35 protein-coding genes are annotated in these 40842 nt (G+C 63.1%); 21 read left to right on the top strand and 14 right to left on the bottom strand.

What is annotated here, in order from left to right:
• Positions 1 to 173 precede the first annotated feature (173 nt).
• From APH27_RS21725 to APH27_RS21710, 4 genes are read left to right on the top strand one after another with little or no spacing between them, the layout of a single operon-like run.
• Positions 174 to 599 carry a nuclear transport factor 2 family protein gene (locus APH27_RS21725; RefSeq protein WP_060485886.1) on the top strand — a complete coding sequence of 142 codons (426 nt, stop codon included), beginning with the start codon at positions 174 to 176 and terminating at the stop codon, positions 597 to 599.
• A gap of 43 nt (positions 600 to 642) precedes the next feature.
• Complete coding sequence (locus APH27_RS21720) at positions 643 to 987, top strand: YciI family protein (RefSeq protein WP_027918693.1); 345 nt, start codon at positions 643 to 645, stop codon at positions 985 to 987.
• 21 nt (positions 988 to 1008) lie between these two features.
• A complete protein-coding gene (locus tag APH27_RS21715) occupies positions 1009 to 1494 on the top strand; it encodes an SRPBCC family protein (protein WP_060485885.1) in 486 nt (161 codons plus the stop codon).
• The gene (locus tag APH27_RS21710) at positions 1494 to 2732 is read left to right on the top strand and encodes an RNA polymerase sigma factor (protein WP_060485884.1); all 1239 of its coding nucleotides are present in this window, start codon (positions 1494 to 1496) and stop codon (positions 2730 to 2732) included. Before APH27_RS21715 ends, APH27_RS21710 begins: the two co-directional genes overlap by 1 nt.
• Positions 2733 to 2848: 116 nt before the next feature.
• Here APH27_RS21710 and APH27_RS21705 read toward each other — a convergent pair whose 3' ends face one another.
• Together APH27_RS21705 and APH27_RS21700 are read right to left on the bottom strand one after the other, a co-directional pair.
• Entirely contained in the window at positions 2849 to 3319 is a 471-nt protein-coding gene (locus APH27_RS21705; protein ID WP_027918696.1) for a MaoC family dehydratase, read from the bottom strand.
• A 33-nt stretch (positions 3320 to 3352) separates the two neighbouring features.
• Positions 3353 to 4297, bottom strand: a complete 945-nt coding sequence (locus tag APH27_RS21700; protein ID WP_060485883.1) for an alpha/beta hydrolase — start codon at positions 4295 to 4297, stop codon at positions 3353 to 3355.
• Positions 4298 to 4507: 210 nt separating this feature from the next.
• Here APH27_RS21700 and fadD2 point away from each other — a divergent pair, with 210 nt between their 5' ends.
• Together fadD2 and fadD1 are read left to right on the top strand one after the other, a co-directional pair.
• A complete protein-coding gene (gene fadD2 / locus APH27_RS21695; protein WP_027918698.1) occupies positions 4508 to 6196 on the top strand; it encodes a long-chain-fatty-acid--CoA ligase FadD2 in 1689 nt (562 codons plus the stop codon).
• Between the two features lie 357 nt (positions 6197 to 6553).
• A complete protein-coding gene (fadD1, locus tag APH27_RS21690; RefSeq protein ID WP_027918699.1) occupies positions 6554 to 8251 on the top strand; it encodes a long-chain-fatty-acid--CoA ligase FadD1 in 1698 nt (565 codons plus the stop codon).
• Between the two features lie 107 nt (positions 8252 to 8358).
• Here fadD1 and APH27_RS21685 read toward each other — a convergent pair whose 3' ends face one another.
• Entirely contained in the window at positions 8359 to 9666 is a 1308-nt protein-coding gene (locus tag APH27_RS21685; protein WP_060485882.1) for an FAD-binding oxidoreductase, read from the bottom strand.
• 29 nt (positions 9667 to 9695) lie between these two features.
• Positions 9696 to 11060 (bottom strand): glutamine synthetase family protein, encoded by a 1365-nt coding sequence (locus tag APH27_RS21680; RefSeq protein ID WP_060485887.1) that lies wholly within the window; start codon positions 11058 to 11060, stop codon positions 9696 to 9698.
• Between the two features lie 532 nt (positions 11061 to 11592).
• Here APH27_RS21680 and hrpA point away from each other — a divergent pair.
• Complete coding sequence (gene hrpA, locus APH27_RS21675; protein ID WP_060485881.1) at positions 11593 to 15498, top strand: ATP-dependent RNA helicase HrpA; 3906 nt, start codon at positions 11593 to 11595, stop codon at positions 15496 to 15498.
• A 216-nt stretch (positions 15499 to 15714) separates the two neighbouring features.
• Entirely contained in the window at positions 15715 to 16836 is a 1122-nt protein-coding gene (locus tag APH27_RS21670; RefSeq protein ID WP_060485880.1) for a beta-ketoacyl-ACP synthase III, read from the top strand.
• Between the two features lie 203 nt (positions 16837 to 17039).
• Here APH27_RS21670 and APH27_RS21665 read toward each other — a convergent pair whose 3' ends face one another.
• Positions 17040 to 18284 carry a putative porin gene (locus APH27_RS21665; RefSeq protein ID WP_027918704.1) on the bottom strand — a complete coding sequence of 415 codons (1245 nt, stop codon included), beginning with the start codon at positions 18282 to 18284 and terminating at the stop codon, positions 17040 to 17042.
• Positions 18285 to 18545: 261 nt separating this feature from the next.
• Between APH27_RS21665 and APH27_RS21660 the strand changes: the two genes are divergently transcribed.
• Entirely contained in the window at positions 18546 to 19673 is a 1128-nt protein-coding gene (locus tag APH27_RS21660; protein ID WP_027918705.1) for a GNAT family N-acetyltransferase, read from the top strand.
• Positions 19674 to 19796: 123 nt separating this feature from the next.
• On the opposite strand, the gene APH27_RS21655 is transcribed toward APH27_RS21660, so the two are convergent.
• From APH27_RS21655 to APH27_RS21640, 4 genes are all read right to left on the bottom strand, one after another.
• The gene (locus tag APH27_RS21655; RefSeq protein WP_060485879.1) at positions 19797 to 21629 is read right to left on the bottom strand and encodes an ABC transporter ATP-binding protein; all 1833 of its coding nucleotides are present in this window, start codon (positions 21627 to 21629) and stop codon (positions 19797 to 19799) included.
• 62 nt (positions 21630 to 21691) lie between these two features.
• Entirely contained in the window at positions 21692 to 22249 is a 558-nt protein-coding gene (locus APH27_RS21650; protein ID WP_027918707.1) for a peptidylprolyl isomerase, read from the bottom strand.
• Positions 22243 to 23055 (bottom strand): alpha/beta fold hydrolase, encoded by an 813-nt coding sequence (locus APH27_RS21645; RefSeq protein WP_027918708.1) that lies wholly within the window; start codon positions 23053 to 23055, stop codon positions 22243 to 22245. Before APH27_RS21645 ends, APH27_RS21650 begins: the two co-directional genes overlap by 7 nt.
• Positions 23056 to 23068: 13 nt before the next feature.
• Positions 23069 to 23992: a LysR family transcriptional regulator gene (locus APH27_RS21640; protein WP_027918709.1), complete on the bottom strand. Its 924-nt coding sequence runs from the start codon at positions 23990 to 23992 to the stop codon at positions 23069 to 23071.
• A gap of 48 nt (positions 23993 to 24040) precedes the next feature.
• Between APH27_RS21640 and APH27_RS21635 the strand changes: the two genes are divergently transcribed.
• The 4 genes from APH27_RS21635 to APH27_RS21620 all read left to right on the top strand — a co-directional run bounded on the left by APH27_RS21635 (position 24041) and on the right by APH27_RS21620 (position 27199).
• The gene (locus APH27_RS21635; protein ID WP_027918710.1) at positions 24041 to 24355 is read left to right on the top strand and encodes a 3-phosphoglycerate kinase; all 315 of its coding nucleotides are present in this window, start codon (positions 24041 to 24043) and stop codon (positions 24353 to 24355) included.
• A gap of 110 nt (positions 24356 to 24465) precedes the next feature.
• Positions 24466 to 25065, top strand: coding sequence for an FMN-dependent NADH-azoreductase (locus APH27_RS21630; RefSeq protein ID WP_027918711.1), 600 nt, complete (start codon positions 24466 to 24468; stop codon positions 25063 to 25065).
• A 321-nt stretch (positions 25066 to 25386) separates the two neighbouring features.
• Entirely contained in the window at positions 25387 to 26262 is an 876-nt protein-coding gene (locus APH27_RS21625) for a carboxylate/amino acid/amine transporter (protein ID WP_027918712.1), read from the top strand.
• Position 26263: 1 nt separating this feature from the next.
• Positions 26264 to 27199 (top strand): AEC family transporter, encoded by a 936-nt coding sequence (locus APH27_RS21620; protein ID WP_060485878.1) that lies wholly within the window; start codon positions 26264 to 26266, stop codon positions 27197 to 27199.
• A gap of 118 nt (positions 27200 to 27317) precedes the next feature.
• Here APH27_RS21620 and APH27_RS21615 read toward each other — a convergent pair whose 3' ends face one another.
• Positions 27318 to 28619 carry a mechanosensitive ion channel family protein gene (locus APH27_RS21615; RefSeq protein WP_060485877.1) on the bottom strand — a complete coding sequence of 434 codons (1302 nt, stop codon included), beginning with the start codon at positions 28617 to 28619 and terminating at the stop codon, positions 27318 to 27320.
• 106 nt (positions 28620 to 28725) lie between these two features.
• On the opposite strand from APH27_RS21615, the gene APH27_RS21610 reads away from it, so the two are divergent.
• The gene (locus APH27_RS21610) at positions 28726 to 30087 is read left to right on the top strand and encodes a DEAD/DEAH box helicase (RefSeq protein ID WP_027918715.1); all 1362 of its coding nucleotides are present in this window, start codon (positions 28726 to 28728) and stop codon (positions 30085 to 30087) included.
• Between the two features lie 155 nt (positions 30088 to 30242).
• Here the strand turns inward: APH27_RS21610 and APH27_RS21605 are convergent, their stop codons facing one another.
• A complete protein-coding gene (locus tag APH27_RS21605) occupies positions 30243 to 30515 on the bottom strand; it encodes a hypothetical protein (protein WP_027918716.1) in 273 nt (90 codons plus the stop codon).
• A gap of 197 nt (positions 30516 to 30712) precedes the next feature.
• On the opposite strand from APH27_RS21605, the gene APH27_RS21600 reads away from it, so the two are divergent.
• Together APH27_RS21600 and APH27_RS21595 are read left to right on the top strand one after the other, a co-directional pair.
• Complete coding sequence (locus tag APH27_RS21600; RefSeq protein ID WP_027918717.1) at positions 30713 to 31108, top strand: hypothetical protein; 396 nt, start codon at positions 30713 to 30715, stop codon at positions 31106 to 31108.
• 106 nt (positions 31109 to 31214) lie between these two features.
• A complete protein-coding gene (locus tag APH27_RS21595) occupies positions 31215 to 32141 on the top strand; it encodes a DMT family transporter (RefSeq protein WP_060485876.1) in 927 nt (308 codons plus the stop codon).
• 128 nt (positions 32142 to 32269) lie between these two features.
• On the opposite strand, the gene APH27_RS21590 is transcribed toward APH27_RS21595, so the two are convergent.
• Positions 32270 to 33439, bottom strand: a complete 1170-nt coding sequence (locus APH27_RS21590) for an MFS transporter (protein ID WP_060485875.1) — start codon at positions 33437 to 33439, stop codon at positions 32270 to 32272.
• 106 nt (positions 33440 to 33545) lie between these two features.
• Here APH27_RS21590 and APH27_RS21585 point away from each other — a divergent pair, with 106 nt between their 5' ends.
• Positions 33546 to 34439 (top strand): LysR family transcriptional regulator, encoded by an 894-nt coding sequence (locus APH27_RS21585; RefSeq protein WP_060485874.1) that lies wholly within the window; start codon positions 33546 to 33548, stop codon positions 34437 to 34439.
• Positions 34440 to 34563: 124 nt separating this feature from the next.
• Entirely contained in the window at positions 34564 to 34692 is a 129-nt protein-coding gene (locus APH27_RS27010; protein ID WP_305728788.1) for a PA1414 family protein, read from the top strand.
• A 199-nt stretch (positions 34693 to 34891) separates the two neighbouring features.
• Here APH27_RS27010 and APH27_RS21580 read toward each other — a convergent pair whose 3' ends face one another.
• Together APH27_RS21580 and speB are read right to left on the bottom strand one after the other, a co-directional pair.
• Positions 34892 to 36271, bottom strand: coding sequence for a sodium:solute symporter (locus APH27_RS21580; RefSeq protein ID WP_027918721.1), 1380 nt, complete (start codon positions 36269 to 36271; stop codon positions 34892 to 34894).
• Between the two features lie 132 nt (positions 36272 to 36403).
• Positions 36404 to 37354 (bottom strand): agmatinase, encoded by a 951-nt coding sequence (gene speB / locus APH27_RS21575; RefSeq protein ID WP_012315641.1) that lies wholly within the window; start codon positions 37352 to 37354, stop codon positions 36404 to 36406.
• Between the two features lie 226 nt (positions 37355 to 37580).
• Between speB and APH27_RS21570 the strand changes: the two genes are divergently transcribed.
• From APH27_RS21570 to APH27_RS21560, 3 genes are all read left to right on the top strand, one after another.
• Positions 37581 to 38474, top strand: coding sequence for a LysR family transcriptional regulator (locus tag APH27_RS21570; protein WP_027918723.1), 894 nt, complete (start codon positions 37581 to 37583; stop codon positions 38472 to 38474).
• Positions 38475 to 38598: 124 nt separating this feature from the next.
• Positions 38599 to 40164: a PAS domain-containing methyl-accepting chemotaxis protein gene (locus APH27_RS21565; RefSeq protein WP_060485873.1), complete on the top strand. Its 1566-nt coding sequence runs from the start codon at positions 38599 to 38601 to the stop codon at positions 40162 to 40164.
• 181 nt (positions 40165 to 40345) lie between these two features.
• Positions 40346 to 40842: tRNA-uridine aminocarboxypropyltransferase (locus APH27_RS21560; protein ID WP_060485872.1), on the top strand; the 497-nt coding region annotated here is incomplete at its 3' end.

Genomic DNA, 40842 nt, shown 5'->3' with positions numbered 1-40842 from the left:
TGCGCCGCGCGGGCGGCGCGCGATTTCACAGGCGCCACTGCAATCAAGGCATGCGCCTCTCAAGAAAAACATTGGTAAGCCCTGTCGATTTATCCGATTACCGTTCGACCATGAGCTGAAGGTACAAGCCAACCCTGTACCGAAATGCTCATGAATGATCGGAGGAACACCCGATGAACGCGGCAGCCGAAAACGAAATCCGTCAGCTTATCGACCGCTGGATGCAGGCCGTACGCGACCGTGACATCCCCGCCATCACCGCACCCTACGCCGAAGACATCGTCGCCTTCGATGCCATCCAGTCGCTTCAGTTCAAGGGCCGGGCCGCCTACCAGGCGCACTGGGAAATGTGCATGAACATGTGCCCTGGCCCCATGGTCTTCGAACTCGCCCAACTGACCGTGCACGCGGACGGCGAGCTGGGCCTGGCGCACTGGCTGAACCGCTGCGGCCCTGGGGATGACGAGAGCCAGTGCGGTTTCATCCGTGCCACCGTCGGTTACCGCAAGTCTGGCGGCCAGTGGCAGGTGATCCACGAGCATTGGTCGGCACCGTTCGACATGCAAACCCAGAAAGCACTGTTCGATCTCAAGCCTTGATCGGCTATCGCCAAATGCACGTTGCCAACGCCTGGAGACGACCATGAAATACCTATGCCTGGTCTATTGTGACGAAGGGCTGCTGCACAGCCTGCCCGACAGCCCGGAAGACGCCGAATGCATGGCCTACGCCGAATCGCTGCAGAGCTGCGGGCGCATCATTGCAGCAGAAGCGCTGAAGACCGTGCAAACCGCCACCACCGTGCGCATGCGCGCAGGGCGAATGAGCATCACCGATGGCCCGTTTGCCGAAACGAAAGAGCAGCTCGCCGGTTTTTACCTGGTCGATGCCCGTGACCTCAACGAGGCGCTGAACATCGCCAAGGGCATACCGGCTGCGCGGGTCGGCAGCGTGGAAGTGCGGCCAGTGCGCGAACTGCAACCCTGACAGCAACGGAGAACAACAAGAATGACCCTTGCCCAACCCGCGCCTGCGCAGCACGAGCTGTCGATCAGCCGCTTGATCGATGCCCCACCTGCCAAGGTTTTCCGTGCCTGGACAGAGCCCGAGTGGCTGATGCAGTGGTGGGGGCCACACGGCATGACCACCCCTGAATGCGAGATGCAACTGTGGGTCGGGGGCCTATTCCGTACGCTCATGCGTGCCCCGGATGGCTCCGAGTACCCGACCCAGGGGGTATTTCTGGAAATTGCCGCCCCGCGTCGGCTGGTGTTCACCGATGCCTTCGGGCCGGGTTGGGTGCCGTCGGGCAAGGCCTTCATGACTGCAGTGATCAGCTTTGACGAAGAAAACGGCAAGACCCGCTACACCGCCCGTGCCTGGCATTGGAATGCAGCCGACAGCCGCGCCCATGAAGAAATGGGCTTCCATCAGGGCTGGGGAGAAAGCCTGGACCGCCTGGTGGAGGTGGTGACTCAGCGGATGCCTGACTGATGGCAGAGCTGGCGCAGGTGCGTGGCGAAGTCGAAGCGGTGTACCGGCGTGATTCGCGGCGCATCCTGGCGACCTTGATCCGCCTGCTGGGGGATTTCGACCTGGCCGAGGAGGCCATGCACGATGCCTTTTTCATCGCCGTCGAGCGCTGGCAGCGCGATGGCATCCCTGGCAACCCTCGCGCCTGGCTGGTCTCTACCGGGCGCTTCAAGGCCATTGATGCATTGCGCCGGCGTGCCCGTTTCGACCGCTCCCAGGCCGACCTGATCATGCTGATCGAAGGCCAGGGGCAAGACCCCAGTGAAGAAGAGCTGCTCGCTGACGACCGCCTGCGGCTGATCTTCACGTGTTGCCACCCGGCCCTGGCCGCCGATGCCCAGGTGCCGCTGACCCTGCGCGAAGTCTGCGACCTGACCACCGAGCAGATCGCCCGTGCGTTTCTGCAAAGCCCGGCGACCATTGCCCAGCGTATCGTGCGGGCCAAGGCCAAGATCCGCGACGCCGGCATTCCTTATCAGGTCCCCGAGCTGCACGAGTTGCCCGAGCGCCTGGAGAGTGTGTTGCGGGTGATCTATCTGGTGTTCAATGAAGGCTATTCGGCGTCTTCGGGCGAGGCGTTGCTGCAGCAGGCGCTGAGCGACGAGGCGATCCGCCTCGGGCGCCTGCTGGTGCAACTACTGCCAGACGCTGAAGCCGTCGGCCTGCTGGCGCTGATGCTGCTACAGGCATCGCGGCAGCGCGCGCGCAGCGATGCCGAAGGCAACCTGGTGCTGCTCGATCAGCAGGACCGCAGCCTGTGGGACCGCGAGCAGATTGCCGAAGGCTGTGAACTGGTGCGCCTGGCGTTGGCCAGCCGGGCTTTTGGTGCCTACACCGTGCAGGCGGCGATCGCGGCGGTGCATGCCGAGGCGGCGACGGCGCAAGAGACAGATTGGGCGGAGATCGTCGGGCTGTACGATGTGCTGCAAAGGCACTGGCCGTCCGCCGTTGTGGCGCTTAACCGGGCGGTGGCGCTGGCCAAGCGTGACGGGGCGCAGGCTGGGCTGGTGGCAGTGGAGGCGATTCTGGCAGGCGGAGCGTTGCGCGACTATCACCTGGCGCATGCGGCGCGGGCGCAGTTGCATCAAGAGTTGGGGAATGTCGGGGAGGCGCGGGTGGCCTGGGAAAAGGCGCTGGAGTTGACCTGCCAGGCGCCGGAGCGGCGGCATATCGAAAGGCGATTACGCGAACTGATGTGATGGCCTGGCCGGCCTCTTCGCGGGTAAACCCGCTCCCACAGGGGGCAGTGCAAGCCTGTGAAGGCGGTGCATTCCTTGTGAGGGCGGGCTTGCCCGCGAAGAATCCAGCACCGATATCAGCTGGCGACGAAGTTCGGTGGGGATACCAGTTCGACGGTCTGCTGTTTGCGCGGTGCGAGGATCTCGGCCTCGCCCTCGACTACCAGCTCATCGTTCTGGTTGTACACATTGGTGGCGATACGCACCTTGAACTTGGGCAGCTTCTCGAGGATTTCCAGGCGCACGGTCAGGGTGTCGCCGATTTTCACCGGCTTCTGGAAGCTCATTTTCTGGCCCAGGTAGATGGTGCCAGGGCCAGGCAGGGTGCAGGCCACTGCAGCGCTGATCAGCGCACCGCTGAACATGCCGTGGGCGATACGTTCCTTGAACATGCTCTTGGCGGCAAATTCGGCATCCAGGTGCACGGGGTTGTGGTCACCGGACATCGCGGCGAACAGCTGGATGTCGCGTTCTTCGACAGACTTTTCGTAACTGGCTTTCTGGCCGACTTCCAAAGCTTCGTAAGGCGTGTTGGTGACCTGGGTCATTGGCGTTTCCTTGATAGGCGGACGAGGCCGATATCATTCATTGCGAGCAGGGCGGCCAAGGGCCAGCGCCTGCTCAAGCCATGCGAGGATATCGGCGGTGACCTCGTCCCGATTGATTTCGTTTAGCACTTCATGCCGCGCCTCAGGATAGACGCGCAGCTGTACATGTCGATTGCCGGTCGCGCGCAGGGCGTCGGCCAGATGGGTGAGACGCTTGCCGGCACTCACCGGATCACATTCGCCACCGATCACCAGCAGCGGCAGGTTCGGATCGATCTGTGCGAGGTTACGCGCCTGGCTGATTTGCGTCAGCCCCTGCAGCAGGTCGAGCCACAGCTGGTTGCTGCAGCGAAAGCCGCACAGCGGATCGTTGACGTACTGGTCCACTTGCGCCGGGTCACGGCTGAGCCAGTCGAACGCCGTGCGGTTGGGCTTGAAGGCGCTGTTGAACGAGCCGAACGACAGCCATTCGATCAAGGCGCTTTTGCCCAGTGGCCCCTGGCGCCAGGCTTCCAGGCGCGCAATCAGGCGGGCCGCCCGATACAGCGCGGCGGGCTGGTAGTTGGAACCACTGAGAACCGCCCCCTGCAGGCTCGCGCTGTGGTGCGTGAGGTAGGCCTGTGCGATGTAGCTGCCCATGCTGTGGCCGAACAGGAACAGCGGGGTGCCGGGAAACTGCTGGCCGATGTGCTGGGCCAGCAGGCCAAGGTCGTTGACCACGGCATTCCAGCCATGGTGCCGGGCGAACAGGCCCAGGCTGCCCAGTTCGGCGGTGCGGCCGTGACCGCGCAGGTCGGGCGCCAGCAGGGCGTAGCCGGCATCGCAGAGGGCGTGGCCCAGGTGCTGGTAGCGCCCGGCGTGCTCGGCCATGCCATGGGCCAGCAGCACCACGGCCTTGACCGGTGTGGCCGGTAGCCATTGGTGCACGTACAGGCTGCAATGCTCGCTGGCGGGTAGCCAGAAGGCGTCATGGGGCATGGCGAATCCTTTGCGCGATGGTTACCCGCACAGTGTATGCATAACCGCCCGGATTGCAGGAAGGGCACAAATAAGATTCACAATGTTAATGGCGGCACTTGGCATATATGCCACCTCAGGCTTACCTGCTAACGTCGGTTCAACGCCTTTTTGCCTCCAGGCAAACGGGACAAGGAATCAGTGCGAGCTCAGGCAGAGGAACAATAATAAATGCAAGCCGACTTCTGGAATGACAAACGCCCCGAGGGCGTGCCTTCCTCCATCGACATCCACGCATACGCTTCGGTCGTCGAGGTGTTCGAGCGCTCCTGCAAGCGCTTTGCCGAGCGCCCGGCGTTCAGCAACCTCGGCGTGACCCTGAACTACGCCGAACTCGAGCGCCATTCGGCGGCCTTCGCCGCCTGGCTGCAGCAGCACACCGACCTCAAGCCGGGTGATCGCATCGCAGTGCAGATGCCCAACGTCCTGCAGTACCCCATTGCCGTGTTCGGCGCCCTGCGCGCCGGGCTGATCGTGGTCAACACCAACCCGCTGTATACCGAGCGCGAGATGCGTCACCAGTTCAAGGATGCCGGCGCTCGCGCCCTGGTGTACCTGAACATGTTCGGCAAGCGCGTGCAGGAAGTGCTGCCAGATACCGGTATTGAGTACCTGATCGAAGCGAAGATGGGCGACTTGTTGCCCGCAGCCAAGGGCTGGCTGGTCAATACCGTGGTCGACAAGCTGAAAAAAATGGTCCCGGCCTATCATCTGCCCCAGGCCATCCCGTTCAAGCAGGTACTGCGCGAAGGCCGCAGCCTGACGCACAAACCGGTGCCACTCACCCTCGATGACATCGCCGTGCTGCAGTACACCGGCGGCACCACGGGCCTGGCCAAGGGCGCCATGCTCACGCACGGCAACCTGGTGGCCAACATGCTGCAGGTGCTGGCGTGCTTCTCCCAGCACGGCCCGGATGGGCAGCGGCTGATCAAGGAAGGCCAGGAAGTGATGATTGCGCCGCTGCCGCTGTACCACATCTATGCCTTTACCGCGAACTGCATGTGCATGATGGTCACCGGCAACCACAACGTGCTGATCACCAACCCGCGCGACATCCCGGGCTTCATCAAGGAGTTGGGCAAGTGGCGTTTTTCGGCGTTGTTGGGGTTGAACACCTTGTTCGTCGCGCTGATGGACCACCCAGGCTTCCGTCAGCTGGACTTTTCGGCGCTGAAAGTAACCAACTCTGGCGGCACGGCGCTGGTCAAGGCCACTGCCGAGCGTTGGGAGCAACTCACCGGTTGCCGCATCGTCGAGGGCTACGGCCTGACCGAGACTTCGCCGGTGGCCAGCACCAACCCCTACGGCCAGCTCGCGCGGCTGGGCACCGTGGGCATTCCGGTGGCGGGCACGGCATTCAAGGTCATCGATGATGACGGCAACGAGCAGCCACTGGGTGAGCGCGGCGAGTTGTGCATCAAGGGGCCGCAGGTGATGAAAGGCTACTGGCAGCAGCCGGAGGCCACGGCCCAGGCGCTGGATGCCGAGGGCTGGTTCAAGACTGGCGATATCGCGGTGATCGACCCGGACGGTTTCACCCGCATTGTCGACCGCAAGAAGGACATGATCATCGTCTCTGGCTTCAATGTGTACCCCAACGAAATCGAGGATGTGGTGATGGGGCATCCGCAGGTTGCCAGCTGCGCGGCCATCGGCGTGCCGGACGAGCGTACGGGGGAGGCGGTGAAGCTGTTCGTGGTAGCGCGTGAGGGTGGGGTGAACGTCGATGAGCTGAAGGCCTACTGCAAGGCCAACTTTACCGGCTACAAAGTACCCAAGCACATCGTGGTGCGCGAGTCGCTGCCGATGACCCCAGTGGGCAAGATCCTGCGGCGAGAGTTGCGCGACATAGCCTGATCCGGAATGTGCTTCTTCGCGGGCAAGCCCGCTCCCACAGCCGCTGCACATGCCTGATGAATGTGCGGTAACTGTGCGAGCGGGCTTGCCCGCGAATGCTTTGAAAGTGCTCTAACAGGCTGCTTACGGCCCGATTTGCGACATTTTGGTCAATTACTCTAAAAATGACCTATATAGTTCATTGAGTCATTTTTGTGACTGAGAGGCCGTTCTTGGCCCCTAGGCGACCCCATTTAAAGCTGTTACTCTCGGGCCGCTTTCAGATGATCAGGTTTGCAACGAACCCTCATCACATATCAATAATAAACGCATCGACGCGTGAATCGAACTTCGCTGTTGCTGAAGGAGTGGGCTTCCATGATCGAAAATTTTTGGAAGGATAAATACCCAGCCGGGATTACGGCGGAAATCAATCCTGACGAATTCCCCAATATCCAGGCGGTACTCAAGCAATCCTGCCAACGCTTTGCCAATAAACCGGCCTTTAGCAACCTGGGCAAGACCATCACCTACGGCGAGCTCTATGCGCTGTCAGGCGCTTTTGCGGCCTGGCTGCAGCAGCACACCGACCTCAAGCCGGGTGACCGTATTGCCGTCCAGCTGCCCAATGTCCTGCAATACCCTGTAGCCGTATTTGGTGCCATGCGCGCCGGCCTGATCGTGGTCAACACCAATCCGCTGTATACCGTGCGGGAAATGGAGCACCAGTTCAACGACTCCGGTGCCAAGGCCTTGGTATGCCTGGCCAACATGGCGCACCTGGCCGAGAAGGTGGTGCCCAAGACCCAGGTGAAGCACGTCATCGTCACCGAGGTGGCCGACTTGCTGCCACCGCTCAAGCGCCTGCTGATCAACAGCGTGATCAAGTACGTGAAGAAGATGGTGCCGGCCTACAACCTGCCGCGCGCCGTGCGCTTCAACGATACCCTCGCGCTGGGCAAGGGCCAGCCGGTCACCGAAGCCAACCCGCAAGCCAATGACGTGGCCGTGCTGCAGTACACCGGCGGCACCACCGGCGTGGCCAAGGGGGCGATGCTGACCCACCGCAACCTGGTGGCCAACATGCTGCAGTGCCGGGCGCTGATGGGCTCCAACCTGCATGAAGGTTGCGAGATCCTGATCACTCCGCTGCCGCTTTACCACATCTATGCCTTCACCTTCCATTGCATGGCGATGATGCTGATCGGCAACCACAACGTGCTTATCAGCAACCCACGCGACCTGCCAGCAATGGTCAAGGAGCTGGGCAAGTGGAAGTTCAGCGGTTTCGTCGGCCTCAATACGTTGTTCGTTGCGCTGTGCAACAACGAGGCATTCCGCGCCCTGGACTTCTCGGCGCTGAAGATCACCCTGTCCGGTGGCATGGCCTTGCAGCTGAGCGTGGCCGAGCGCTGGAAGAGCGTTACCGGCTGCGCCATCTGCGAAGGCTATGGCATGACCGAGACCAGCCCGGTGGCGGCGGTGAACCCGGCCGAGGCGAACCAGGTGGGTACCATCGGCATCCCGGTGCCATCCACCCTGTGCAAGGTCATCGACGACGCCGGCAACGAGCTGGCGCTGGGCGAAACCGGCGAGCTGTGCGTCAAGGGCCCGCAAGTCATGAAGGGCTACTGGCAGCGTGAAGACGCCACCCGCGAGATCCTCGACAGCGACGGCTGGCTGAAGACCGGCGACATCGCGCTGATCCAACCAGATGGCTACATGCGCATCGTCGACCGCAAGAAGGACATGATCCTGGTCTCGGGCTTCAACGTGTACCCCAATGAGCTGGAAGATGTGCTCGCCGGCTTGCCGGGTGTGCTGCAGTGCGCAGCCATCGGTGTGCCGGACGAGAAGTCGGGTGAAGTGATCAAGGTGTTCATCGTGGTCAAGCCGGGCATGACCGTGACCAAGGAGCAGGTGATGGAGCACATGCGTGCCAACGTCACTGGCTACAAGGTGCCGCGGTACATCGAGTTCCGCGATGCGCTGCCGACCACCAACGTCGGCAAGATCCTGCGCCGTGAACTGCGCGATGAAGAGCTGAAGAAGCAGGGCTTGAAGAAGATCGCTTGATCTTCAGATCTCTAATGATTTCACCGGCCTCTTCGCGGGTAAACCCGCTCCTGCAGGGTTGTACAAAACCTGTAGGAGCGGGTTTACCCGCGAAGAGGCCAGTGCAATCAGCGCAGTTTTTCTAGCATCTGGTAGTACCACATCCCCGCCGCCAGCAGCGGGTTGCCCAGCAAGTCCCCCATCGGCACACGTACGTGCTTGCACTGCGCGAAGGTGTCGAACTTCTCCAGCGTTCCGGTCAGTGCCTCGGCCATGATCTCGCCCATGATGTGGCTGGTGGCGATGCCGTGCCCGGAATAGCCCTGGCAGTACCACACGTTGTCCGACAGCTTGCCCAGTTGCGGAATGCGGTTGACCACGATGCCCATCGCGCAGCTCCACTGGAACTCGATCGGCACGCCCTTGAGCGCCGGGAAGGTGCGTTCGATACACGGGCGCAGCTCGCCTTCGATATCACGCGAATCCTTGCCCGAGTAATTGGCGCCGCCGCCAAACAGCAAACGCTTGTCGGCCGTCAGGCGGTAGTAGTCGAGGACGAAGCGGCAGTCGTACACCGCCAGGTCCTGCGGGTTGATCTGCTCCGCCAGTTCGCCCAGCGGGGCAGTGGTGACGATGCCGCCCATGGCCGGAAAGATCTTGCCCTTGAGCTGGCGCTTTTCCAGCTTGTGGTAGACGTCGCCGGCCAGCATCACCTGGCGCGCTTCGACCCGGCCGTGGGCGGTAACGACTGCCGGGCGTGGGCCGTGGACGATGTCCAGCACCTCGGAGTTCTCGAAAATCAGCGCACCCAGGCTGTGGGCGGCGCGGGCCTCGCCCAGGCACAGGTTGAGCGGGTGCAGGTGCAGGTTGCGCAGGTTCTTCAGTGCGCCCAGGTACAGCGGGCTCTGCAGGTGCTCGGCGACGCCATTGCGGTCGAGCAGTTGCACCTGGTCGCCCAAGCCACGGCGTTCGGCCTCGGCCTGGAAGCTACGCAGCTCCTCCATGTGCGAAGGTTTCATCGCAGCATGCAGATGGCCGCGCTTGAGGTCGCAGTCGATGCCATAGCGCTCGATGCGTTGCTCGATGACCTGGTGCCCACGCCAGCGCAGGTGCCAGATGAAATCATCGACCTCGGCGCCCAGGTGGTTGCGCATCTGCGTGCGCATGGCTTCGTCCCCCGACAGGCTGCCGGTGACCTGGCCGCCGTTGCGGCCGCTGGCGCCCCAGCCAATCCGGTTGGTCTCGACGATCGCCACCTTCAAGCCGCGCTCGGCCAGCTCCACCGCAGTGGCCACACCGGTGAAACCACCGCCGATGATTGCCACGTCGACCTGCACCGTGCCCTTGAGCTGCGGGTACTCTGTATGGTCGTTCAGCGAGGCGCTGTAATAGGACGGCGCGCGCAGGGCCGGGCCGTTGTGCAATGCTGCGTTCATGGGTGTTCCTTGTTCTTGATGGGTAAGGCTCAGGCTTGGTGCAGGTACCAGCGCCAGTCCTGTTCGCTGACTTCGGCCATGAACTGGCGGTACTCGGCGCGCTTGACCTTGAGGAAGACGCCGACAAACGCTTCGCCGAGCGCCTCCCGCGCCCAGTGCGAACGCTCCAGCGCATCGAGTGCGGTCAGCCAGTCGGTGGGCAGGTGCTCGGTGGCCTGGGCATAGCCGTTGCCTTCTACCGGTGCACCGGGGTCCAGCTGCTCGCGGATGCCGCGATGGCAGGCGGCCAGAATGGCGGCGGCAGCCAGGTATGGGTTGGCATCGGCGCCACAGATGCGGTGCTCGACATGCCGGCTGTTGGCCGGGCCGCCGGGCACGCGCAGGCTGACGGTGCGGTTGTCGACACCCCAGGTCGGCGCCAATGGCGCATAGCTGTTGGCCTGGAAGCGGCGGAACGAGTTGGCGTTGGGGCAGAACAGCAGCAGCGAGTCACGCAGGTGGCGCAGCATGCCGGCAACAGCCTGGCGCAGCAGTGGGGTGCCAGCCTTGTCTTCGCTGGCGAACAGGTTGTGGCCGGCGCTGTCGGCCAGGCTCAGGTGCATGTGCATGCCGGTGCCGGCCAGTTGCGCGAACGGCTTGGCCATGAAGCAGGCCTGCATGCCATGGGCATGGGCCACGCCCTTGACCAGGCGTTTGTAGCGCACGGCCTGGTCCATCGCTTCCAGCGCATCGCCATGTTCCAGGGTGATTTCCACCTGGCCCGGGGCGTACTCGGAGATCGCCGTGCGAGCAGGGATACCCTGGGCCTTGCAGGCAGCGTAGAGGTCGGCGAGGAACGGTTCGATCTGTTCCAGCTCACGCAGGCCATAGACCTGGGTGCTGCGAGGGCGCCCGCCGTCGTTGTCCAGTGCCGGTTGCGGGCGGCCCTGGGCATCGCGTTTGTGGTCGAGCAGGTAGAACTCCAGCTCGCAGGCCATCACCGGGTGGTAACCGTCAGCCTTGAGCGCCTCGATGGTGCGCAGCAGCACATGGCGCGGGTCGGCAACGCTGGCCGGCAGGCCCTCGCTCGGGTGCATGCTGACCTGCACTGCTGCAGTCGGCACCCGCCGCCACGGCAGGCGGACCAGGCTGCCATCCAGTGGGTAGGCGCGGCAGTCGATGTCACCGACATCCCAGACCAGGCCGGAGTTTTCCACGTCGTCGCCATTGAGGGTCAGGCCCAGGATGGTGCTGGGCAGCGGGCGCCCGCTCTGGTAGACCGCCAGCAGTTCGTCGCGGTGCAGCAGCTTGCCACGTGGCACACCGTTGGCGTCGAGGATGAACAGTTCGAACAGTTCGATATCGGGGTTATCTGCCAGGAAACGGCTGGCGTGCTCTACAGGTGCAAAGTGCATGATGGGTTCGCTCACAGGCGCACGGGACCTGCGCGCAGGCGCGGTCCACTTGAGTCAGACGGCCGGGCTGGGGCCGAGTCGGGTCACAAAGGCGTGAGCGAAGAATCCGGGGGGCGCGCGTGGCGGCAGTGCCACAGGGCCCAGAAGGCGAGGATGATATGGACCAGCGGATTTTCACCGGCGTGGGACCGGGCCTTCGCTGGCGAAGGGCGGGACGACGGTGGGGCGATGGTCTGGGCGGGAGTCATGCCTTTGATACTCACATGCGGCTTAAGGTTGATTAAAGCAGTGAATGGCAACCTTCACATCGGACTTGGCTAAACATATGTACTGTCTGGACTGGCCTCTTCGCGGGTGAACCCGCTCCCACAGCATTCCCTGAAATCTGATTCCACTGCGGTTCCTGTGGGAGCGGGTTTACCCGCGAAAGCGCCGGCACAGGCAGCAGAGAACCGGCAAATCTGCGACAATCGCGCATCCTTCGAATGCCGATCATGAAAAAGCAGGCCCACCTGCATCACTAAAAAGCCCCATGACTGACCAAGCCATCGACAAACTGCTGCAAAACCTCGACCACGCCATGATTGCCGAGCGTCATCGCCTGCGCCGTCAACTGCATGAACTGCGCAAGCGCCCCGACGAGGCCAAGCTGGCGCAGTGGGTGGAAAAGGTCCAGGCATCCTGCGCCCAGGTCACCGCGCGTCAGAACAGCGTGCCGCAGATCCGCTACGACGACAGCCTGCCGATCGCCGCCAAGCGTGATGAAATCAAGAAGGCCCTGGCAGAACACCAGGTACTGGTGATCGCTGGCGAAACCGGTTCTGGCAAGACCACCCAGTTACCGAAGATCTGCCTGGAACTGGGCCGCGGCAGCCATGGCCTGATCGCCCATACCCAGCCACGGCGGATTGCCGCGCGCAGTGTCGCCGCCCGGGTTGCCGAAGAACTCGGCACGCCGCTGGGCGGGCTGGTCGGCTACCAGGTGCGTTTCGAAGACCAGAGCGATGCCAACACCCTGGTCAAACTGATGACCGACGGCATCCTCCTGGCCGAAACCCAGCACGACCGCTTTCTCGAGCGCTACGACACGATCATCGTCGACGAAGCCCACGAACGCAGCCTGAACATCGACTTCCTGCTCGGTTACCTGAAGACGCTGCTGCACCGCCGTCCGGACCTGAAGCTGATCATCACCTCGGCGACCATCGACCTGGAGCGTTTTTCCAAGCACTTCGACAATGCCCCGATCATCGAGGTGTCCGGCCGTACTTTCCCGGTGGAAACCTGGTACCGGCCGCTGACCAGCGAACAGGACGAGGAGGGCAACCAGGTCGAGGACGACCTTACCGTCGACCAGGCGATACTGGCCACCCTCGACGAAATCGCCCAGCACGAGCGCAGCGTGGGCAAAGGCCCCGGCGATGTGCTGGTGTTTCTCCCAGGCGAGCGGGAAATCCGTGATGCCGCAGAGATCCTGCGCAAGGCGCAGTTGCGCCATACCGAGATCCTGCCGCTGTACGCACGCCTGTCGCCGGCCGAGCAGCAGCGCATTTTCCAGTCGCACACCGGGCGCCGGGTGGTGCTGGCCACCAACGTTGCGGAAACCTCGCTGACCGTGCCCGGCATCCGTTACGTGATCGACACCGGCACCGCGCGCATCAGCCGTTACAGCTACCGCGCCAAGGTCCAGCGCCTGCCGATCGAGGCCGTTTCGCAGGCCAGTGCCAACCAGCGCAAGGGCCGTTGCGGCCGGGTCGAGCCGGGTATCTGCATTCGGCTGTACAGTGAAGAAGACTTCAATGGCCGTCCGGCCTTCACCGACCCCGAGATCCTGCGCACCAACCTGGCAGCGGTGATCCTGCAGATGCTGCACCTGCGCCTGGGTGCAATCGACGCTTTCCCGTTCATCGAGCCGCCGGATGGCAAGGCCATCAGCGACGGCTTCAACCTGCTGCAGGAACTCTCGGCGGTCAACCGCGAGAACCAGCTGACGCCGATCGGCCGCCAGCTGGCGCGCCTGCCGATTGACCCTCGCTTGGGCCGCATGCTGCTCGAAGGTGCGCGTCAGGGCAGCCTGCAGGAAGTGCTGATCGTCACCAGCGCCCTGTCTGTACAGGACCCGCGCGAGCGCCCGCCAGAGCGCCAGCAGGCCGCCGATCAGGCACATGCGCAGTGGAAGGACGCCGATACCGACTTTGCCGCGCTGGTCAATTTGTGGAGGGGCTTCGAAGAGCAGCGCCAGGCACTGACGGCCAGCCCCCTGCGCAACTGGTGCCGCAAGAACTTCCTGAACTACCTGCGCCTGCGCGAGTGGCGCGACGCCCATCGCCAGTTGTCGCTGATCTGCCGCGAGCTGCAGTTACCGGTCAACAAGGAACCGTCCGACTACCAGAAAGTGCACAAGGCGATCCTCAGCGGCCTGCTCAGCCAGATCGGCCAAAAGACCGAAGAGGGCGATTACCAGGGGGCCCGCCAGCGGCGCTTCTGGGTGCATCCGTCTTCCGGCATTGGCCGCAAGCGCCCGCAGTGGGTGATGGCGGCCGAACTGGTGGAGACCACCAAGCTGTATGCGCGCATGGTTGCCAAGATCGAGCCTGACTGGATCGAGCCGTTGGCTTCCCACCTGATCAAGAAGAACCACTTCGAGCCGCACTGGGAGAAGAAGCGCGGGCAGGTGGTGGCCTATGAGCAGATCACTTTGTATGGCCTGATCCTGGTCGGCCGCCGCCCGGTGCACTTTGGCCCGATCGACCCGGTCACCTCGCGTGAACTGTTCATTCGCGAGGGCCTGGTTGGCGGTGAAATCCAGTCACGTGCCAAGTGCCTGGCCGCGAACAAACGCCTGCTCGAAGCGCTCGATGAGCTGGAAGCCAAGGCCCGTCGGCGCGACATTCTCGCCGATGAAGAAACCCTGTACGCGTTTTACGAAGCACGCTTGCCGGCGGAAATCCACCAGACCGCGACCTTCGATGCCTGGTACCGCATGACCAGCCAGAAGGACCCGAATCTGCTGATCATGCGCGAGGAAGACGTGTTGGCCCGCGAGGCCAGCGAAGTCACTGCGGCGCAGTACCCTGACAGCATGCAAGTCGGTGAACTGCGCTTGCCGCTGACCTACCACTTCGAGCCGGGCCACCCGCGTGACGGTGTAACCGTGCGGGTACCGGCGCCGCTGTTGCCGAGCCTGCCGGGCGAACGGCTGGAGTGGCTGGTACCTGGCTTGCTGGAAGCCAAGTGCGTGGCGCTGGTACGTAACCTGCCCAAGGCCCTGCGCAAGAACTTTGTGCCGGTGCCCGATTTCGTCAAGGCCTCGCTGGCGCGGATGACCTTCGGCCAGGGCGCGCTGCCCCAGGCGCTGGGCCAGGAGCTGTTGCGCATGACCGGCGCGCGGGTGAGCGATGAGGCCTGGGCCGAGTCGGTCAACCTGGTCGAAGGCCACCTGCGCATGAACATCGAAGTGGTCGATGGCCAGGGCAAGTTTCTTGGTGAAGGCCGCGACCTGGCCGAACTGACCGCCCGCTTTGCCGCTGCCAGCCAGGCCGCTTTGGCCGTGCCACGTACCGAGAAGGGCGAGCAACCGGTACAAGCCAAGGCCTTCAGCGAGGTCAAACAGACCGCCCAGCAAAAAATCGCTGGCCTGTCGATGACCGTTTACCCTGCATTGGTGGAAGAGAACGGCACCGTGCGTGAAGGCCGTTTCTCGACCCAGGCAGAAGCCGAGTTTCAGCACCGCCGCGCCTTGCAGCGCCTGTTGCTGCAGCAGTTGGCGGAGCCTGCCAAGTTCCTGCGCGGCAAGCTGCCGGGGCTGACCGAGCTGGGCCTGCTGTACCGCGAACTGGGCCGCATCGAGGCGCTGGTCGAGGACATTCTGCTGGCGAGTCTGGACAGCTGCATCCTTGACGGCGAAGCGACGTTGCCGCGTGACGGTGCGGCGCTGGCAGGGCTGGCTGAGCGCAAACGCGGCAGCTGGGCTGAGCATGCCGAGCGCCTGGCCCGCCAGACCCTGGAAGTGCTCAAGCTGTGGCACGGTTTGCAGAAGCGCTTCAAGGGCAAGATCGACCTGAGCCAGGCGGTGGCGCTGAACGACATCAAGCAACAGCTGGCCAACCTGGTGTACCCAGGCTTCGTGCGCGAGACGCCGGCAGCCTGGTTCAAGGAGCTGCCGCGCTACCTCAAGGCGGTGGAATTGCGCCTCGAGAAGCTGGGTGCTCAGGTGCAGAAGGACCGGGTCTGGAGCGGCGAGCTGGGCAACCTGTGGGCGCAGTACAAGGCACGGGCCGACAAGCATGCCCAGGAGGGCAAGCGCGATGAAGCGCTGACCTTGTATCGCTGGTTGCTGGAGGAGTATCGGGTGTCGCTGTTTGCCCAGCAGTTGGGCACCAAGGTGCCTATTTCTGACAAGAGATTGAGCAAGCAGTGGAGCCTGGTGGAAGGATAAACTTCCGCAGATGTGGCAATATTGATGCAATTTGGGCCGCTTTGCGGCCCATCGCGGATGAATCCGCTCCTACGGGGATTGCACCGTCCTGTAGGCGCAGATTCATCCGCGATCGAGGGCGCAACCCTCGCCGAGAAATTGGTACTAAAGTGCCATTATTCTGTCACATTCCCAGCCAGCGCCCCGTGGCGATGGCCTTTGAGCAGAGGATCGATCGTGCATAACGTCGTGATCAGCGGCACCGGCCTGTATACCCCGGCCCAGAGCATTTCCAACGAAGAACTGGTGGCCTCCTTCAATGCCTGGTCGCAGCAGTACAACCAGGACAATGCCGCCGCCATCGAGCGTGGCGAAATCGAAGCAGCCCCCGTGTCCGATGCTGCCTTCATCGAAAAGGCCTCGGGTATCAAGAGCCGTTTCGTCATGGACAAGGCCGGCATCCTCGACCCGCAACGCATGAAGCCACGCCTGCCGGAGCGTTCCAACGACGAGCAGTCGATCCTCTGCGAAATGGGCGTGGCCGCTGCGCGCCAGGCGTTGGAACGCGCGGGCCGTACCCCGGCGGATGTCGATGGGGTGATCGTCGCCTGCTCCAACCTGCAGCGTCCTTACCCGGCCATCGCCATCGAAGTGCAGCAGGCGCTGGGCATCGAGGGTTTTGCCTTCGACATGAACGTGGCCTGCTCGTCGGCCACCTTCGGCATCCAGACCGCTGCCAACAGCGTGCAACTGGGCCAGGCCCGGGCACTGCTGGTGGTGAGCCCGGAGATCTGTACCGGGCACCTGAACTTTCGCGATCGCGACAGCCACTTCATCTTCGGTGACGCCGCCACTGCGGTGCTGGTAGAACGTGCTGACAAGGCCACCTCGGCGCACCAGTTCGACATCGTCGGCACCAAGCTCAAAACCGCGTTCTCCAACAATATCCGCAACAACTTCGGCTTCCTCAACCGCGCGGCGGAAGAGGGCATTGGGGCCCGCGACAAGTTGTTCGTGCAAGAAGGCCGCAAGGTGTTCAAGGAAGTCTGCCCGATGGTTGCCGAGCTGATCGGCAAGCACCTGGGCGAGAATGGCCTGCAGCCGTCCGACGTCAAACGCTTCTGGCTGCACCAGGCCAACCTGAGCATGAACCACCTGATCGTCAAGAAGCTGATGGGGCGTGAAGTGAACGAGGAAGAGGCACCGGTGATTCTGGATCGCTATGCCAACACCAGTTCGGCGGGGTCGGTGATTGCCTTCCACCTGTACCAGGATGACTTGGCCAAGGGTTCGTTGGGTGTGCTGAGTTCGTTTGGTGCAGGTTATTCGATTGGTAGCGTGATTCTGCGCAAGCGCTGAGTTTTGTAGAGACTGTACCGGCCTCTTCGCGGGTAAACCCGCTCCCACAGGTACGCCACGGTTAACAAGTCCTGTGGAGTACCTGTGGGAGCGGGTTAACCCGCGAAGGGGCCGGGTGCATTTCTGGCAGGTAAAAAAAGGCGGGAAATACCGGATGGGGTCGGCATTTCCCGCCTCAGCGTGAAGCAGAGGAGTTTGCTAGCTTAGAACTTGGCTTCCAGGTCCACCTGCAGGGTGTCTACGTCAGCATTGCTGTTCGGCAGGTTGGAGTAGTCGGTCTTGGCCATCATGTAGGCCGCGCCGAGGGCGAAGTTCTTGTCGATTTCGTAACCGACCTTGAACTTGTGACCGCGGGAACCGGTGAAGCCGTTACCGAAGTCAGAGTCGGTGAACAGGCTGACCACGCCGTTACGTTGTACGTCGCGGTAGTTGTAGTCCAGGCTCCAGGCACCGATCTTCGACTTCAGGCCCGCCAGCCAGGCGGTGTCCTTGCCATCGGTGCTTTCGGTGTTCTTGACGTACTGGCCGTAAGCCGACAGCGGGATGGCGAAGCCGGTGAAGTCGAGCTGACCGAAGCCTTCTACCAGGTTGAACTCGTCGGTGGTGTTGCCCAGCGAACGCAGCGCCGCCGAGGCCTTGTCGTTGTCGTAGCCATAGAGGCTGGCACCGACGGTGACCTTGACGGTGTCAGCCGCGTTGAACTTGGTACCCAGCTGGGCAGCGTACAGTTGAGCGTCATGCTTGAACTGAACACCGTCGCCGTCGACGTTGTCTTTCAGGTTGTAGTGGCCGATGCTGCCGAACACTTCGGCCGGGCCGGCGTTGGTCTTGTAGGTGACAGCCACGCCTTCCGGGTTGATGTCGCTGTCCCAGATGATGTCGCCCATGCTCACCCATGGCTGCATCATCTTGCCGCCGATCAAGTGCAGGTTCGGTACGGCAGTCGGGTGCCAGTCGAGGTAGGCCAGGTCGACCCACAGCGATTTCTTTTCGAAGTAGTTGTCCAGGCTCTGGTTGGTCGAGCGGGCATCGGCGCTGCTACCGGTGGCCACACGCACGCCGGCGTCGACCTGCGGGTTGATCTCGCTGTAGAAGCCGACACGGGCACGCACGCGCTCGCGGTCCTGGTTGCCACTGCGGGAGATCGGGTTGTCGACGTTGACGTCTTCGTAACGCAGGCGCACATCACCCTTGATCTGGGTCTTGGCGGCCCATGCCACTTTTTGTTCGAAAGCGCTCATACGTTCGGACTGAGCTTTCTGGTCGGCCTTTTCCTTGGTTTCTTTTGCCAGGTCGCCTTGGAGTTCGTTGTACTGCGCCTGGTTGATCGAGCCATTGGCGCGGAGCATTTCGAGCAGCTTGGCGTCGACGGCCGCACTGGCCGGAGTACTCAGAGCCAGCATCATGCCGGTGAGGCTCACTCCGGTAAGTGTAGAAACAAGACGCATAAGGTTCTCCCTACTTAAAAGATTTGGGGAGGCTTAGCGCCCACCCCCATGTTGGCATGTCTTCGGAAAGGGCCTGACTAGACAGGTTCTGGGGTTCCGGAAAACAGGCGCAAGTATTGCGGGGGCGAATGACAGAATAATGTCTAATTAATGGCACTGCTGTTAAGTAATTGAGAGAGAAAGGCGAAACGGGCCGATCATCATTTGAGCGACGGGCCCCTGTTCGCCGATACTGATGGCCTTGAACAGTGAGTCGAAAACGTGACCAGTCTCTACAGCCTTGCCCACCTGCGTGACCTGCCAGCGGCGACCTGGGATGCCCTGGTTCCCCCTGGCCAACCGTTCCTGCGCCATGCCTTTCTCAGTGCCATGGAAGACAGCGGCAGCGTGGCGCCCAACACCGGCTGGGCAGCCGAACACCTGGTGCTCGAACGTGACGGGCAGGTGCGTGCGTTGCTGCCGGCTTATCGCAAGTGGCATTCCTATGGCGAGTACGTGTTCGATCACGGTTGGGCCGATGCCTGCGAGCGTGCCGGCATCGCCTATTACCCCAAGCTGCTCGGTGCCGTGCCGTTCAGCCCCGTCAGCGGGCCGCGCCTGCTGGCGGTGGACCCCGCCGATGCCTTGCTGGTGCTGCAGGCATTGCCGGAGTACTTGGGCAAGGGCGGGTTGTCGGGGGCGCATATCAATTTCACCGATGCTCAGCTGGATGCGCAGATAGCCGGCCTGCCGGGCTGGATGGAGCGACTGGGCTGCCAGTTTCATTGGCGCAATCACGGTTATCGTGACTTCCAGGACTTTCTCGACAGCCTCAGCTCACGCAAGCGCAAACAGATGCGCAAGGAGCGTGAGCAGGTGGCGGGGCAGGGCATTGATTTTCGTTGGTACCGCGGCGACGAGCTGGACGAGGCGCAGTGGGATTTCGTCTTCCTCTGTTACGCCAACACCTATGCGGTGCGCAGGCGCTCACCGTACCTGACCCGGGAATTCTTCAGCCTGCTGGCCGAGCGCATGCCCGAGGCTGTGCGGGTGGTGATGGCGCGCCAGGGCGGGCGTGATGTGGCAATGGCCTTGAGCCTGGTCGGGGGCGACAGCCTGTTCGGTCGATATTGGGGCTGCCTTGATGAATTTGACCGGCTGCATTTCGAGACCTGCTTCTACCAGGGCATGGACTTTGCCATTGCCGAAGGGCTGCAGCGTTTCGATGCCGGGGCGCAGGGCGAACACAAGCTGATTCGCGGGTTCGAGCCTGTGCTGACGCGGTCGTGGCATTACCTGTTGCATTCGGGGTTGCGGCGAGCGGTGGAGGATTTTCTGCAGCAGGAGCGGGCAGGGGTGAGGGGGTATGCCGAGGAAGCCAAAGAGATGCTGCCTTACCGCAAGGACTGAGATCTCTATTGCCTTTTCGTGCCGCTTCGCGGGTGAACCCGCTCCCACAGGGTCACCGTCGTCCTTGAGACTTGTGCAGTCCCTGTGGGAGCGGGCTTGCCCGCGAAGAGGCCGGAACAGGGCTTAGTCGACCCCGACAAAGCCGCCAGTTTGGTGATGCCACAAGCGGGCATACAGGCCCCGCTGCTCCAGCAATTCACTGTGGCTGCCACTTTCGACGATCCGCCCTTTGTCCAGCACTACCAGTCGGTCCATCCGGGCGATGGTCGACAGCCGGTGGGCGATGGCGATCACTGTCTTGCCTTGCATCAGCGTTTCCAGGCTTTCCTGAATGGCCGCCTCGACCTCCGAGTCCAGCGCCGAGGTGGCTTCGTCCATGATCAGGATCGGTGCGTTCTTCAGCAGCACCCGGGCAATCGCGATGCGCTGGCGCTGGCCGCCAGACAGTTTCACCCCCCGCTCGCCGACATGGGCATCGAAACCTGTTCGGCCTTGGGCGTCCGACAGCTGTGCAATGAACTCGTCGGCCCGCGCGCGGCGTACGGCTTCGTGCAGCGCCGCTTCACTGGCGCCAGGGCGGCCATACAGCAGGTTGTCGCGGATCGAGCGGTGCAGCAGCGAGGTGTCCTGGGTGATCATGCCGATCTGCGCGCGCAGGCTGGCCTGGCTGACCTCGGCGATGTCCTGGCCGTCGATCAGGATGCGCCCGCCCTGTACGTCGTACAGGCGCAGCAGCAGGTTGACCAGGGTCGACTTGCCGGCGCCTGACGGGCCGATCAGGCCTATCTTCTCGCCCGGGCGGATGTCCAGGTTGAGCCCTTCGATCACGTTGGCGGCCTTGCCATAGTGGAAGTCCACGTTGTCGAAGCGCACGGCGCCGCGGCTGACCTTCAGTGGCGGCGCATGGGGCTTGTCGGTGACGGTGACCGGCTGGGCGATGGTCTGCAGGCCGTCCTGGACCATGCCGATGTTCTCGAATATGCCGTTGACCACCCACATGATCCAACCCGACATGTTGACGATGCGGATCACCAGCCCAGTGGCCAGGGCAATGGCGCCGACGGTGATCAGCGACTGGCTCCACAGCCACAGCGCAAGGCCGGTGGTGGTGACGACCAGCAGGCCGTTGAGGGTGGTGATGACCACGTCCATGCTGGTGACCACGCGCGACGCCAGCTGGGTTTTCTCGGTCTGTTCACTGATCGCTTCGCGGGCGTACTGCTGTTCGTAGTCGGTATGGGCGAACAGCTTGAGGGTGGCGATGTTGGTGTAGCCATCGACGATCCGCCCCATCAGCTTGGAGCGGGCGTCGGAGGAAATCACCGAACGCTCCTTCACCCGCGGCACGAAGTAGTACAGCGCGGCAATGTAGCCGGTGATCCACAGCAGCAGCGGCAGCATCAGGCGCCAGTCGGCCTCGGCGAACAGCACCAGTGAGGTGATGGCGTAGATCAGCACATGCCACAGCGCATCCACCGCCTGTACGGCGGAGTCACGCAGCGAGTTGCCGGTCTGCATGATGCGCTGGGCGATGCGCCCGGCGAAGTCGCTCTGGAAGAAGTTCAGGCTCTGCTTGAGCACATAGGTGTGGTTCTGCCAGCGGATCAGGCTGGTCATGCCGGGGTTGATGGTCTGGTGTACCAGCAGGTCGTGCAGGCCGAAGAAGACCGGCCGCAGCAGCAGGATCACTACCAGCATCCAGATCAGCTCGCCGCTGTGGTCGCTGAAGAAGTTGGCATTGGGCGTGCCTTGGGCCAGGTCGATGATGCGGCTCAGGTAGCTGAACATCGCCACCTCGATCAGCGAGGCGAACAGGCCCACCACCAGCAGGGCGAGAAAACTCGGCCAGACCTGGCGCAGGTAATACAGGTAGAAAGGCCAGACCTGGCCGGGCGGCGACTCGCTGGGCGCGTCGCGGAAGATATCGATCAGTTGCTCGAAACGGCGGTACAGCATGGGTGACAAGACTCCTGTGCTACCCGACCTCGGAAGGTTTCACGTCCCTGTGAAACCTGCAGTCAGTCGATGCGTTTGGCGGACTTGATGTACACCGGGTCGGCCGGCACATCGCGCATGCCTTTCTTGACGGTAGTTTGCGAATTGACGATCTGGTCGACCACTTCCATGCCCTTGGTCACTTTGCCGAATACGGCGTAACCGGCGTCGCGGCCCGGGTTGAGGAAGTCGTTGTCGGCGACGTTGATGAAGAACTGGCTGGTGGCCGAGTTCGGGTTGGAAGTGCGCGCCATCGACAGGGTGCCGCGGGTGTTCTGCAGGCCGTTGCTGGCTTCGTTCTTGATTGGGTCCTTGGTGTCTTTCTGCACCATCTGGTCAGTGAAACCGCCGCCCTGGACCATGAAACCCGGGATCACGCGGTGGAAGATGGTGTTGTTGTAGAAACCACTGTCGACATAACCGAGGAAGTTCTTGGTACTGATCGGTGCCTTCTCGGCGTTGAGCTCGATTTCGACCTGGCCGAAGCTGGTGTCCAGCAGTACGTGCGGGGTCTTGTCGGAAGCCATGACGCTGGTGGCGAAGGCGACCGAGCAGGCGGTAAGCAGGATTTTTTTCAGCATGGGCTCAATGATCCTTGAGAGGTGGAAGCGGCTGCGAGGAACTGCAGCAGGGTCTGGTTGAAGACCTCGGGTTGATCGAGGGGCGTAGCGTGCCGGGAATCGTCGATGACCACCAGCCTGGCGTGGGGCATCAGGGCGACGTAGCGCTCTTTCAGTTGTATCGGGGTGTAATCGTGGTCGGCTGCAATCACCAGCGTGGGACAGCGAATCTGCCCGATGCGTTCCTGCACGCCCCAGTCGACGATGGCGTCGAAGCTCTTGAGGTAGGCGCGTTTGTCATTGCGTGCCCAGCGTTCTGCCATCTTCTTGCGCAGGTCGGCTTGCCCGGGCTTGGGGAACAGCCTGGCGGCCAGGCCCTGGCCAACCGTCTCGACGCTGAGGATGCGCGCCAGGCCCCAGCGCTTGAGCCACCACAGCCAGTCACCGCGGGTGCGGCGCTTGACCTCGGGTGCGCTGTTGACGATGCACAGGCTGCGCAGCCATTGCGGGTGATCGACTGCGAACTGGAAACCGACCATGCCGCCCATGGACAGGCCGACGAAGTGCACCGGGCCAGTCTGCAGGTGCTCGAGCAGGGCCAGCAGGTCTTCGCTGAACGTGGCGATCTGGTAACCGTCGCGTGGCTTGTCGGAACGGCCGTGGCCGCGGATGTCCATGAGGATCACCCGGTAGTGGCGGCTCAGTTCAGGTACCTGCAGCTCCCAGTCCTGGCTGCTGGAGCCCAGGCCGTGCAGCAGCACCAGGGGCTCGCCCTGGCCATATTCCTGATAATGCAGCGAGCATCCTTCATGTTCGAAATAGGCCATGGGCGCGGTCCTCTCAGGCTTGTGGGGGGGCTGCGAAGGGCACGTCCAGTGGCGCAGTGTCGAAATTGCGCAGCAGGTCGATGAGAATCTGCGTGGCCGGGCCCAAGGTCTTCTCTTTGCTCGAATAAAGGTAGAACAGTGGGTGGCGGCTGCCACCCTGATCGAGCGGCAGTGGCTTCAGCACGCCGTCGTGCAGCTCACGTTCGATCATGTGCCGTGGCAGCCAGGCAAAGCCCAGGCCGCTGCCGACGAAGGTGGCGGCGGTGCCCAGGCTGCCGACGGTCCAGCGCTGCTCGGCGCCGAGCCAGCCGACATCGCGTGGCTGCGCTCGGCCGGAGTCGCGGATCACCACCTGCAATTGGCTTTCCAGGTCCTGGAAGGTAATCTCCCGGCCCAGGCGGTGCAGGCTGTGCTCGGGGTGGGCGACGGCAACGAACTCCACCGAGCTCAGCTCGGTGCCCAGGTAACCACCGATGCTGTAACTGCTGATGGCAAGGTCGGCGATGCCTTCGTGCATCACTTCTTCGACGCCGGACAGCACCTCTTCACGCAGGCGCACCCGGCAACCGCGGCTCTGCGGCATGAACGCGGCCAGGGCGCGTACCAGCCGGGCGCTGGGGTAGGCCGCATCGACCACCAGGCGCACCTCGGCTTCCCAGCCTTGCTCCATGTGATGCGCGAGGTCTTCCAGCTGGCTGGCCTGCTTGACCAGGTGCCGCGAACGGCGCAGCAGCACATTGCCGGCCTCGGTCAGCACGGCCTTGCGGCCATCGATGCGCAACAGCGGCACACCCAGCTGCTCTTGCATGCGTGCCACGGTGTAGCTGACCGAAGACTGCGAACGGTGCAGGGCTTCGGCGGCCTGGGCAAACCCGCCATGGTCGACCACTGCCTGCAGGGTCCGCCATTGATCCAGGGTCACGCGCGGCGCTTTCATGTTTGGCTCCTGTTGTCCTAAGCTGCGCTCTTTCAAGGAGAGCGCCCCATGAAGAAATGTTGTGCGGCAATACTGATGTGCCTGCCCCTTGGGGCCATGGCTTACCCCATCGACGTGGAGAAGGAACTGACCGGGGTCAAGCTGGACTACACCACCTACGACACTGCCTACGACATCGGCTCCATTACCCTGAACAACTATGGGCAAGTGCCGGCGGCCTGCAAGGTGACCTTCCGCAACGGGCCCGAGGCGCCACGGGTGCGCCGGGTCAACGTGCCGGCCGGTAAAAGCGTCGACGTGACGGCCAATTTCAACCGGCAGATCATCAAGCTGCGCATCGCGCTGAGCTGCAAAGCGCAATAAAACTGATTAATCGATAGATTGAACCCACTTTTTACGCTTTTTTATCGATAGGTCAAGCCTTAATCTCACCTCCATCGAATCGCTACCCTTTTTGCCGATGGAGGCACCCCATGTCCCGCGTACTGATCATCGAAAGCAGCGCCCGCCAGCAGGATTCCGTGTCCCGTCAACTGACCCGTGATTTCATCCAGCAGTGGCAGGCGGCGCATCCGGCCGACGCGATCACCGTACGTGACCTGGCGGTGAACCCGGTGCCGCACCTGGATGCCAACCTGCTCGGTGGCTGGATGAAACCTGAAGAACAGCGCAGCGCCGCCGAACTGGAAGCCCTGGCCCGTTCCAACGAGCTGACCGATGAAGTGCTGGCGGCCGACGTGCTGGTGCTGGCTGCGCCGATGTACAACTTCACCATCCCCAGCACCCTGAAGGCCTGGCTGGACCACGTGCTGCGCGCCGGCATCACCTTCAAGTACACCCCGACCGGCCCGCAAGGCCTGCTCACCGGCAAGCGCGCCATTGTCCTGACTGCCCGCGGCGGCATCCATGCCGGTGCTACCAGCGACCATCAGGAACCGTACCTGCGCCAGGTGATGGCCTTCATCGGTATTCACGATGTCGACTTCATTCATGCCGAAGGCCTGAACATGAGCGGTGAGTTCCACGAGAAGGGCCTGAACCAGGCCAAGGCCAAGCTGGCTGCGGTGGCCTGAGGCTCAACGAATTCCCATCCCTGACACCTGTTTTTGCTCCTTTGGGTGTACCTGCCCGGCCTTATGGCCGGGCTTTTTTATGCCTGCGCACGCGGTCTGCTTTTGCTGTTGTAGGAGCGGCCTTGTGTCGCGAAAGGGGTGCGAAGCGCCCCCCAAGATCTCAGCACGGCAGCACATACTGCCGGGGCTGCTTTGCAGCCCTTTCGCGACACAAGGCCGCTCCTACAAAGACCGAGTGGCCAGCCACCCTTACTTTCCCAATGGTTGAACTCACTTGCCGCAACCCGCTAAGGTCGCGCCCTTGATCCACGAGAGGCAACCATGGGCTACCTGATAATCGTCGCGCTGATCCAGGCGTTTTCCTTCAGCCTGATCGGCGAGTACCTGGCCGGGCACGTCGACAGCTATTTCGCCGTGCTCGCGCGCGTGGTGCTGGCGGGCCTGGTGTTCCTGCCGCTGACCCGCTGGCGCCAGGTCGAGCCGCGCTTCCTGCGCTCGATGCTGCTGATCGGCGCGCTGCAGTACGGCATCACCTACGTCTGCCTGTACTTGAGCTTCCGCGTGCTGACCGTGCCGGAAGTGCTGCTGTTCACCATCCTCACGCCGTTGCACGTGACCTTGATCGAAGACGCCTTGAACCGGCGCTTCAACCCTTGGGCGCTGCTCGCCGCCCTGGTGGCCGTGGCAGGGGCCGGGGTAATCCGCTTCGACAGCATCAGTGGCGACTTCTTCATCGGCTTCCTGCTGCTGCAACTGGCCAACTTCACCTATGCCGCTGGCCAGGTGCTGTACCGCCACCTGGTGGCGCGCAACCCCAGCGACCTGCCGCACTACAAGCGTTTTGGCTACTTCTACCTGGGTGCGCTGATCGTGGCGCTGCCGGCGTTCCTGCTGTTCGGCAATGCCCAGCATCTGCCGAGCACCCAGGTGCAGTGGCTGGTGCTGCTGTTCCTCGGCCTGTGCCCGACGGCACTGGGCCTGTACTGGTGGAACAAGGGCGCGTGCCTGGTCTCTGGCGCCACGCTGGCGGTGATGAACAACCTGCATGTGCCAGTGGGGCTGCTGCTGAACCTGCTGATCTGGAACCGCGACGAGCCGCTTGGCCGGTTGTTCCTGGGGGGGGCGATCATTCTTGCCTCGGTGTGGCTGAGCCGGCTGGGCAATCGCGCGCAGGCGCCTGCGACCGGCAAGGCCTGACATGCATACCATCTTCGTCATTGTCGCGCCGATCTTTGCCCTGATCCTGGTCGGCTTTCTATGCCGCAAGACCAACAAGCTCGGTGACAAGGCCGCCGCCGAGATCAACAAGATGGTGGTCTGGTTGTGCCTGCCGGCGCTGCTGTTCAAGGTCACCGCCACAGCGACCTGGAGTGAGATCTGGCACCCGGGCTTCATCGTGGCCTTCGGCGCCGGCGCGCTGGCGATGTTTGTCGTGACCCTGGGCTGGCGCCTTTACAGCGGCCATGGGCTGGTGGCAGCGAGCATCGACGGGCTCAGCGCCGGTTATGCCAATACCGGCTACATCGGCATCCCGCTGTGCCTGCTGTTGTTTGGCCAGCCTGGCCTGCAACCGGCACTGATCTCGTCGTTGATCGTGGTCTGCCTGGTATTCGCGATTTCCCTGACGCTGATCGAGATCGGCCTGCAGGAAGAGCGGCAGATCGGCCGTGCCATCCTGTTGGTCAGCAAGGCGCTGGCGAAGAACCCGCTGGTGATTTCGCCGCTGGCAGGGGCGGGCTGGGCCATGGGCGGGCTGGGGTTGGCCGAGCCGGTGATGCATTTTCTCGACATGCTGGCGCTGGCCACCACGCCTTGTGCGTTGATTTCGCTGGGGGCGTTCCTGGCCGAGAAACGTACCGGTTCGCAAGCCAGCCCATGGCCGCTGGTGGGCCTGAAGCTGATTGGCCAGCCCGCGCTGACCTGGGTGCTGGCGTTCAAGGTGTTCAGCCTGCCGACCATGTGGGCGGCTTCGGCGGTATTGCTGGCGGCGCTGCCGACCGGCACCGGGCCGTTCATGCTGGCCGAGTACTACAACCGCGAGGCGGGGCTGATTTCGCGGACGATCCTGTTATCGACCGTGGCGTCCCTGGTGACCTTGACCGGGCTGTTGTACCTGCTGGGTTATGCGGGGTAGTTGAGGGCCTCTTCGCGGGTAAACCCGCTCCCACAGGATTTGCGCAGGCCTAAGCGTTGCGCGGTACTTGTAGGAGCGGGTTCACCCGCGAATGGGCTGCACGGCAGCCCCGGCAATCTCAAGCCTCGCTCATATCTTCCAATCGGCGCGCAATTGGCTCCTGCCCAACCCGCCCAGCCAACCCCACCCGCATGTCATTGCCACTCGGCTGCTGATACAGACTCAACCCAAACTCCGGCAACACCGCCAGCAGATAGTCAAAGATATCCCCCTGAATCCGCTCGTAGTCCGCCCACACTGTGGTGGTGGTAAAGCAGTAGATCTCCAGCGGCACCCCTTCGGCGGTGGTCTGCATCTGCCGCACCATGCAGGTCATGTTCGGGTGCACATTCGGGTGGTTCTTCAGGTAGGCCAGGGCAAACGCCCGGAACGTGCCGATATTGGTCAATTTGCGGCGGTTGGCCGACAGTTCGGGCACTGGCCCCAGCGCCTCGTTCCAGGCCAGCAGTTCCTGGCGCTTGCCGGCCAGGTAGTCGCCCAGCAGGCTCACCTGGCTCAGGCGGTGTTCCTCGTCCGGGGTCAGAAAGCGTACACCGGCTGCGTCGATGAACAGGCTGCGCTTGATTCGCCGCCCGCCCGACTGCTGCATGCCGCGGTAGTTGCGGAACGACTCGCTCATCAGGCGCCAGGTCGGGATCGAGACGATGGTCTTGTCGAAGTTCTGTACCTTGACCGTGTGCAAGGTGATATCCACCACATCGCCATCGGCGCCGACCTGGGGCATCTCGATCCAGTCGCCCACGTGCAGCATGTCGTTGCTGGTCAGCTGCACGCTGGCGACGAATGACAGCAGGGTGTCCTTGTACACCAACAGCAGCACCGCCGACATCGCACCCAGGCCTGACAGCAGCAACAGCGGCGAGCGGTCGATCAGGGTGGCGACGATGACGATCGAGGCAAAAATCCACAGCATCATCTTGGCCAGCTGCACGTAGCCCTTGATCGAGCGGGTGCGGGCGTGTTCGGTGCGGGCGTAGATGTCCAGCAGGGCATCCAGCAGGCACGACAGGGCCATGGTCATGAACAGCAGGGTGAAGGCCAGGGCGACGTTGCCGAGGAAGTGCTGGGCGGTTTCGGACAGCTCCGGCACCAGCTTCAGGCCGAACTGGATCACCAGCGACGGGATGGTCTGGGCCAGGCGGTGGAACACTTTGTTATGGCGCAGGTCGTCGAGCCACTTCAGTGCTGCCTGCCGGGCCAGAAGGCGCGCACTGTGCAGTACCAGAAAGCGCGCCAGGCGGCCGAGGACCAGGGAAATCAGCAGCAGCACCGCCAGCCCGATGGCGGCGTGGAGCAGGGGATGTTGGTCGAGGGTGCCCCATAGGTCGAGGCTGTCACGCCAGATGCGTTGGATGTCCATAAGCTTGTAAACCAGTCTATTGCAGCGAAACGAAGCGCCATTAGAGCGCGGAAGCCAACAAAGTTGCCAAAAGAAATTCGGCTAAGGCGGCAGAAAACGTTACCCTATGCAACTGAATTTCCCGCACTTGCCTGAGGTTACCTCCGTGTTCTCCCAATTCGCCCTGCATGAACGCCTGCTTAAAGCCGTGGCCGAGCTTAAATTTGTCGAGCCAACCCCGGTGCAGGCCGCGGCCATCCCCCTGGCCCTGCAAGGGCGCGACCTGCGTGTGACCGCGCAGACCGGCAGCGGCAAGACCGCAGCGTTCGTCCTGCCGCTGCTCAACCGCCTGGTTGACCTCAAAGGCGGGCGCGTCGAGATCCGCTCGTTGATCCTGCTGCCGACCCGCGAGCTGGCCCAGCAGACCCTCAAGCAAGTGCAGCTGTTCTCGCAGTTCACCTACATCAAGGCGGGCCTGGTCACCGGCGGTGAAGACTTCAAGGAGCAGGCCGCCATGCTGCGCAAGGTGCCGGACGTGCTGATCGGCACCCCGGGCCGCCTGCTCGAGCACCTCAACGCGGGCAACCTCGACCTGTCCCACGTGCAAGTGATGATCCTCGACGAAGCCGACCGCATGCTCGACATGGGCTTCGCCGAAGACATGGAGCGCCTGTGCAAGGAGTGCGAGAACCGCGAGCAGACCCTGCTGTTCTCCGCCACCACCGGCGGCGCGGCCCTGCGCGACATCATCGGCAAGGTACTGAAAGACCCTGAGCACCTGATGCTCAACAGCGTCTCGCAGCTGGCCGAAGGCACTCGCCAGCAGATCATCACCGCCGACCACGACCAGCACAAGGAAGCCATCGTGCAGTGGCTGCTGGCCAACGAGACTTTCGACAAGGCGATCATCTTTACCAACACCCGCGCCCTGGCCGATCGCATCTACGGCCACCTGGTGGCCAAGGACGTGAAAGCGTTCGTACTGCACGGCGAGAAGGACCAGAAGGACCGCAAGCTGGCCATCGAGCGCTTCAAGCAGGGCAGCTCCAAGGTGCTGGTGGCCACCGATGTGGCGGCCCGTGGCCTGGACATCGACGGCCTGGACCTGGTGATCAACTTCGACATGCCACGCAGCGGCGACGAGTACGTGCACCGTGTGGGCCGCACCGGCCGTGCCGGCGGTGAAGGCCTGGCGATTTCGTTGATCACCCACAATGATTGGAACCTGATGTCCAGCATCGAACGCTACCTCAAGCAGCAGTTCGAGCGCCGGGTGATCAAGGAAGTGAAAGGTACCTACAACGGGCCGAAGAAGGTCAAGGCTTCGGGCAAGGCGGTGGGTGCCAAGAAGAAGAAGGTCGACAAGAAGGCCGGCGAGAAAAAGGCCGCTGCCAAGCGCAAGCCGACTGCCAAGCCTCGGCCTAATGCCCCGCTGGCCAGTTCCGATGGCCTGGCGCCGCTGAAGAAGCGCAAGCCGGCAGCCGAGTAAGTCTGATCAGGTTCCTTTGGGAGCGGCCTTGTGTCGAGAAAGGGCCGTAAAGCGGCCCCTGAATTGATGCTTCAATGCGAACATCGCGGGGCTGCTGTGCAGCCCTTTCGCGACACAAGGCCGCTCCTACAGGGCTGGCGCCAGCGGCTGATGAATCATTCCGTTTTCTTTTCTGCTTCCTTCAGCTCCTTGATCCGCTTGTCGATCAACTGACATTTGTCGGGCAAATCCTTGCTCGCCGTCCCTAGCTCCATCCCCTGGAGCTCGTCATTTATCTCCTTGGCCTTCTGCGGGTTCTGCTCGGTCAGTTGACTGACCAGCCCGGCCAGCTCTTCACGTTTTTGTGTGGCCTCTTCCGGTGTGCAGGCCCAGGCGGGCAGGGCACAGCACAGGGCGGTGGCACAGGCGATGCGCAGCAGCGGTTTCATCCTTTCTACCTCCGGCGTTGGTGATGCGCGGTGGAGGCCCGCGCGCGAGGGTTGGTTCAGTGCCAACGACCGGCGGCTATACCCCTGGGTATATTTACCGCGATCCCCCTCGGCTCCAGATATCTTTTGGAACACTCCCGCCTGCCAACAGGTCCGAACCTGTATACCCCCTTCGTCCACAGCAGGAGGCCACCTCCATGAGCAGCACCTACGACTGGGACCTGATCGAGCGCATGCTGCACGAAGTGCAGAACGGCGCCGGTCACAGCTTCACGCCACGCCCCTATGCCGAGCAGCACGCCGCGGCACTGGCCGCCAAGGGCCAGTCGGTGGGCGATCTTGACCATCTGAAAACCCGTGCCTGCGAGTACGAGAAGTTGCTGTTCGAGCGCGGCTTCATCGAAAGTCGGCCGCAAGAGGATGGCGGCAATGGCGAGAATTTCGTGCTCACCGAGCGTGGGTCGCGCCTATTGAGCTTGATCGACAGCAGCATCCCGGGCTTCGAACACCCGCGTCAGGTGCTTGATGAGCAGGCTGACGGGCTGGACGAAGCCACCTTCGAGCAGGTGTCTGCAAAGGCGCAGATCGCTTGAGGTCGTTTTGAGGCTGGCAAGAGCGGACAGGGAAACCCGATAATCGGTATTCCTTGACCCCTGCCGAGCCCTAGCCAATGCCCTCGACCACCCAAAAGGCCCGCCCATGAGCGCGGCCCGCAAGCATCCCGATGCCTTCGCCTTTCAGGTGATGTTGGGCCTGTGCCTGATCTGGGGCTGCCAGCAGGTACTGATCAAGACTGCGGCGGTGGATATCGCGCCAGTGATGCAGGCAGCTTTGCGTAATTGCATCGCCGCAGTGCTGGTGGGGCTGATGATCTGCTGGCGCGGCGGCTGGGAACAGGTGGGCAGCACCTGGCGGGCAGGGCTGCTGGCCGGCGGCTTGTTCGGGCTTGAGTTCCTGTTCATTGCCGAGGGGCTGAAGCTGACCTCGGCGGCGCACATGTCGGTGTTCCTCTACACAGCGCCGGTGTTTACAGCGCTTGGCTTGCACTTCATGTTGCCCAGCGAGCGGCTGCGGTTGTTGCAGTGGCTGGGCATCGTGCTGGCCTTTGCCGGGATTGCGATGGCCTTCGCGGGGGGGATGTCGTTCGCCGAGATGGATGGGCGCATGCTGCTGGGGGATGCCTTTGGCGTGCTCGCCGGGCTGGCTTGGGGCGCGACCACGGTAGTGGTACGTGGCTCGCGCCTTTCCGAGGCCCCAGCCACCCTTACCTTGTTTTATCAATTGGCGATGGGCTTTGCCGGGTTGCTGTTGATCGCTCTGGTCAGCGGGCAGATTGGCGATGTGAGATTGACGCCGCTTGCGATGGGCAGTGTGCTGTTCCAGGGGATCGTGGTGTCGTTCATCAGTTACCTGACCTGGTTCTGGCTGCTGCGCAAGTACCTGGCCTCCAACCTGGCGGTGTTTTCGTTCATCACCCCATTGTTCGGCGTGACCTTCGGGGTGCTGCTGCTGGGCGAGCCGTTGAGTGTGAACTTTGTGCTTGGGGCGGTGATGGTGCTGCTGGGCGTGATCCTGGTGAGCGCAGAGCCTTGGGTGAAGCAGCAACTGCGCAAGTTCTTGGGTTGAAGGTTGCCAGTACCGGCCCTTTCGCGGGTAAACCCACTCCCACATGGACTGAGCAGGCTCGAACTCTGTTGTAACCCTGTGGGAGCGGGTTTACCCGCGAAAGGGCCGGTACTGGAAATCTCAAAATTTCAGGCTGTTCGGGTCGCTGCCTGGCAATCTTGAGGGCTACCCTCAGCGCTCAGCACCAGTACCCCTGCCAGTCCCAGCCCAACCGCCGCCAGCACCAGCGCTGGCTGCAGACTCCCACTGTAGTGGTTGCTCAGTGCCGCCAACAAAGGCCCACTCAACTGCCCCAAGGCAAAGCAGGCGGTCAGCAGCCCGGCATTGCGCTGCGTGGCATGCGGTGCCAGTTCCCGCGAGCGCTGCATCACCAGTTGCATGCAAGCCAGGAATGGCCCGCCGCACAGCACCACGCCCAGTGCCAGGCCAACACCACCCCCCATCAGGCAGGCCAGCACTCCCAATCCCTGCAACCACAGAGTGAGTGTCAGCCAGGCCGACGTACGGCCCGCCCGGCGCAGGCTGACCAGCACCACACCGAGCGCCGCCGCCAGGCCAAACGCTGGCCAGAAGAGGTCAGCCATCCAGTTGCCGCGAAATTGCTGGTTGGCCATCTGCGACAGGAAGGTCGCCGGCAGGATGTAGCCGATGCCGTACAAGGCATAGACCAGCCCCAGGCGGCCGATGCCGACGCTGCGGGTTGGGCCCGGCTGCGCAGCGGCGGGCGCTACGGCAGGCTGCAGGGCGCGAGGCAGCCAGGGGAGTACGGCCAGCAACATCACCAGGGCGGCAATGGCATACACCAGCCAGAGTGCCGCCGAACCAAGCCCGAGCAGATGCGCCACCAGTGCCAGCAAACCCGTCAGTGCAATACCCAGCCCGGGCCCGGCGAACACCATCGCCCCAAGGCGCTGGCGGTTGTGGGCATTGGCTACCTGCTGGCTGAGGCTGGTGATCATCACCAGCACCCAGGCACTGGCTAAGCCGGTACCGAAGCGCAGCAGCAGGTGGCTCCAGAAACCGTCAGCGGCCCAGGAAGCCAGGGTCAGCAGCACGCACAGCCACAGGCCCGCGTGCAGGCGCAGCCGCACCTGGTTCGGCCGCCGCGCGTACATGGCGTCTACGGCGCCGAGGAAGTAACCCAGGTAGTTGGCTGCCGCCACCAGCCCGGCGGCGGTCAGGTCGAACTGGCCTTCAGCGATCAGTTGCGGTAGTTGCGGAGTGAGGGCGAAGCGGCCGATGCCCATGGCCATCATCAGGGCCACGGCGCTGGCCAGCAGTTGTACGAAGGGCGACATGAGTACTCTCCTGCGCGAATCAATGCGATGGATGGCAGGGTAGGGCGCATTGACTTTCAATAAAATTGAATAATGATGATCAAGTTGTTCTGTTTTGGAGAATGTCATGGAGTTCAGCCAACTGCGCATCTTTCAGGCGGTGGCCGAGGAAGGTTCGGTAACCCGCGCCGCCGAGCGCCTGCACCGGGTGCCGTCGAACCTGTCGACGCGCCTGCGCCAGCTCGAAGAGCAGCTAGGGGTAGAGCTGTTCCTGCGTGAGCGCCAGCGCCTGCAGCTGTCGCCTGCGGGCAAGGTGCTGCTGGATTACGCCAACCGCCTGTCAGCGTTACGTGATGAAGCCGTGGCGGCGGTGCAGGGCGGGCAACCGGCCGGCGATTTTGTGCTGGGCACCATGTACAGCACTGCCGCCATCCACTTGCCAGCCCTGTTGGCGCGCTACCACCAGCAACACCCGGCAGTGAACCTGCAGGTGCAGGCAGCACCCAGCGGCGACCTGCTGGAAGGGTTGCTCAGCCATCGTCTGGATGCGGCATTGGTGGACGGCCCGCCCCGCCTGGCCGGGTTGGATGGTGTGCCACTGTGCGATGAAGTGCTGGTGTTGATCACCAGCCCCGAGCACCCAGCGGTGCGCAGTGCCAAGGACGTGGCAGGCAAGGCGGTGTTCACGTTCCGCCAGGGTTGTTCCTACCGTATGCGTCTGGAGGCGTGGTATGCCCATGACCACACGCCCATGGGGCGTGTGATGGAGATCGAGTCGTACCAGAGCATGCTGGCCTGCGTGATCGCCGGTGCAGGGGTGGCCTTGATGGCGCAGTCGATGCTCGACAGCTTGCCTGGGCGCGATCGGGTGAGCGCTCATCGCCTGCAGTCGCCGTTCGATCACGCGCAAACCTGGCTGATGTGGCGACAGGGGATGCGCGGGGCCAATTTGCAGGCCTGGATGGACCTGCAACAAAGCGAAACGATTAACCAGTCGTCGGAATGCGCCGTTTCCGCTTGATCCGCGTCATGCTAGCCCATATCTGTAGATACAAGAGCATGCGTAATACAGGACATCGGGCTATGATCTGTATGAAACATCGCAGGATTGAATTGCCGTGAGGCTGACCCGTCAAGGGGGCATTATGAAAAACCAAATGTTCAACTGGCTCCACGACCTGGGCGTCGCTTTGGGGCTGATTCCACCACCCTTGCAGCCGGTGCCGATCCCGACTGATGAAGAGCAGCGCAGGCGCCAGCCGCGTCGTCGCTGAAATGCAAAAAGGCCGCAGCATCTGGATAGATGCCGCGGCCTTTTTGTGTCTGTTGCACTTGCTTGGGCAGTATCGGCCCTTTCGCGGGTAAATCGGGGCGCCGAACCGCCGTTCCCACAGGAGACTCACAGGCCTTGAAAGCGGTGATATCCATGTGGGAGTGGGCTTACCCGCGAAAAGACCGGTGCAGGCTGGCCCATCAGGCCAGCTTCACTTCACCCACCGGTTTGCGCGACAGCGCGCTCACCAGCACGAAGCTCACCAGGCCGACAGCGAGGCTGTAGTAGATTGGCGTGTTGGCATCCAGCCCGTCCTTGAACATGAAGAACAGCGCGGTGGCAAAGCCCAGCGACATGCTGGCGATGGCGCCTGCGGTGGTTGCGCGCTTCCAGAAGATCGCACCGATCAGCGGGATCAGCATGCCGCCGACCAGCAGGTTGTAGGCAAGGGTCAGGGCGCTGATTACATCGTTCACCGCCAGGGCGATGCCCAGCACCACCAGGCCGGTGATCAGGGTGAACAGGCGGCTGATGCCCAGGCTCGATTGCTTGCCGCCACGCAGCTTGGGCAGCAGGTCTTCGGTCAGGGTGGTCGAGGCCGCCAGCAGGCCGGCACTGGCAGTGGACATCATGGCCGCCAGGGCCGCCGCCATCAGCAGGCCACGAATGCCTTCGGGCAGCTGGCCTTTGATCATCTCGGCAAAGGCATTGTTCGGGTTGGCCAGGTCCGGCATCAGCACGTGTGCGGACATGCCGATCAGGGCGCAAGCCAGGCCGTACAGGACGCAGTACACACCTGCAGTGGTACCGGCGCGCTGGCAGACCTTTTCGTCACGGGCAGTGAAAACCCTCTGCCAGATGTCCTGGCCGATCAAAATGCCGAAGAAGTAGATCAGGAAGTAGGTGATGATGGTGTCCCAGCCGATGGTGGTCCAGCTGAAGCTGGCCGCCGGCAACGTGGCCACCAGGGTGTCCCAGCCACCGGCCTTGTACAGGCAGATCGGCAGCAGGATGAACATCAGGCCAACGGTCTTGATCACGAACTGGACGATATCGGTGAGGGTCAGCGACCACATGCCGCCGATGGTCGAGTAGACCACCACCACGCCGCCGCCGAGCAGTAGCGACGCCCAGAAGGGCAGATCGAGCAGCACTTGCAGCACGGTCGCCATGGCCAGGGTCGAGGTGACGCCGATCATCAGCGCATAGGCCAGCATGATCGCCGCACTGGCCTGGCGGGCCATGGGGTTGTAACGCCGTTCCAGCACCTGGGTGACGGTGAAGATCTTCAGGCGCAGCAACGGTTTGGCGAGGAACAGGTTGAGGGCGATGATGCCCAGGCCCAGGGCGGCACACAGCCAGAAGCCAGAGATGCCATGGACGTAGCCCAGGCGCACGGTGCCAACGGTGGAGGCGCCGCCGAGCACGGTGGTGGCCATGGTGCCCATGTACAGGGTGGGGCCGAGGTTGCGCCCGGCCACGAGGTAGTCTTCGTGGGTTTTTGCGCGTCGCATGCCATACCAGCCCAGCCCGAGCATGCCGGCGGTATAGATCATTACAACAATGATGTCCAAGGCCATTGGGGGTCTCCCGATTATCTTTATTATGGCGAGATCGACCGCGCAGGCGTGTTCACGGCGCCCGGCGGTCTAGTCTTGTGTTGGCGGGCCTCTATGGCCCTCCCTCATGGCTCCTGCCGGGGTAAAGCGGTGTCAGCGGCGCACGACGCCTGGCAGCACGCAGAGCATCTCGAACAGCAGGTTGGCGCCAAGCAGCGAGGTGTTGCCGGTGGTGTCGTAAGGCGGGGAGACTTCGACCAGGTCACAGCCGATCAGGTCCAGGCCGTGGCAGCCGCGAATGATCTCCATCGCCTGGATGGTGGTCAAGCCGCCAATTTCCGGGGTGCCGGTGCCAGGCGCCCAGGCCGGGTCGATGCCGTCGATGTCGAACGAAAGGTACACCGGGCCACCACCGACCTTTTCGCGCACTTCGGCCATCAGCGGTTCCAGCGACTTGTGCCAGCACTCTTCGGCCTGCACTACGCGAAAGCCCTGGCGGCGGCTCCAGTTGAAGTCGTCGGCGGTGTAGCCCTGGGCGCGCAAGCCGATCTGCACCACGCGGTCGCAATCGAGCAGGCCTTCTTCCACGGCGCGGCGGAAGGTGGTGCCGTGGGCGATCTTCTCGCCGAACATGTGGTCGTTGACGTCGGCGTGGGCATCGATGTGTACCAGGCCGATCTTGCCGTGCTTCTTGTGCAAGGCGCGCAGGATCGGCAGGGTGATGGTGTGGTCGCCACCCAGGGTCATCGGGATGACATTGTGCTCGACGATCTCGTCGTAGGCTTCTTCGATGATGCGTACGGCGTCGAGCAGGTTGAAGGTGTTGATCGCCACGTCACCGATGTCGGCCACCGACAGCGAGTCGAACGGGGCGGCACCGGTGGCCATGTTGTACGGGCGGATCATCACCGATTCGGCGCGGATCTGCCGCGGGCCGAAACGGGTGCCGGAGCGCAGCGAGGTGCCGATGTCCAGCGGCACGCCGATGAACGCGGCGTCCAGGCCTTCGGCACTTTGCAGGTGTGGGAGACGGAGCATGGTGGCGATGCCGCCGAAACGCGGCATTTCGTTGCCGCCCAGTGGTTGGTGGAGAACTTTGTCCACGGTGGGCCTCATCAGTCGGTCGATTGTTCTGTTTGTTCGAACCTGTTCCGCCGCACGCCTTCCCAGTCTGGATATGCCGGCGGGCAGGGACATTTCGGCCAAGTCTGCGCAAGGTAGTGCGCGGGAAAAATCGCTACCGGCAAATACTTACTTCAGGAATTTCTGAACTAAAGGCCGCTGGAGCGGTTAGACTGCGCACAAACACCCCTTGCGGAACCGTTGCACCATGGCCTCGACCTTGCCCGACCTGAAACTGCTGCGCATCTTCGTCAGCGTGGTGCGCCACCAGGGGTTCGCCAATGCCCAGCGCGAGCTCAACCTGTCGACCTCGGCCATCAGTACCTACATGAGCCAGCTCGAAGGCGCCTTGGGTATCGTCCTGTGCCACCGCGGCCGCGGCGGCTTCAGCCTGACCAGCAAAGGCGAGCTGTTCCATCAGGAGACGCTGCGCCTGCTGGCCGAGCTGGATGGTTTCGAACAGTACGCTGCAGCGCTCAAGGGCGAGCTGCGCGGCACCCTCAACCTCGGTGTGATCGATTCCACCGTCGGCGATCGCGCACTGCCGCTGGCCGAAGTGATCGGCGCCTACAGCCAGGAACACCCGGCCGTGCACCTGCACCTGTCGGTATCCAGCCCATACGAACTGCAACTGGGCGTGCAGGACAATCGCCTGGACCTGGCCATCGGTGCGTTCTCCTCGCGCATGAGCGGCCTGCTTTACCAGCCGCTGTACCGGGAGCAGCACTGGCTGTATTGCAGCAGCCGCCACCCGCTGTTTGCCGAAAGGCGCATCCCTGAGCAGGTGGTAACCCAGCAGCGCATGGTCGGGCGCGGTTACTGGAGCCAGGCCGAGCTGGCCCGGCATGGCTTCAAGCACAGTGCGGCGACAGTCGAGAGCATGGAGGCGCAGCTGATCCTCATCCTCTCGGGCGCCTACATTGGCTATCTGCCCGAGCACTACGCCCAGGCGTGGGCGGACAAAGGCGATTTGCGGGTGCTATCGCCGGCCACGTTCGGCTACCAGGCGCCATTCTCGCTGATCATCCGCCGTGGCCGCAGCCGCGAGCCGCTGATTCAGACCTTCCGCGACCTGCTGAAGAGTCAGTTGTACGTGGGGTGAGGGGTGTAGCCCGTCGGAAAGTTGGCCAATTCCTACGCTGACCTGACCTCTTCGGTGATGGCGTTCTGCTAAACCTCTACTTGCTGTGATGCCCTTCATCTATACGAGCAGGGACCGCCCCAAGATGCGCATGAATTTGCCCGTCACTGAGCACGAAAGAACCTTTTCCGGCGATCAGCGGCTGATCTCCACCACGGACCTCGACAGCCGCATCACCTACTGCAACGATGCCTTCGTTGCGATCAGCGGCTTCACCTACGACGAGCTGGTCGGCCAGCCGCACAATCTGGTGCGCCATCCTGATATGCCGCCAGCGGTCTTCGGGCATATGTGGGAGACCATCAAGCAGGGCAAGCCGTGGATGGGCGTGGTCAAGAACCGCGCCAAGAACGGCGATCATTACTGGGTCAGCGCCTATGTCACGGCCATTTACGAGAATGGCCGCATCAGTGGCTACGAGTCGGTGCGTTCGGTCCCAAGCCGTGAGCAGATCCGCCGTGCCGAAGCGCTTTATGCACGATTGCGCGGGGGCAAGCCGGCGGTGCCAGCGGCGGCCCGGCTGGGCCAGCTGCTGGGGCATGGCTGGCCGTTGATCGGTGCGGGCCTGGTGTCCGCAGCCGCTTACGTGTGGCTGCCGGCTTTTGCGGCACTGGGGCTACTGATGGCAAGCCTGCTGGTGGCCTGGCACCTGATCGAGCATCAGCAAAGCCAGGCGATTCGCCGCACGCTCGCTGAACACCCCAAGGCGTTCACCAGCCCCCTGGTGGCCCTGACCTACAGTGACAACCCCGGCCTGCGGGGCCAGCTGGACCTGGCAATCATCAGCGAAGAGGCGCGCCTGCAAACCGCGCTTACCCGCCTGGTGGATGCCGGCGTCGGCGTGAAGTCACGCGCCGCGCAGTCGGCCGACCTGTCCGATGCCCAGGCGCAGATGCTCGACCGCCAGCGCAGCGAGACCGACCAGTCGGCCACGGCCATCGCGCAGATGGCGGCGACCATTCAGGAGGTCACCCACAATGTGCAGAGCACCGCTCACGCGGCTGGCGATGCCGATCAACTGGCCCAGCACGGCAGCGAACTGGCGCAGCAGAGCCTGAAGGCCATGGGCAGCATGAGCGAGGCGGTCAGCGATATCGGCCAGGCTGTCAATGCCCTGGCCGAGCAGACCCAGTCGATCGGCAGCGTGGTCGACACGATCACCTCGATTGCCGAGCAGACCAACCTGCTGGCGCTCAATGCCGCGATCGAGGCGGCCCGGGCGGGCGAGCAGGGCAGGGGCTTTGCCGTGGTTGCCGACGAAGTGCGGTCGCTGGCACGGCGCACGCGCGCTTCCACTGACGAGATTCACCAGATCATCGCCTCGCTGCGCGCCGGGGCCGAGCGGGCGGTGAGCACCGCCAGCCGCGGCGAGCAGATCTCGCGGGACAGCGTTCACAGCGTCGAAGCGGTGCAGACGGCGCTGGCCGGGATTGCCCAGGCGGTCAGCCGCATTACCGGCATGAGCCAACAGATGGCCACGGCGTCGGAGCAGCAGAGCCATGTGGCCGAGGACATCAACCAGCAGATCGTGCGGATTGCCCAACTGTGCGACCAGACAGCGGGGCAGGCCAAGCAGGGGGCGGAGATCAGCCAGGACTTGGAGCGGATGGCCGAATACCTGCACAGCCTGGCGGAGCGGTTCAACCGGTAGGTCCGGGTTTTCAGGACCATTCGCGGGCAAGCCCGCTCCCACAGGGATCTTCACCGCCTTAGAGTCGGGTGATATCTCTGCGGGAGCCGCGCGTGTCGTGGCGACGAACCGCGGCGATGGCCCGCAACGCGGGCCCAACATTTCAGCCTGTGGCAAAATCCCTCCGTCACCGGAGACCGCCATGCCCAGACCCCACTGCGAACGCTGCCAGCGCCCGCTCGCCCATTGCCTCTGCCCACTGATTCCCGCTCTCGACAGCCGCACCCGCGTGCTCTTGCTGCAGCACCCCAGTGAAACCGCCCACGCCCTGAACACCGCCCGCCTGGCCGCCCTGGGGCTGGTCAATGCCGAGTTGCGCGTCGGGGAAGTGTTTGCTGATCTTGACGAGCTGTTGGCCACCCCAGGCTATCGGCCTGTACTGCTGTTCCCGGGCGAGCAGGCCCAAACGTTGGCAGCCTACGGTGAAACGGACGACAGGCCATTGCTGTTGATCGTCCCCGACGGCACCTGGCGCAAGGCGCGCAAGCTGCTGTACCTGAACCCGCTGCTCGACGCTCTGCCCCGAGTGACCCTGGCCGAGGTGGCGCCTTCACGCTACCGCCTGCGCAAGGCCCCGGAACCGGGGGCGGTGTCGACCATCGAGGCGGTGGTGCAGGCGTTGAATGTGTTGGAACAGCC

The organism is Pseudomonas sp. NBRC 111123, from assembly GCF_001320205.1.
Lineage (GTDB): Bacteria > Pseudomonadota > Gammaproteobacteria > Pseudomonadales > Pseudomonadaceae > Aquipseudomonas > Aquipseudomonas putida_J.
The sequence above is the reverse complement of the archived record's forward strand: the minus strand, read 5'-3'. Positions and strand labels throughout refer to the sequence as shown.

Excerpts from the sequence above, each read along its gene's own strand:
- APH27_RS21720 (WP_027918693.1), top strand. The coding sequence starts at position 643 with ATGAAATACCTATGCCTGGTCTATTGTGACGAAGGGCTGCTGCACAGC.
- fadD1 (WP_027918699.1), top strand. The coding sequence starts at position 6,554 with ATGATCGAAAATTTTTGGAAGGATAAATACCCAGCCGGGATTACGGCG.
- APH27_RS21620 (WP_060485878.1), top strand. The coding sequence starts at position 26,264 with ATGCATACCATCTTCGTCATTGTCGCGCCGATCTTTGCCCTGATCCTG.
- APH27_RS21585 (WP_060485874.1), top strand. The coding sequence starts at position 33,546 with ATGGAGTTCAGCCAACTGCGCATCTTTCAGGCGGTGGCCGAGGAAGGT.
- APH27_RS21625 (WP_027918712.1), top strand. The coding sequence starts at position 25,387 with ATGGGCTACCTGATAATCGTCGCGCTGATCCAGGCGTTTTCCTTCAGC.
- APH27_RS21650 (WP_027918707.1), bottom strand. The coding sequence starts at position 22,249 with ATGCTGAAAAAAATCCTGCTTACCGCCTGCTCGGTCGCCTTCGCCACC.
- APH27_RS21600 (WP_027918717.1), top strand. The coding sequence starts at position 30,713 with ATGAGCAGCACCTACGACTGGGACCTGATCGAGCGCATGCTGCACGAA.
- APH27_RS21610 (WP_027918715.1), top strand. The coding sequence starts at position 28,726 with ATGCAACTGAATTTCCCGCACTTGCCTGAGGTTACCTCCGTGTTCTCC.
- APH27_RS21615 (WP_060485877.1), bottom strand. The coding sequence starts at position 28,619 with ATGGACATCCAACGCATCTGGCGTGACAGCCTCGACCTATGGGGCACC.
- APH27_RS21645 (WP_027918708.1), bottom strand. The coding sequence starts at position 23,055 with ATGGCCTATTTCGAACATGAAGGATGCTCGCTGCATTATCAGGAATAT.
- APH27_RS21665 (WP_027918704.1), bottom strand. The coding sequence starts at position 18,284 with ATGCGTCTTGTTTCTACACTTACCGGAGTGAGCCTCACCGGCATGATG.
- APH27_RS27010 (WP_305728788.1), top strand. The coding sequence starts at position 34,564 with ATGAAAAACCAAATGTTCAACTGGCTCCACGACCTGGGCGTCGCTTTG.
- APH27_RS21685 (WP_060485882.1), bottom strand. The coding sequence starts at position 9,666 with ATGAACGCAGCATTGCACAACGGCCCGGCCCTGCGCGCGCCGTCCTAT.
- fadD2 (WP_027918698.1), top strand. The coding sequence starts at position 4,508 with ATGCAAGCCGACTTCTGGAATGACAAACGCCCCGAGGGCGTGCCTTCC.
- APH27_RS21630 (WP_027918711.1), top strand. The coding sequence starts at position 24,466 with ATGTCCCGCGTACTGATCATCGAAAGCAGCGCCCGCCAGCAGGATTCC.
- APH27_RS21590 (WP_060485875.1), bottom strand. The coding sequence starts at position 33,439 with ATGTCGCCCTTCGTACAACTGCTGGCCAGCGCCGTGGCCCTGATGATG.
- APH27_RS21680 (WP_060485887.1), bottom strand. The coding sequence starts at position 11,060 with ATGCACTTTGCACCTGTAGAGCACGCCAGCCGTTTCCTGGCAGATAAC.
- APH27_RS21595 (WP_060485876.1), top strand. The coding sequence starts at position 31,215 with ATGAGCGCGGCCCGCAAGCATCCCGATGCCTTCGCCTTTCAGGTGATG.
- APH27_RS21565 (WP_060485873.1), top strand. The coding sequence starts at position 38,599 with ATGCGCATGAATTTGCCCGTCACTGAGCACGAAAGAACCTTTTCCGGC.
- APH27_RS21725 (WP_060485886.1), top strand. The coding sequence starts at position 174 with ATGAACGCGGCAGCCGAAAACGAAATCCGTCAGCTTATCGACCGCTGG.
- APH27_RS21715 (WP_060485885.1), top strand. The coding sequence starts at position 1,009 with ATGACCCTTGCCCAACCCGCGCCTGCGCAGCACGAGCTGTCGATCAGC.
- APH27_RS21705 (WP_027918696.1), bottom strand. The coding sequence starts at position 3,319 with ATGACCCAGGTCACCAACACGCCTTACGAAGCTTTGGAAGTCGGCCAG.
- APH27_RS21700 (WP_060485883.1), bottom strand. The coding sequence starts at position 4,297 with ATGCCCCATGACGCCTTCTGGCTACCCGCCAGCGAGCATTGCAGCCTG.
- APH27_RS21640 (WP_027918709.1), bottom strand. The coding sequence starts at position 23,992 with ATGAAAGCGCCGCGCGTGACCCTGGATCAATGGCGGACCCTGCAGGCA.
- hrpA (WP_060485881.1), top strand. The coding sequence starts at position 11,593 with ATGACTGACCAAGCCATCGACAAACTGCTGCAAAACCTCGACCACGCC.
- APH27_RS21605 (WP_027918716.1), bottom strand. The coding sequence starts at position 30,515 with ATGAAACCGCTGCTGCGCATCGCCTGTGCCACCGCCCTGTGCTGTGCC.
- APH27_RS21655 (WP_060485879.1), bottom strand. The coding sequence starts at position 21,629 with ATGCTGTACCGCCGTTTCGAGCAACTGATCGATATCTTCCGCGACGCG.
- APH27_RS21570 (WP_027918723.1), top strand. The coding sequence starts at position 37,581 with ATGGCCTCGACCTTGCCCGACCTGAAACTGCTGCGCATCTTCGTCAGC.
- APH27_RS21710 (WP_060485884.1), top strand. The coding sequence starts at position 1,494 with ATGGCAGAGCTGGCGCAGGTGCGTGGCGAAGTCGAAGCGGTGTACCGG.
- APH27_RS21635 (WP_027918710.1), top strand. The coding sequence starts at position 24,041 with ATGAAGAAATGTTGTGCGGCAATACTGATGTGCCTGCCCCTTGGGGCC.
- APH27_RS21580 (WP_027918721.1), bottom strand. The coding sequence starts at position 36,271 with ATGGCCTTGGACATCATTGTTGTAATGATCTATACCGCCGGCATGCTC.